Here is a 57,671-nt window from a genome sequence, read left to right on the forward strand (position 1 = left end):
AAAGCTAGGCAAATCCAAGGACGCATTCCCAAGCGGTAAGAAAGTTCCCATTCACGACCGAGGTAGCAGAATACGCCGATCAAGAAGTGGAATACTACTAACTGGTAAGGACCGCCGTTATACAACCACTCATCTAAAGAAGCTGCTTCCCAAATTGGGTAGAAGTGTAAGCCGATAGCGTTAGAAGAAGGAACTACAGCACCGGAAATGATGTTATTTCCGTATAGTAAAGAACCTGCAACTGGCTCACGGATACCGTCAATGTCAACGGGAGGAGCAGCGATGAAAGCAATGATGAAGCAGGTGGTAGCAGCTAATAGGGTAGGGATCATCAATACTCCGAACCAGCCGATATATAGGCGGTTGTCGGTGCTGGTGATGAATTCGCAGAAGCGATCCCATACGTTGGCGCTTTGGCGCTGTTGTAAGGTGGTGGTCATTTTATGAGTGCTTTATGTTCGTATGATGTTTAGTAGGTTGTTTTGCCTACCTGAATACTACATTAAAGGATAAGTTGAAATTTGTAAAGATAATTAAAATAAGTATTAGTTATGTCAGTTATATGTTTTTCTAATGTAACGATGTATATAGGAACTTCTCCTATCTCAAAATCTAATCCATTCCTCTAAAAATCAAAGTAGATATAAGGTAAACTCCCTTGAGGAGCTAATAACCAAACTGCGTAAAAGCATAAAGGGACGAGAACAATCTTCATTGGCCAGCTAAGATCCAATTTCATCCCTTGCTTGAAGCTATATGATACAGTCATTAGCAAAGCTATACTTGCTAATAAGTAAGAAAATTGATACTGAGTGATATTCAGAGCTTGTACATAGAGTTTTTCCGCAAATTGTTGATCAGCAGGATGACCCCAAAGGTGCTGTATAACTAAAGTAGAGTCCTGGAGGTTGGGGAGACGAAACCAAATCCAAGACGTGAAAACCATGATTTGTGTTAACAGCCAAGCGAAAACTATTCCTAGAGGGTTTTGCCACAATAGTTTAAGAATTGTAAAGCGATCGCTTAAGAAAGAAGTGAGACGATGAATTGCTAAAGCGATACCATGCAATAAACCCCAAACAATAAAACCCCAGGCTGAACCGTGCCAAATACCAGCTACTAACATAACTATCAATAAATTGCCGCAGGTACGTATTAATCCGCAGCGTGAACCACCCAAGGGAAAGTAAATATAATTACGCAACCAATCACCCAATGTTATATGCCAGCGTCGCCAAAAATCTGCAATACTGGTGCTGAAGTAGGGAAAATTAAAATTTTCTGGTAAAACTAACCCGAAAAGTAAAGCGCTACCACGGGCAATATCTACGTAACCATTAAAATCCAAATATAACTGTAAGCCATAAGCAAAAGTAGCTAACCACAAATCAGCGCTACCTGCTCTTTGTAAATTACCAAAACATAAATCAACAAATATTCCGAGATTATCTGCAAAAATTCCTTTTTTAACGGCTCCTCGCCCAATTAACCACAGTCCTTCTGCTATTCTATCAATACTGGGAAATTTTAGTGCATTGAATTGTAATTCCAGATGATGATAACGAGTAATTGGTCCAGAAATAAGTTTGGCAAAAAATAGTTTATATGTAGCAAATTCTATAAATTTAGTGGTAGCTGGAGATCCTCGATAGACATCTATTAAATAAGCAATACATTCAAAAGTAAAGAAAGAAATTCCCAAGGGGGAAACTACTTTATGTATTAATTCATGTGATTGATTAGATAGGCTAAAAAATAAATTTTGTAGATGGTTTATACACTTAAAACCTAAAAGAATAAAAATATTAAAAGCTATACCAATCCATAATATTTTGAGCCTATTTCGATTCAAGTCAGCTTGAGTAAATTGCCAGTCTTCTTGAGATAAATAGGAATCTTGAGAAGAATTTTCTGATGAGGTATTATTGCTAATGATTAAACCCAACCGGAAGTTGATAAAAGTCAATATTAAAATTAATGGTAAATATCGAATATGCAAAGATGAGTAGAACAAAATACTGGCTATTAGGAGGATCCATAATCTGAGATTTGCCAAATAAATATTCCAGTAAATTACCAAAACACTCAACAGAAAAATCCCATAAAAAATTGATATAAATTTCATTGTTTAGTCATTACTTATTGATGTTGATAATTTGGAATTACTCAAGGGAAAAAACATAATCACCCTTTTCCTACTAAGTTACTTTTTTGTCCAGGAAATAATTGGATCTAATGCCAGTTTTTTTGAGACTTCATAAGCACCATAGCGGTTAACGTGGCTGGGGTCAGAAAAGTAATTTCTTGTTGCTGGCCATAGCTGACTTAAATCACGGTAAATAAAATCAGGATGACTAGTAAACTTTAATAAATACTCTTGAAACTGCTGTTCATATTTTGTGCGGACAGGATCTAAATAATCTGAGGTTAGGGGCATATTTACAAACACCAAGGAAATATGATTATTTTTGGTAAACTCTAAGACTGAACGAAATGCTTGATCTTGTTTACCCGTAAGTTGGAAAGATTTATAATCATTGTCATAATCTCCAGAAACTTTCGGATGTTTTTGATAATATGTGGACGGATTAAATCGAATAGATACAGGTAGAAATCCATCAAAATTAACTCCTTGCGGAGAATTGGCCATTTCGGAATAACTTGTGAGGTTAACTGTTGATTTTATCTGGTGATTTTGATAACTAAAAGGTAAATTTTCAAGTTTTTTTTGCAGAATAGTTTTAATTTGCTCACGGTTTTTATAACTAGCAGATAACCTAGATAAAGACTGATTTAACCAATCGTCAGCCACTTGATAGATGTTAACATTTTTTGTTTCCGGTTTACTATTAATTTTTTTTAGAGAACCTTCTTTATTTTTAGATACTGCATCAGCTTTGACTATTGTTCTAGGTTTCTGTAATATTTGTTTGTATCCTTTTGAGACCGAAATTGCATTAAAAGTAATATCTTCTCGTCCATTATTAAAAGCGCGAGAACCATCAGCCCACAAAATAAGTTTTGGAAGTTCTCCAGGTTGTAAAATCTGACGAATAAGACAGTCAACAACTTGGGCTGTTGCTCCATTAATACCAAAGTTAAATATATCAATATTCCCATGACCTTGGGCTAATAAAGCTTTAGAAAGGGCAATGGGATCAATTCCCCTAAGGGCGCGGGAAGAACCAACAATTAAAACATCAGGGGGGCGTTTTTTGTTAGCTAAATGCCGTTTATATAGAGCTAGTTGCTCGTCTAATTGCCTAGCATTAAAACTAGGCATTTGTGATTGTGATATTAATATATTATCTGTGACGTTAGCCGATTTTTCAAATGATGAAATTGGTAAATTAGTATCATGACCATTCATAAATCCAGAAGCATTAAAAGCAGACTTCGGTTTTACTGTTTGATTATTGTCTCCTCGTAAAGATGGTTGAGATTTTAAGGATAAAGGTGAAATCATATTATTAGTAGGTTGGGGAGAACTCTTAATAGAAAGTGCTAAGACATAACTTAATATCAAGTCACTTTGTAAAGCCAGAATTAATCCTAGTGCCAACCAAATTATACCAGCACCAATTCCTTTATCATCATAGTTTTGCTCAGTTTCCTGATTAAATGTTGTAAATAATTGGCTGTTTAAAAGTAACCGCCTGATTTTTTTGGTAGTATTTGCTACCCACTTTTTGGTTATTTGTTTGAAAAAACTTTGTAGTTGCTCATTTCTTAAATTAGGAAATAAAATTGGTTCACTAGTCTCATCGGTAATCTGGTAACTTACACATTCAGACGTAGAAGCAAATTCCGGTGTTGCTTCAGAAAGTAGTCTGGAATGTTCTCCTAGATCAATTCTATGATGCCAGACAGGTTCTTTATCACCAGCGCGACGACCGTAAATAGAAACACCAGTAATACCAGAGATTTCCAGTTGGCGGATAAATTGAGTCACTTTCCTACAGACTTGATGGGGTTTTGGGCAAATAGGAGCATCACAGATGATATACAATAAATCATTCTGCTGAACTAGCCGCACACGGATACCACCTGTTTTCAATCGCCAATCTAAGTCAGGATTGAGTAACCGCTCCAGTAAAAAGGTAATTGCTGGTTGATCACCGGCACGGGCTAGATCCAACACCGATTTAACTAAAGTGGGGTGTTCAGAAGCTGGTAAAGACACAGAATTTATCCAAGTAGGTTTTTTATCGGCGATTTTATATCCGTATATGGCAGCTGAGAGGATACCTTGAGGGGCGATGCTTTCTAGGAGTGGAATAATAGCCTGTAGAGTGATTTCCTGATCAGGTGCAGGAGCGTTTTCTAAAGTATCAAAGGCTGGAGTACAGAATATCTGGAGTGTAGATTCTTTGAGGGACATTTGCACTACTATTTTGCAAGCTAACAATTCCTCAGTCAATATTCTAGCGATCGCTTGCACATCTCCCCAACGCGCCCATTCTCTTAACATCTCCTTTGGGGGTGTTAAATCTACGCGCAATCGCCAATCTGGTTCTGTTTCCCCTCCAACTTGGAAAATAATGATGGCATCTTCATAATCAGAAAGCTTGAGATTTCTGAGGTTTTGGGATAGTGTTTCTGCCAATAATGATGTGTCAGGTTTGTAACTAGACTGACAAAATATCCAAAGACGATGAAGGATGGTCGAAAAGTTATTTTTCGATGGATAGGGCTGAATTTTTACCTGTACTGCTATACCTAAATGACTTAGGTTTTCACTCAAATATCGAGCCATAGCATTTGTATCTCCTTGGCGTGCCAAACTCTCATTAGAAATAATCAGTGACCCTCCTGCGCTTGTGGTTATTTCTTTCTGTGCTAATAGTGACTCTTCTACCTGTTCTAAATGTTTATCTAGTTGATTTAAATACACTCGATGACACCATTGGGGAAGATGTTCCCCTTTTTTACGACCATAAAATAATACTTGGTATATGGGAGGTTGTTCGTCATTGGTCAGGCTGTCCAAATCGCCTTTTTTTAGTGCTTGCAGTAACTCCAACAGGGTTTGCCAACGTTGTGGACACTCAACACTTTCACACAGAATATACAGATCATTACCTAGCAATCGGACTTTCACTCCACAAGTATTTATACTTATTACGTGGCTTACCCATTGTACTAAGAATTGTTGACGATTAAATAATACTTTTTTCATGGGCAGTGAAATTTAACAGGAAGGGTGTACTGGGAGATTTTACCTGTACTTGTAAACTATAACTATAGAATTATCACATTTTGCGGTTTTTTTTACAAATTTGTTACCTTTCCACCTTGCAAAATTGACAAAGATAGTGTTATCTAATTGGAGACTAAGAATCTGCTAATCACTAAGAATTATAATGTCAGCTATAAACCAACATTTCTCCTCTCAACCCGGATTAAATTTAATTCCCCTAACTATTCCTTTATCTTGTTTTTTACAGGCTGGGACAGTGTCTATACTTATATTACTTGTGACTCAAAAAGTCGCAAGCAGGGCTTTAGTAAGCATGGGAGAGGCAAGTGAAGAATTATTTCGAGGCGACCGCTTGCCTATTCTCAGTTTTCCGGATTACCACAAATTAAACAATGATTAGAAATTTAGGAAATCATCCATCTTTATCTGCGTTCATCTGCGGTTAATTATCAGGAATAATTAATATACTCTTGTTAAAAACCCCAGGTTTGAAAATGGACAGAGTTTAAATTAAAAATCCCTTGGGATCTTTCGCCTCCCAACCGAATAAACTCTGAAAACGGATTTCAAAATGAAGATGGGGTTGAGTTGAGGTTGGTTGTCCCGTAGTCCCAACTGTTCCCAAGGTATCACCTTTGTTGACCTTTTGACCTAGAGTAACTTTAATGCTGTCAAGTTGGGCGTAACGGCTTTGTAAGCCGTCTGCGTGGTTAATAATAACTAATTTGCCATAACTACCTTGTTCCTTAGCAAATACGATGATTCCCGGAGCGATCGCTGCCACAGAAGTACCTACTGATGCTAACAAATCTATCCCACTATGAAAGATAACTTCCCCTGTCACGGGGTGATAGTTCCAACCATAACCTAATGCTACACTTGTACTATTAGGTGTACTATTAGGGAGAGGATAACCACTAATTTTTCCAGTTGTTGTAACAGATGTGGGAGATTTCGCACTGATTTCAGGTGTAGAAGTTACACCTGGAGATATCGGTAAAAAGACAAATTTGGGGTTTTTTTGACAACCATTAATTTCAAACACCGTATCTGGTCGGACTTTATACTTAGATGCTATTTGTCGCCAGCTTTGATGGGGAGGAATTTCCACAACGATCCCATTAAACGGAGGAATTTGCAGTGTTGTTCCGGCACTTACCACCCCCTTCTTCACGGATGGATTCATACCAATAATTGTTTCCGGTGCTAAATTGTAGCGAGTGGCTATAGCTGCTAAAGTTTCACCAGGACTGACTTGATGCGCTACAGTACGAGATAAAACCGAACCAGAACAACTTCCAGGACGAGGACGCGCATTGGCACTTTGTAGTTGTGTTGGTGCTGATAATAATCCCAAAGTGCTAAAAAATGCCAGAAAACAAAGTAAACAATAGGAAAATTTCATGTCAACAAGTCCACAAATCACTAATTTCTAGATTTTAGTTGGGAATTCTTAAGGGTAGGGTCAAGATTTTTCCTCTATCTTTCTACTACCAATTTTGAGTGAATTCATGATGAAATCTGATAAGTGGCGCGATCCTCAAATATGCTGATAAATTTCTTATATCTATATGTCCCCGTAGGTGAGAGATTTAGGAGGAATTTATAGTATATTTTACGACTATTAAAGCACTTATGCCAGGATTTAGGCAAAATACAGCACTTCCCGATGTTATGAGGTACAAGAACCCCACCCCCAACCCCCTCCAATATCAAAAGTTTATCCTTTTCTTCCCCCCGCAGCGGGGAGAATGAGGGGGGTGCGAGGAGGGGGCAAATGAAGTAACTCATAAGAGCGGAAACCCCTGTATTTCTGAAACTGCTATAAAAAAACTACAGGCATGATTAATCACGCCTGTGTGGTTGACTATTGATTCGATAAATGTTCCAATTGCATTCTCTGTTCCATTTGGCGGAGAAAATAGCCCGTCATCATTGCCGATGCTAGTAACCCCGCTAGATTATCCCTATCTGTTGTAATCTGTACATGAAAATGCTCAGGAGGCATCATTCCCACTAGTCCTTGGACATTCTGGGAAATGATTTGTTTAATTTCGGGGCTGACAGATTGGGCGACACGGGCTAAAACTTCAGGAGATTGATGCTGTAAATACTTGAGTAATTGATTTGGGTTGTCCCCAAAGCGATCATTCAGAAGTTGATTAGGGTGTTGCTCAGAGTCGTCATTCAAAAAGTCAGGATTAAACACCATTGGCGATTTATATTAGCTTAACTGCTAATTGTACTCTAAACCATATTAATAGACTAGCGCATTTTCTACAGCGCATGGAAAAAGGTAGGAGAATTTATGAATTACCCCACGGTTTTCCGTAAGTCCTATTGCCATTTTGACATACTCACCTACCTAAGGTGACAGTGATTCTTGACGCTTCACTGACGGATGCTAACCGAAGTAGTCTTACTCGGTCACTTCTGATCGCTTAGAGAAAATAAGATTTAACTTCTCAAATATCTTCTAAATCTGGTTCTAGTTGTTCTTCTTGTTCTGGAGTTGTCAAAATTTGCGGAAGTTGTTCGATTTGAAAATATTGATGAAATTTTGCCGTTATTTGCAGGGAGTAGGAACGAGAATCACTTTCTTTGCGTTTACGAACAAAACCAGATTCTACTAATTCTTGAACGTGCTGATAAGCACCAGAACCACGGATGTTAATTAATTCGCTTTGTAATATGGGATTATGAAGAGCGATCGCTGCTAATGTTCTTAAAGCCCCTACACCCAATTCTACTGGTATCAGAACTTGTACTAAATCATGAAAATCAGAGCGCAGTTGTAAACTATAACCGTTTTCAGTTTCTATGACTTCTAAGGCCGTATCCCGTCGGGCATAATTCTCAATTAGTTCGATAACCCCCGCTTCTGCTCTGGGGCGATCGCACTTGGCATATTCAGCAATTTCACTGATAGATAGGGGTTTACCTTTTAAATAAAGAATCGCTTCTATCGTTGTGGCTATAGATATATTCTTGACCATTCAGAATTTTGGATTTTGGATTTTAGATTTTGGATTTGAGATTTGTAAATTAGTCACTAGAAAAAACTCTTACCTCTTACCTATTGCCTATGACCAAGTATAAATTCAGCGATCGCTAAATCTTGAGGAGTGGTAATTTTCAAGTTAGTCTCCTCCCCAGGAACTATTCGCACTTCCATAGCGCATTTTTCAAACAAAGCCGCATCATCAGTAACTTCCCAACCTTGACGAATACCCTCAGCATGACACTGTTTCAACAAATTAACATCAAACCCTTGGGGAGTTTGAGCCGCCCATAATTGCTTACGCTCTGGTGTGCTTGTAATGATACCATTGTCATTAACAACTTTAATCGTATCTTTAATAGGTACAGCCGCAATTAAACCAGAACAATGTAGAATTGCATCCGAACAAGCATCAAATAAATTTGGTGTTACTAAACAACGAGCGCCATCATGAATTAATACTTGTCCTGCATTAGTTGGTAATGCCTGTAAACCATTATAAACCGACTCCTGACGAGTAGCACCACCAGGAATTAATGCTATTGTTTTTTTCAGCTTTAATTCAGCGATAATGGACTTAAAATCATCCCAATCGGGAGGTTGAGAAACAATTCCTATCCAACTAATAGAACTTGCGGCTTCTGCGGCTAACAAAGTCCAAGCAATCAAAGGTTTTGAACGTACCTGTAATAAAAGTTTATTGCGGTTTGCGCCCATTCTTCTGCCACTTCCGGCTGCGGGAATTAGTAAATGCACAACTTTCCTAAATATTTAACTAATAGATTAAATTTAGATTAAATTAAAATGTTGCATTAAGGTGTTGGTTAGGATAGATCCCCAACTGCTTTGAGAAGTCGGGGATATCAGATAAAGATCATTTTTCCCCAGATAAATTTGTTGGTGGCCGATCATTACTCCAAGCCCACCAGACATAACCGCAATGACAATGATAAAATTCTTGCCATTTACGACGACGATCTGCCGTAGTTACGGGCGATCGCCTATTTAACCAGACATTAACAGCCTCTCGACTACTGGCGTGGCATTTAGGACAATGAAACTGATAGGCGTGAGTTGCCCGATTTGTCCATTCTGGCGGATGAGGATCAAAAGCGTCCATATCAATATAAAGTGTAATCTTAATAGCCACTGAATATAGATAATTATGACTAATAATGGATGCTATGGAGTCAAATATTGAAATTCGTCGTTTATTGGATGTCATGCCTGCTTCTGGGCGAATGATGACAAAAATCGTCAGTAAACCAGAACAACAACAGGTAATAGATGCTGCCTTTCCCCTGCCTTTAAGTCAATCAAGACCGATATATATTAATTTTGATTTGTGGCGACGGTTAACAAAACCCCAACGGGATTTACTGCTATTGCAGATGGTTTGCTGGTTAACAGGCGTAAAATGGTTACAACCTAATATTTATCAAGGAGTAGTTTTAGCGGGGTTTATAGGGGGAATAATCGAAGCAATCCAATCTGATGTAGTAGGTGTGGTAATATCTGGGGGATTAAGTGCTTTAGCCGCCATACAAATTTGGCGCATGAATAGGTCTCAGGAATCAGAATTAAATGCTGATATAGCGGCTATTCGTATTGCCCAAAGACGAGGTTATTCAGAAACCGAAGCCGCCGAACATTTGTTAACGGCTATTGAAGCCGTAGCAAAAATAGAAGGGCGTTCTGGACTGAATTTTAGTGAATTAATTCGTTATCAAAACTTGAGAGTAATTGCTGGTTTATCACCAGTGGGTATTCCTAAAAATTATCAATAGATTTACAGCGGAGTGGTGACAAAGACTCGTGGTTTCATCAATTTTAACTTTAAGGTGGCGTGTAAAAGGGTAAAATCAAAGGATTATCACCCAAAGATGGTGGTTTATCTTAACAAATTTTGATGCCTTAGAATTGAATATTTCTGCCTATAAACAAAGATTTGATATTCAAGAAGTGTTTAGAGATTTCCAGAAAGGAGGCTATTATTTAGAATAACCATTAGTTGTGTCTTTTTACAAGTTATGAATTACGAATTATCGCGCATGAATGGGATTCAATCACCAATTATTCCCGTGATTGGAGAATTAATTAAAAACTCTCCCGGAACGATTTCCCTGGGTCAAGGTGTGGTTCACTACCAACCTCCAGCAACGGTTATGTCACTATTACCAAAGTTTCTTGCTGAACCGAAAAATCATCTTTATCAAGCTGTGGTTGGTGTTCCTGAATTATTAACAGCGTTAGCAGCAAAATTATCAATATTTAATGGTATTGATATTAATGAAAAAAATGCTGTTGTGGTGACTGCTGGTAGCAATATGGGCTTTATAAATACTATTTTAGCAATTACTTCTCCTGGTGATGAAATTATTTTAAATACTCCTTACTATTTTAATCATGAAATGGCGATTAAAATGGCAGGTTGTCATCCGATATTAGTCCCAACTGATACAGATTACGGTTTAATTCCCCCAGCTATAGCCGCTGCAATTACAGAGAAAACCCGTGCTGTGGTGACGGTTTCTCCTAATAATCCAACTGGTGTAGTTTATTCAGAAATGGCTTTACGTCAAGTTAATCAAATTTGTCGAGAAAAGGGAATTTATCATATTAGTGATGAGGCTTATGAATATTTTACATACAATGGTGCAAAACATTTTTCTCCTGGTGCATTTTTAGACAGTAATCGCCATACAATTTCTCTTTTTAGTTTATCAAAGGCCTATGGTTTTGCTAGTTGGAGAATTGGTTATATGGTTATTCCCGAACATTTATTAATGGCTGTAAAAAAGGTTCAGGATACTATTTTAATTTGTCCACCGGTGGTTTCTCAATATGCAGCATTAGGCGCGTTACAAGCCAAAGATAATTATTTAAAAGATAATATTAACGCCATTGCCCAAGTTAGAGAAATAGTAATTAATGAACTCCATAATTTAGCCGGTTTATGTACGATTACACCAGCCAATGGTGCGTTTTACTTTTTCTTAAAAGTGCATACCAAAATGAATGATTTGGAATTGGTGAAAAAACTGATTCAAGAATATAAAATAGCGGTGATTCCCGGAACTACTTTTGGTATAGAACAGGGTTGTTATTTGCGCGTTGCTTATGGTGCATTATCAGCAGATACAGCAAAATCAGGTGTGGAAAGATTGGTTAAGGGACTGCAAACTGTTGTATCATCATAACCGCAACCAGAAAATTCATACTCCTTAAGATCATTTTCTCCCATGAGTCAAATAGTTTGGATAGCAAGACACGCTAACCGTCTTGATTTCGTAAATCCAGATTGGTTTTTAACCGCCGAAAGACGGTATGATCCGCCTTTATCCGATGATGGTATGATACAAGCACAGCAATTAGCAAAACGACTGAAAGGGAAAAAAATCGCTCACATTTTCGCTTCTCCATTTTTGCGAACCATACAAACTGCTCATGCGATCGCTGAAGTTTTGGATTTATCTATTAAACTAGAAATAGGTTTGAGTGAATGGCTAAATCCAGCATGGATGACCGAAGAACCGGAAAAACTCTCAACTCCAACCTTAGTCAAATTATTTCCCAGAATTGACCCCAGTTATACATCACGTATAGCTGCACAATACCCCGAAACCCATGAAAAGGTGCGAGAACGTTCAGCCCAAACTGCCAGATGTCTATCTACTGAATTTTTTCCCCATGATATCCTATTAGTAGCCCATGGTGCTTCCGTATTGGGGGCAGCAATGGGGTTAGTGGGAGACATAGCTAAAACTGAAGTTAAGGCCTCTCTCTGTTCCTTGGTAAAAGTTGTGCGTCAAGATTCCCAATGGTTGCTGGAACTAAAAGGAGATACTTCCCATTTAACTAAAATTGAGGAATTGGTGCGATTTGTGTAAATAATCTGATCATAAGGGGATTTTCCCGAAATCCCAACGGACAATAACTAACACAGGTAACTTACTAGCTGATAAATTTTATGACATTGCTACTAGCAGGAGACATCGGTGGAACAAAAACTATTTTGCGCCTGGTACAATTCTCAGATGCGGTAGGGCTAAAAACTCTGTATGAGGAAAGTTTTCCCAGTGGGGATTTTCCTGATTTAGTCCCCATGGTCCAAAGGTTTTTGACTACAGCTAATTCTAGCACACCAGACAAAGCCTGTTTTGCCATCGCTGGACCTGTGGTAGGAAATACTGCTAAGTTGACTAATTTATCATGGTTTCTGGATACGGAACGTTTAAGCAAAGAATTGGGTATTGAAAGAATTTCTCTAATTAATGACTTTGCTGCCGTTGGTTATGGTATTTTTGGTCTAACTAAACAGGATTTACTAACTTTACAGGTTGGTAAATATCAATCAACAGCACCAATGGCTATAATCGGTGCAGGAACGGGGTTAGGACAGGGATTTTTGATTAAACAGGGACAGGATTATCAAGTCTTTCCTTCGGAGGGTGGACACGCAGATTTCGCCCCCCGCAATGAGTTAGAATTTGAATTGTTGAAATATATTTTGACTAAATATGATATTCAACGAGTATCCGTAGAAAGGGTTGTTTCTGGTTTGGGAATTACTTCTATTTATCAATTTTTACGAGATCGGAAAATAGCTACCGAGTCTCCAGCAATTGCTAACGCAGTCAGAATTTGGGAACAAGAAGCCGGAAAGTCAGAAAAAACCGTTGACCCGGGTGCGTTAATTGGGAATGCTGCTTTAGAAAAAAGCGATCGCCTTTCGGAACAAACTATGCAATTATTTATAGAGGCCTACGGTGCTGAAGCGGGGAATCTAGCCCTAAAACTACTACCTTATGGAGGATTATACATTGCTGGTGGTATCGCCCCTAAAATCCTACCTTTAATACAGGATGGCAGTTTTCTGGCTAGTTTCACCCAGAAGGGAAGAATGGGTTCTCTTCTGGAAGAAATACCTGTATTTATGATTCTCAATCAACAAGTCGGGTTAATTGGTGCTGCTTTGTCTGCATCTAGGTTATAAATAGCAATAACAGTAAAATCTGCATCTACAACTTCTATGATGATGTAATATCAGTGAAATATTCAGGAGTAGCAAAAAATGATCATCACTGAAATACCAACGCAATTACTAACTAACAATTGGATAACAGCAACTTGGGATGAATATATTCAAGTAATTGAAAGTTTTGCTGATAAAAAAGCCAAAAGTTATTATCATCAGGGGAAAATGAGGATAGAAATATCACCAATTGGAAATGATCATGCTTGTTACCATAGTATGATTATTTTTGCTGTTAACCTATTTGCAACAATTAAGGGAATTAAATTTAATAGCAAAGATAATTGTACATACAGGAAAATAGGATTTCAAGAAGTTCAACCAGATGTTTCTTATTATATTGCTGAAAAAGCAAATGCTATTCCCTATGGAACTTCCATTGTCAACTTAGATGTTTATCCTGTACCAGATTTAGTCATTGAAGTTGCTAATAGTTCCTTAGCTGATGATCAAGGGGAAAAACGTCTCATGTATGAAGATATGGGTATACCCGAATATTGGGTACTTGATGTCCAAAATCTCCAGATTATCCCTTTTATCATCGAAAATGGCGGAAGTAGAAGAATTAATGAATCTCAAGTATTACCAGGATTACAGATTTCTTTACTGAATGAAGCATTAAGAAAAACTCGACAAATGGATCATAGTCAAGTTTGTGCTTGGTTATTAAGCCAATTTCAGCAATAATCTTATGATTTCATCCTATTTTTAAATAGCGTACTCATAATTTTGGGAATTATGGCAGGACATAGTAAATGGGCTAATATTAAACGTCAAAAAGCGGTGGTAGACGCAAAAAGGGGACATATCTTTACCCAGCTATCTCGCGCGATAATTGTCGCAGCTAGAAATGGTATACCAGACCCAGCGGGGAATTTTCAACTACGGACCGCCATTGATAAAGCCAAAGCGGCAGGTATTCCTAATGATAACATTGATAGAGCGATCGCTAAAGGAGCAGGTACTTTTGCTGGTGATTCCTACGGAGATCCTCGCTATCACGACCGTTTAGAAGAAATTCGTTATGAAGGTTATGGTCCGGGTGGTGTCGCAATTTTGATTGAAGCCCTCACAGATAACCGCAACCGTACTGCTGCTGATTTACGGGTGTCCTTTAGTAAAAATGGCGGAAATTTGGGAGAAACCGGTTGTGTCAGTTGGATGTTTTCCCAAAAGGGTGTTTGTGTGGTTGAGGATGTAATTAATGAAGAACAGCTTTTAGAAGCTTCTTTAGGGGGAAATGCTGATTATTATGAAATGATTGCAGACCAAACATCTGAGGTATTTACTGAAGTAACAAATTTAGAGAAACTCAGCCAAGTTTTGAAAGCAAAGGGATTTAAAGTAGTTGATGTAGAAATACGCTGGATTCCTGCTAATCAAGTTGAAGTAACAAATATTGAACACGTGCGATCGCTTTTTAAATTAATTGATACCTTAGAATGTTTAGATGATGTACAAAATGTTATCACTAATTTTGAAATAGCAGATGGTTTAATGGATACAAGTATTTCTTAATGCTTAATTAATATATAGCCTACATTCCGTAGCCCAACTGTCACAGAGGTAAATTACTGAGGTAAAAAAGAGAAACAAGAATAAAAACAGACATCTAAAAACAAAAAAGACCATAAATCACCAAAACTGGCATCAAAGACAAGGATACTTGTAAGCGATTTGGCATATAAAAATACAAATAGAAATTCCCGACCTCTTCGAGAAGTCGGGTATCTGTTACACTAAAGCTGCTACCTTCCCCAACAAACCCTGAAATAAGCGGAAACCGTCGCTATTACCTAATGCTTTATCTGCTGCTCTTTCTGGATGTGGCATCATTCCTAATACATTACCTTGAAGATTGCAAATCCCCGCAATATTGTTAAGCGAACCGTTGGGATTTTCTTGATAACGAAATAAAACTTGTCCGTTGGTTTCAATTTCTGCTAAAGTGGTTTCATCACTGTAAAATCGTCCCTCTCCGTGGGCAATTGGTAAAGTTATCACTTCTCCTTGCGTATAACCATGAGTCCAAGGTAAATTATTACGCTCTACCTTCAAGGGAGAGCGATCGCAAATAAAGTGCAAGTCTTGATTTCTCGTCAATGCCCCAGGTAACAAACCAGACTCAGTTAATATTTGAAACCCGTTACAAATACCGATGACAAACTTACCTTGTTGTGCATGATCAATCACTTGCTGCATAACTGGAGAAAAGCGAGCAATCGCACCACAACGTAAATAATCCCCGTAACTAAAGCCACCAGGAACAATTACCACATCTATATCAGTAATGTCTGTTTCTTGGTGCCAAATCATACGAGTTGGTTGTCCTAGCAAGTCTTTAGTAACATAAGCAACATCACGATCGCAATTAGAACCTGGAAAAACTAAAATACCGAATTTCATAATTAGTCAGTGGTCAGTAGTGAATTAATTACCAAATTACAATTTCAAAATGCTCCCGTTTGTGATTCCACTTCAATCAAATCAAAGCGATAATTTTCGATCACGGGATTTGATAGCATTTCGTAACAAATTTGATTTAAGTCTCGACGCGCTTTCATTTCATCTGGTGCGACAATAATTAACTCAATGTATTTACCAATTCTCACCTGTTCCACATTATCATATCCCATTTGTATGAGGCCAGATTGTACAGCCACACCGGCGGGATCTAATACTGAATTTCTCAAGGTAACAAAAATTTTAGCTAAATATTTTCTTTGCATGAGGCCTTTGCTAAAAGCTGCGATCACTATACTATAACTTTTATGTTGCAACTGAGTGAAAATATAATTAGGATTTAGCAATCTAGGGGTAATTCATCAGTTACCGCTACCATAGATACAAATTTAACAACCCATGAGAAACATTCGCACCCGTAGTCAAGAAAGGATTTTAAACCTGTTAAAAAATATTAAACACAGCATTTCCGCCCAGGATATTTACGTAGAATTACGTAACTTTAATCAAAGTATGGGTTTAGCAACGGTTTACCGTTCTCTAGAAGCACTGAAACTAGAAGGCTTAGTACAGGTAAGAACTTTAGCAAATGGTGAAGCTCTTTATAGCTTAGTACAACAGGATAAACATCACCTAACTTGCTTACAATGCGGTATTTCCATACCCATTAATCAATGTCCTGTCCACGAACTAGAAAGACAATTACAAACCAGTCATGAATTTAAAGTTTTTTATCACACCTTAGAGTTTTTTGGACTGTGTAATAAATGTCAAGGAAATACTTGACTATCACGGATAAAATTACTTAATTAACCGGAAATATTGGTTTTGAGGCTTCCTCATTATCTGATACGATGGAACCGATACCCTCTAGAGTCGCGGGAATGGTACGTGGGTCCACAAAAAGGAAACAAAAGCCGATGGTAAAAAAGCTCTGTCAAACAGAGAACCGATCCAGCTAATAACCAAATCAATGTAAAATTTGACATAATGTTTGTCCTGAAGAATAGATTTATTTAGTTATCTAAAGATAAATTAAGTTATTAGCAAGGAACTTGAGATCCTTGCATAGAGATGATTATCTCACGGAAAATGCCTCACTGAAACGTCGAGTAATTGGTTCAATAATGAAGGTTAAAACCGACTTTTTCCGAGTGACAATTTCGGCGTTAGCAACCATGCCTGGATTAAATTCTACCTCTTGTCCGCGCACATTTAAAGAATGTTTACTTAACTTAATTCTTGTGGGAAAAACCAAACCTAACTCTTTATCAATTGTCGCATTAGGACTAATTTGTAATACTTGACCTTCAACTACACCAAATTCTTGAAAGGGAAAAGTAGCGATTTTAACTTTCGCTTTCATTCCCTGATTAATAAAGCCAATATCACGGTTAAGAACTTTTACCTCCAAGAGCATTTCTTCCCCTTCTGGTAAAATTGATAATAGTTCTTCTCCAGATTGTACTGGACCTTTAGTAGCTTTAATTTTGTAAATTGTACCAGCAACTGGGGCTTTAATAGTTTCTCCGTCTTTTTGTTTTCTAGCTTGTTCTAATTGACCAGCAACGGTGGTTAATTCTTCTTGACGTTTGTTGATTTGGGTGAGAATTTCACTTTGACGTTCTGAGGTTAAACGAATACTTTGATTACGTGCTGTTTGATAAGCTTGTTCTGCTTGATTAATTTCTTGAATTTGAGCAGCAATGTCTTTTTCTAAAGATGTAATTTTATCTTTAGCTTCTGTGAGATTATTTTGAATTTTTGTGATTTCATCTGCACTTCTGATCATCTCTGTCTTAGCACGATTTAATCTTTCCTGAGCCTCTAAATAATCAACTCTGGGTAAAGCGCCTGGTTGAAATAAAGTCCGCAGATTTTCTTCTCTTTGTTGAGCAATTTGTAAATTACTCTCTAACATAGAGCGCAAATTTTTTGTATTTTCTAGGTTTTTTTGAACATTGCTAAAAGTGATTTTAGCATTGGCCAAATTTTCCTGTAAACGACTTAATCTCACTTGGGCTTGATTCATAATTGATTGTTGTCGCTTGGCTTCTGCTACTGCTGCTGCTTGCTTGGCTTTATAGTCTAATAAACGGGAGTTTAAAAGTTCATCCTGGATGATTGTTCCCGCAGTTTTTCCCCCAGAACGTTCGGCTTGTAATCGTTGTAAATCATCTTCGATTAATTTACTAGATTTAGCTAAACGGTTAACATCTGTTTGTTGAAAATTGGGATCTCGTTGAATTAAAATTTGATCTTTAGTAACGCGATCGCCTTCTTTCACTTTTACTGCTAAAATAGAACCATTACCCAAAGCTGTCACCGGTCTAACTTGGGTAGAAGCAATTAATTCTCCTGTTGCTGTGGCTACTTCATCAATTTCTGAAAAATGCGCCCAGGAAATTGTTCCCAATACAATAACACTAATTGTTCCCGCTAACAATCTTGTGTAAAGTGGTGGTAATTCCTGTACAGCTTTACCCAATTCATAAGACAATTTTTCTTCTGGTTTAGCAAATCGCTCTTTTGTCTGACGTGCTTGTACAGCATTTGCAGCTAGGGAAAATTTCATATTCATAATTACTGGGGTTTACTAGTTGTTTTTTATTGAGTTATCCCAATTTTATCTCTGGCCTATAAAACTATAACGGTATGCACTTACATAAGAAAATATTTTTCTCCTTGCTGACGGGTTCTGATATCTGGAATTAACAAAAGAACCGCTATAAATTCTCAAGGAGAAAATGCCGAACCTAATAATTTCTATGACCAATAAATAAAGACTAAATGACTAAATAACTAAATATTTAATAGTAATCTATGGGAATATAAAATACTGTTATCTATGTCACCACTTTTATCATATTCAGATCCTCAACTTCTCCCACAAGTCGGAGATTTTAAAAACATGAGAGTTTTTAGAAAAATTATCTGTATTTCTTTCTACAGTTAGAAGCAATTTTCTCTACAATGTATTTTAATCAGCTAGTAGCTTACTAGCCAAGGAAATAACCAATTAACTATATGATTTACCACAGCGACGCGATTGCATCTCGCCAAGAAGGCAAATTTTCAGGTGTGGGTGGGCTTGACTTATATTACCAAAGCTGGCATCCTGGGGGGGAAGTCAGGGGAATATTGGCCATTGTACATGGGTTGGGAGGACACAGCGGACTTTACAAAACCATAGTTGAGCATTTGTTACCCAGAGAATATGCGGTTTATGCCTTAGATTTACGTGGTCATGGACGTTCATCCGGTCAAAGAGGTTACATTAATACTTGGGCTGAATTTCGTGATGATTTGCAGGCTTTTCTCAAGTTAATTCAACAGCAACAACCAGGATACCCGATTTTCCTGTTGGGACATAGCTTGGGGGGAGTAATTGCATTAGATTATACTCTCCATTATGTCAAAGATCAATCTATATTAGCGGGTGTGATTGGTTTTTCACCTAGTATTGGTCAAGTAGGAGTACCACTGAGTCGCGTAGTTTTAGGTAAGTTATTTTCCCGCGTCTGGCCGCGTTTTTCCTTGCATATTGGCTTAGATTTTAGCGCAGGTTCACGAAATCAGAAAATTTTAGATTCCTATACTCAAGATAAATTACGTCATACCCTCGCTACTGCTAGGTTATCTACAGAGTTTTTCGCTACAGTAGATTGGATTCACACCCACGCGGAAAAATGGCAAGTACCACTATTAATTTTACATGGTGGTGCTGATAGAATCGCTTTACCAGCAGGAAGTCAAATGTTTTATGAAAAGGTGAATTATCCAGATAAGTTAAGAATTGAATACCCTGGTGCTTATCATAATTTACATGATGATATTAATTATTTTGAGGTAATCACTGATTTAGTTGATTGGATGAATAAACACTAACCTGTCACAAAACCTAAATAAATCTCAACAACAATATCATATCCCGGACTTCTCTCACAAGTCCGGGGTTGTGAAATCTCGACCTTCAAACTAACCATGAACACGAAATAGATAAAAACCAGCAAGTACCAAAATAAAAATCATAGTTGCTGAATAAACAATTACATCTTTCACCAGAAAAGAAATCCAATCTTTTCTCAATTCTTGTTTAAACTTGAGTTCTCGTAATTTCCGCTCCAGTTCTATATCTTCTTTCTCAGGTAATCTAATGTAAGGACTAATTTCTAAATCATCAATAATCTCCTCCGTCGGCTCTGGATTTTGCCAATTATCTAATGTAGAATTAGATCCAGTAACGATGATTGGCTGATGATCCTGATTTTGATTTTTTATCTCTTTTCTAATTACCTTTTTAACAATTTTTATAATTAGAGTTTCTAAGTTTTTATCCGCCATATTGAGTGAAATTCAATTTATTTATACCATTTGCTACTCCACCAAAGTACAGATTTATCTGCGGTGAACTTCCTCACCTCTCTCCTGGTCGGAGAAAGGCTGGTCAAACCGTTATTCCCTAGCAGAGAATGAGGTTTAAATTATAGTTCACCGATAATTTCCGGCTGATTTAATTCATCAGACATTTCAATAATTGCTCTCAATACGGGCTTCATTATTGAATCTTCGTTATTTTCAAAATCTTCATAACGTCGGCGTTTAGCACGGTTTGCAACTCGCACCGTAATGCGGTAGCGATTTGAGGCCGCACTAATTAGTTCTTCAGCACGGTGCATGATTTGAGACTGAGTTGCCTCGAATTTAGAACGCTTAAGCATAATTGACGACTCTGGAGATTCTATCCCAGTTTACTCGGATTTTTGAATTTAGGATAATTTTTATTTTTTAACCAATATCCTGTGGAAATTTGCCTAATTACAATGATCAGGCTGATAATTTGCTGTATTTGTTGGATTTGCTGTTGCAGTATCTGATTTTTGAGGTTGAGGTTCTGAATATCTTCTTGAACTAGATAAATATTATCTACTGCTGTATGTAGCACTTCATAACTAGCGCGTTCATATTGATTAAATAAATCTGCTATCAGTGTTAGAGCATCCTTTGCTTGCCATAATTTTTGAGCTAGACAAAGAAGCAGGAGGGAAATGATAATGTTAATCAGGACAACTATAGTTACCATTTTTTATGTTGTTTGCCACTGATTTACCATATTATATAGTCGTAACACGCCCTAATCAAATTGGACTACTGTAAAATTTTGTAGATATTACTTTTCCCGTCACTGCCATGACCGTAAACACAAAAACTATCGTTATATTTGATATAGATGGAGTTATCCGTGATGTGAGTGGGTCCTATCGTCGAGCGCTATCAGATACGGTAGAATATTTTACCGGACAAGCTTATCGTCCCACAGCAATGGACATTGACCACCTCAAATCAGAGGGAATCTGGAATAATGATTGGGAAGCCTCCCAGGAGTTAATTTACCGTCATTTTGTCAGTCAAGGACAGGAGAGGGAACAACTATCATTAGATTATGAAGAGATTGTGACTTATTTTCAAAGCCGTTATCGAGGTACAGATCCTGAAAATTGGAATGGTTATATTTGTCATGAGTCTTTATTAGTAGACCCTAGTTATTTTCAAGAATTAACCCAAAGTGGTATTGCTTGGGGTTTTTTTAGTGGTGCGACTCGTTTGAGTGCTAAATATGTGTTAGAAAAACGTTTAGGTTTAAAAGCTCCTGTACTAATTGCAATGGAAGACGCACCCGGTAAACCAGATCCTACGGGGCTTTTTGCTAGTATTAACCTGTTAACAAATGGTAACGATCAAAAATCAACAGTTGTGTATGTGGGAGACACAGTAGCAGATATGTATACCGTGGTCAAAGCCAAAGCTATAGATAATTCACGGACTTGGTTGAGTGTGGGAGTGTTACCTCCTCACGTTCAGGAAACAGCAGCGGAACGTGAAAATTATGCACAAATGCTGATGAAATCTGGGGCAAATATCGTATTTAATAATGTACAAGAACTAACAATTAAGACAATTTCCAAATTAGAATCATAATTTAGGTATGCGATCGCTGTATGGTAGTGTCAGAGCGATCGCATATTCCGTCTTAATATTTGATTTGATTAGAGAGAATTGGTTGGCCAGTATATACTACCTTTTCAACAATATCAGCGGCGTAATTCAAACCCCCAGCCCTAACAATTGCCTCTTTTAGCCTCACTGCATTTTGTTTGTACGAGGATTCTGTTAATACCCGCTTTATTGTTTTTTGTAGACTTGTAACATCTAAGCGAGACAGTGGTAAAAATTCCCCGGTGCCTGTATAAGCTATGCGAGAAGCAATTCCCGGCTGTTCATTAGTAATCGGAATAGCTACCAGTGGAACTCCACTGCTTAAAGCCGCTAACACTGCATTCATACCACCATGAGTGATAGTGAGAACAGATTGCGAAATCAATTGCTGCTGGGGGGCATAGGGTACGACCAGAGGTGAACCTAGTAGGTTAAAATCTAATTCTTTTATTTCTGGCTGACCTAAAGAAATGACAAGTTGTACATCCAATCCTATAGATGCTTCTGCAATAATTTGAAAAATTTCCTGTTTGCGGTTTTGTAAAGTACCTAATGCAGCGTAAATCAATGGTTTACCATTCAATTTTTCAAAAGGGAAAGGTACTGCTGATAATGAAAGAGGCTCTAATCCTGACGGGTCTTGTAATGGACCAGTATAATGAAATGTTTTGGGTAAACGTATTCGCGGAAAGTCAAATTCAGCAGGTAGCTGGCATATCTGAGCCAATTTTCCAGCAGCATCATCACGACATATATAAGCTGGCAAATTCCATTGACGACGTTGATCTACGACTAATTTCCAGATTTTTTGTGATAATCGATTCAGTAAAAAGTTACCTGCAAGGTTTCGCCAAGAAGACCACCAGGCTGTGTTATAGTCCCAATTGGTAAAGTAAGGTGGAACTCCTGTTTCCCTATTAATGAGAAGGGCATTGCATACACAGATAAAAGGTATTTTTAGGAAGTCGGCAATAGTTCCGCCACCGGTTGTTACTTGATCTACTAACAACACCTCTATTCCTGCTTTCGAGATTGCTGTAGGTCCTTCACTAAACAGCATCTTTGTTTCCTTTTCCAGCCAGTTTATTGTGAAATTTAATGCTGGTATTCCACTTAATTCTCCCAACTGTTTGTACATTGGTTCTAATATTCCAGAGGGAAATTCAGCTTCGCCTATTTTCCAAAATTCTAATCCAGCCTTATTCACCTTAGATTGAACATCGGGTATATGGAATAATGTAACCCGATGACCACGACGTTTTAATTCTCTTCCCAAAACAAACATTGGGTTAAGATGACCTATTGCTGCTGGACAAAGAATACCAAAATGAGTCATAATTGTGTTTTCTATTAATTAGAATCAATTACAATCACATATACCAGAAAACTACCTTACAAATTTAACGTGTAAATATTTTTTTGAGAGTGCTGACCATAATTATCAAACTTAGATTTTAAATTAGATTTTTTTTTAAACTTATCTTATATTTAACTCTCAAAAACCCGAAAAATAATTAACGATTTTACACAATAACTCATGCAGGTATTACCTGGAATATTCCCATTGCGTCATTTTCAGCAAATTAATTAAAAGGTGCGTTAATTAGATAACGTCACCTATTATCATTGGATAATTTATTTTGGGAAATGCTCTTATTTTAATTTCAAAAATTTATCTAAGGCTAATACCATACTTGGCGGCCAACGGCGGATATTTGTCACCCAATTTATATCTTTATAACGAATATCTAATCCATAGGCTGCTACCCAATTACTTTCCGCTTCACCTCTATTTCCTGTCACCCAATAGGCTGCTGTTAATGCGGCTCGCATATCAGCAAACCGGGGATATTTACGGACTATATTTCGCATTTCCCGAATTGCTTTTTCTACTTGATTAGTTTCATATAAAGCTAGGGCGTAATTAGCTCTAGCAAAGGCAAAATTGGGGTTAATTTCTGAGGCTTTTTGGTAATCTAAAATGGCTGCTTCCCATTGTCCTAAACCTGCTTTAGCATTACCGCGATTATTATAGCCCATAGCATCTTGGGGATCTAATTCTAACACACGATTATAATCGGCGATCGCTTCTTCCCATCTCCCTAAACCTTCCAATGCTGTCCCCCGATTCAAATAAGGATCTGTCACATTGGGAGCAAGTTCTACGGCTTTATTATAATCAGCTAATGCTGCTGCTAATTTATTTTGACTAACACGAGAATTACCACGATTACTCCATGCTCCCGCATTGCTGGGAAATTTTTCAATGATTTGTGTCCAATAAGTTTCCGCTGTGACAAAATCACCTTTATTTGTGGCTATAAAGGCCTTAGTAGCTAATTCGTCTCCTATTTGTAACTCTTCTGCGGTTATAGTTTGAGTTTGTGCCATAACGGGTGTATTCCAACTAAAAACCATTAACAAACTCAGAAAAATACCAATTAATTTAATCATCTAAGTAAGTGATATGCAACAAAATTAATAATATAACAAATAGTGGCAAATGGCGATTTTTTTTTACAAACCACTCCAGACCCAGAGTACCCAGATGTAATTATAAACCAGATGTAATTATAAAAAATATAAAAAAAATAAAAAAGGTGTTAATATCTCTTTTATAATTACTGAGAATTTACTCTAAAGGAAACAAAGCAATTGTTTTATCTCCACTCCCCGCAGCCAATACTTTACCATCTGGACTAAAAGCAATTGAGTTAATTACTGCATCATTATACTTGATACTGGAAATTTCTTCTCCATTATCTATTGTCCATATTTTCAGTGTTTTATCTTTACTCGCACTAGCCAATATTTGACCATTGGGACTAAAAGCTAGGGAAGAAATATGATCAGAATGTCCCGATAAGGTTCTTATTTCTTGACTAGTTTCTACATCCCAAAGTTTAATAGTTTTATCTTGACTACCGCTAATTAAAGTTTTTCCGTCTGGACTAAACGCAAGAGAAGTAATTCCTCCAAACCAATCAGAATGTCCTCTTAATGTTTTGACTTGATTTTCAGCTAATACTAAAATTTTGATGGTTTTATCATTACCACCCGCACCACTAGCTAATAGTTTACCATCGGGACTGAAAGCTACACATAAAACCTCATCTGTATGACCCTGAAAAGAGTAAATTTCTTTTCCTGTTTCTAGTGACCACATTTTTACGGTTTTATCTTTACTACCACTAGCTATCAGTTTTCCCAAGGGACTAAATGCGACAGCATACACCCTTTTTTCATGTCCGATAAATGTGTAAATTGCTAGTCCTAGATTTATGTTCCATAATTTAATTGTTTTGTCATCACTTCCACTGATCAAAAACTGACTATCTGGACTAAAAGCTATGGAATTAATCCCCCTAGACGAAGAATATTCTCCATGTCCTTCTAAAATAGAATGTTTCTTGGTTGCTAAATCCCACAATATAATGATTTTATCATCACTTCCACTTGCTAAAAGTTTACCATTTGGACTAAAGTCCACAGAGAGAACTTTATTTTTATGTGTTTTGAGATTATTAAAAAATACTAATTTTCCAGTTTTCTCATCTATTAGAGATTTGGGAGGAGTTAGTTCTAGTGTTTCTGCTGTTTCTTGATCATTATCTTTTGGTTGTAAATTCGATTTATTTTCTACCTGTAACGGTTGTACTAAAGCTGTAAATAAATTATCTAATTCTGTTAACGCATCTAATTTTGTTAATTGTTGGGTAATCACATCAAGGATGTGATGATTTTGGGAAGTTTCACTTTCTTGCTTTTGTTTAATTTCATTTATTTCTTGGTTGTGTTCTGAAATTGTTTGATGTAATTTCTCTGTTGAGTTGTCAATTTCTGTAAATCGGGAATTAATCACTGCAATTTGTTGATTAATCTGGGAAAATTCCCTATTTTGATTTTGTTGATTATTACTTAATTCTGTTAATTGCTGTAAATTGTTTTGATGGTCACTTTCTATAGAGGTTTCAATTTCTGTAAATCGAGAATTTAAGACTTGTATCTGTTGATTAAGTGATAATAATTCAGTTTTCAATTCAGCAATATTGTTTAAATATTCATCTTTTTCAACATTGGAACTCAAGTTTTCTAGGGAAGTATCTAATTGCTGTAAACGATTATTGACAATTTGAATTTTCTCGTCAATAATTTGACTAATTTCTTGTTTATCAGCCTCGATTTTTCCCAAAATTTGATTAATTGCGATCTCAATCCTCTGGTCAATAATTTGACTTAATTGTTGTCTCCAAGTTTCGATTTGTTCTAGTCGTTGATTATATGTATTCATGGTTTTATTTAGTTGATCAAATTCTTCATCTGTATTTTGCAAATTTGTCTGTAATTGGTCAAGTGATTGTAATTGGGAATAATGAAACTGAGGACGATTAACTAAATTTAAAGCCACACTTAAACACAAGGGAATCAAACCATAAGCTACTTGTTGCGTCACTGTAGCTACTATTATTCCTAATATGGACAACCCTAAGCATAGATACTCGCTAACTTTTAGCCACTTATGATTATTCATGTTCCCTGGTATTACTTGTCAAGTAGTGATTATAGCAGACACCCAACTTATTTAAGACGTATTTAAAAAGTGAGGGTCTAGATTTTTAGATTTTTACAGGACTTACGCAAAATATCTCTCAAACCCTCATTTCTCTGTGTTCTCTGTGTCTCTGTGGTTCGTTTATTCCGTAACTCTTGCGTAAGTCCTATTTTACTTTTAATCCACTTACAATAATGATAACTGCTCTTTGGGTGGCTTAAAACCCATGTGTTGATAAGCTGCTTTTGTTGCTATTCTACCCCTTTGTGTTCGGCTTAAATAACCTATTTGCATTAGATACGGTTCATAAACTTCTTCAATGGTTTGGGTGTCTTCCCCCGTAGTAGCAGCAATGGTTTCTAAACCCACTGGACCACCATTAAAGTTTTCAATAATTACACTGAGCATTTTTCTATCTGTCCAGTCCAAGCCACAGGGATCAACTTGAAATAACTGTAATGCTTCTGCTGCTACAGCTTCGTTAATTTCCATCAAGAGTTTTACTTCCGCATAATCACGGACTCTTTTTAAAAGTCTGTTAGCAATTCTTGGTGTTCCCCGCGAACGTTTAGCTATTTCCGTAGCCCCATCTAAACTAACTGCGGTCTCTAATAATTCAGCAGTGCGGAGAACAATCTGAGTTAGTTCTTCAACTTCATAAAAGCGTAACTTTTGAATTAAGCCAAAGCGATCGCGTAATGGTGAAGTTAAAGCTCCGACGCGAGTTGTCGCCCCTACTAAGGTAAATTTAGATAAAGGTATACTTCTAATTCTGGCGCTAGAACCCTTACCTATGGTAATATCTAGGCGGTAATCTTCCATCGCTGGATACAAAATCTCCTCTGTCATCCGGGATAGACGATGAATCTCATCTATGAATAACACATCTCCCGGTTTGAGGTTAACCAATAACCCCACAATGTCCCGTGGTCTTTCCAAAGCTGGGGCGCTGGTAATTTTGTAGTTTACTCCCATTTCCGATGCTAAAATCATGGCCATTGTGGTTTTACCTAAACCTGGAGGTCCATACAACAGCAAATGATCCAAGACCTCATTCCTCGACTTAGCTGCTTTAATGGCTATATCCAAAACATCCTTTAAATCCTGTTGTCCTATGTAGTCAGCAAACCGCTGGGGACGTATACTTTCTTCTGGTTTACCTTGTTCATTAATAGCAGCCTCCGACTGTAACAGACTTTCAGCAGCAGGTACTTTAGCTGATTTCTGTGGCTGTTTTACTTCTTTGTTGGGTTCTGGAGGCTGTTTTTTGGAGGAGATAATTGCCATAATTTTCGGTAATTCAGAAGTTCAGAAATCGGGATTTAGCACCGCTAAACCTTTACAGGAGTCAGGATCTAACACCAGTATAGGATATTTACGGTTACTTTCAATCCAGTGACAATGCCAAAAAATATAAATGTTTACATAAACATTTATATTTACTTTTTAAGGTAATTTATCTGACCTAGTAGATAAGTATCTGAGTCAAAGTAATTCCCTCTTTTAGAAACAAAAAATATCAAAAAATATCTGGATTTCTTGTCTGTTCCCTATTCCCTGTTCCCTGTTCCCTATTCCCTGTTCCCTATTCCCTATTCCCTATTCCCTGTTCCCTGTTCCCTGTTCCCTGTTCCCTATTCTCTATTGTAAATATACAGTTGATTTTGCATCACTACTTACAGAGTTGATAGTTAAGTAGGTGAATGGAAAAAACGACATAAGTAACAAAAAGTAAAGTTGCTCAAAACCTATTTCCTATTCCCTATTCCCTATTCCCTGTTCCCTGTTCCCTGTTCCCTATTCCCTATTCCCTGTTCCCTGTTCCCTGTTCCCTGTTCCCTGTTCCCTGTTCCCTATTCTCTATTGTAAATATACAGTTGATTTTGCATCACTACTTACAGAGTTGATAGTTAAGTAGGTGAATGAAAAAAACGACATAAGTAACAAAAAGTAAAGTTGCTCAAAACCTATTCCCTATTCCCTATTCCCTATTCCCTGTTCCCTGTTCCCTGTTCCCTGTTCCCTATTCCCTATTCCCTATTCCCTATTCCCTTGTCATAACGACAATTTTTAACGCCAACCTACTTAGTAATTCTGACAATTTTCAGTTTTAACCCGGAACACTAAAACAGTAATTGATAATTATTCAGTCCTATTTTTCAATTACACCCATACCTCCTTGAGTATATTTGAGTCTGGACAAGACCCATTGGATCTTGATCCACTCTTGTCATCTATTCCCCAATTGCCTTTACAATTAAAATTCCTAGCAATTACCAGGAGCAAAAAAGTTATTATGTTGTCTAAAAGAATCTTACCTTGTCTAGATGTCAAAGCTGGCAGAGTTGTCAAAGGAATTAACTTTGTTGATCTCAAGGATGCGGGTGATCCGGTAGAACTGGCCAGGGTTTATAATCAAGCCGGTGCTGATGAGTTAGTATTTCTAGATATTACAGCCACTCATGAAGACAGAAACACGATTATTGATGTGGTTTACCGCACTGCTGAACAGGTCTTCATTCCCCTGACCGTGGGTGGAGGAATTCAAACCTTAGAAAATGTTAAAGATTTATTACGAGCCGGGGCTGACAAGGTTAGTATTAATTCTGCGGCGGTCAGAAACCCAGATTTAATTAATCAAGCCAGCGATCGCTTTGGAAATCAGTGTATTGTTGTAGCTATTGATGCTAGATGCAGACCTGATACCGAGAATCCGGGCTGGGATGTATATGTTCGCGGTGGTAGAGAAAATACTGGTATAGATGCTTTAGAGTGGGCTAAAGAAGTAACAAAAAGGGGGGCGGGAGAATTATTAGTTACAAGTATGGACGCTGATGGTACTCAAGCTGGTTATGATTTGGACTTGACAAAAGCGATCGCTAATGCTGTAGAAATTCCTGTCATTGCTTCTGGTGGCGCTGGAAACTGTGAACACATTCACACTGCTTTAACTCAAGGTAAAGCGGAAGCCGCACTGTTAGCATCATTGTTACATTTCGGACAACTCAGCGTAGCACAAATTAAGAATTATTTGCAAGAACGTAATGTTCCTGTTCGTCTTCCTGCTTGATATCAGATCATAGCGACCAACTACCGCCGTCGAACATCAAACACAGTTTTCTGAAAGAGTGTTAAGATAATGGTACTTCTATGAAGAAATATTAAGAAATATGTTGATTCCTATTTTAATCTTTGATGTGGCGCTTGTAGCATGGTCTCTACACCTGATGGAAAAAGCTTTTGAGCATAAAGAATTTTCTTTCATGTTAGCTGGTATGATAGTGGCATTAGCCGCAGTAGCAATGCTGGTGGTCTATTTTTTAATGGGACACTGTATGAGCTATTTGTTACAAATTTCTTAATTAAAATAGAGGTCAAAATGATTCCGTGGACTAGGAAATGATATATAGTTATCATCAACAGAATTAAGGCTTATCTATAGCCATTAGAGAAATTCAATTGTTATATTAAACTAAATCACTAGTATGTTAAGGATTTAGTAACTGTGCGAGATGATTTACAAGAATTGGATATTAGTCATGACGAACTGCAAAAATTGACTAACTTACCTGTTAATAATAAATTAATAATTATTACCGATATTATTCAGGAATTAAGTAGACAATTGCTAAAAAAAGTTAAAGAAACAGAAAATCCAACGTTAGTTTTTGCAGGACTTTCTATTTGCGCTTTTATATATCTGTTGGTAAAGTCATCATTTTTAATACCATTGATTGTCTTTCTTTTTTGGACAGGGGGAAGTATACAAACTATATTGTATTTCCTATGGAAAGGAAAAAGTAGGTTTCTCAAACAACATCAGACAAATTCTTTACGGATTTTATTGAATGATGTAGAAAGATATAATTCCGTGATTAAAGCTATAGATATTAATGACCAAATCGAGGATGCTGGTAATTTAGGAGTGGGTATTCAAGAAAGAGAAAAAGTATTAGCAGCACTGGAACTAACGAGGAATGATTTAATCCGCGCTTTAAAGACTGAGAGAATTTTGCGAGAGAATAAAAGTTTTATTATTACTAATTCTGATTTATTTGCTAATAATTTAGCAACTTTAGCCTCAATGCAAATTACAGAAGAAGCCACAGAACATGGTAAATTATTAAATGAAGCTTTACAAATTTCCTTAGATGTACAACAGGAAATGAAAAAGTTGCAAAATAAAAGTTAAAATCAGAATACAATCATTAGACAATTAATAAATTCTAGCAATGAACTGGCAAGAAATTAGAGGTAATTGGGTCATTATTCCCCGTCACCCCGTGGGGATTATTCACTTTTTAGGTGGTGCATTTGTAGCTACTTTACCACATTTAACCTATCGTTGGTTACTCGAACATCTCGCTGCTAAAGGATATGTAGTGATTGCGACACCTTTCGTGAACACATTGGATCATATAGCGATCGCCAAAAATGTATTAATTAACTTTGAACGCACCCTAGAAAGGTTACAAGAATCAGGAGAAATACGGAAAATTTACCTTCCTACCTATGGAATAGGACATAGTATGGGTTGTAAACTGCATTTACTTATTGGTAGTCTTTTTTCAGTACAACGTGCTGGTAATATTTTAATCTCCTTTAATAACTTTGCTGCGAGTGAAGCTATACCCTTAGTAGAACAGTTAAATTCTCAATTAAATTCCCAATTAGACATTGAATTTACACCTACACCTGCAGAAACCAACCAGATAGTACGCGAAAGTTATCAAATTCGGCGGAATTTATTAATCAGATTTAATAAAGATACTCTAGATCAATCAGCAGACTTAACAAAAATTTTACAAAAACTCTTTCCTGATATGATAACAACACAAACTTTATCAGGAAATCATACCACACCTTTAGGACAGGATATTAAATGGCAACCTGGAAATTCTTTCAGTCCTTTTGATGCTTTAGGACAATGGTTAAAACAAGAAGTTTATCGAGATCTAAATCAATTAAAACAAGTTATGTTATTCTGGTTAAGTCCCCTTTCATGATTCTAATTTAATACTTTCAGAAAATTGAGAAAAGCCTTGATTACTAGGTTATGTTCCCTAAATCAACCTAACAAATATGTTGGGTTTTGCTCCCCTCAACCCAACCTACAAAAAAGTAAAGGTATTGTAATTGATATTTATTTAAAGTGTCATTATATCTCAGGTCATTTGCATATAAATTACATCAAATTTAGGGAAAGATATAAAACTTCTACTCTCTGCACCTCTGCAGGAGATAAATCAAAGATATAATTTTAATTATATTCAGTAACATCCAATGTTTGAAATATTAGTAATTGATGATGATCGCTCCGTACAAATATTTCTGAAAAGAATTTTAGAAAAACAAGGTTATGAAGTGATTACTGCTAGTACGGGAGAAGAAGGAATTTTAAGAACTTTAGATTCACATCCAGCCCTAATTATATGTGATTGGATTATGCCAGGTTTGAGTGGTTTAGAAGTGTGCGATCGCATTAAAAAAGATCCCAGATTATCTACCACATTTTTTATTTTATTAACATCTTTAGATTCAGTCGCTAATCGAGTGAAGGGATTAGATGCTGGTGCTGATGATTTTATCACCAAACCTATTGAACAAAATGAACTACAAGCAAGGGTAAGAGCCGGTTTACGTATACATCAATTAAGTCATGATTTACATACCCAAAAGCTCCTTTTAGAAACGGAATTAGCCGAAGCTACAGAATATGTAAAATCTCTTTTACCTCTACCTCTTAATCACCCTTTGAGTATTAAATTTAAGTTTGTGCCATCACGGCAACTTGGTGGAGATTGTTTTGACTATAATTGGCTTGATCCCGATTCTTTAGCAATCTATTTATTAGATGCTTCTGGCCATGGACTCAAAGCGACTTTACCATCTATTTCCGTATTAAATCTATTACGTTCCCGCGCTCTCAATGATTTAAATTACCATCAACCTAGTGAGGTTTTAGCGGCTTTAAACAATACCTTTCAAATGAATTATCAAAATGATAAGTATTTTACGATTTGGTATGGAGTTTATAATCGAATTAGTCGTCAGTTAACCTATTCTAGTGCTGGACATCCCCCAGCAATCATTCTCTCTGGAAACTCCCTCGTTAACACAGAAGTAAAAAGATTAAAAACTCCAGGAATACCGATTGGGATGTTTCCTGAAGCCAAGTATGTTGATGCTTCTTGTCACATTGAGAAGTCTAGCACCCTTTATATTTTTAGTGATGGTGCTTATGAAATAACTCAATCAAATGGTACTCTTTGGAGTTTAGAAGGTTTAATTCAGATTCTCATTAGCTTACAGTATTCTGTTAATAACCAACTTGATTATATACTGGACTACCTAATTAACTTAAACTCCAAAGAAACATTTGAGGATGATTTATCTATTCTTCAAATCAAATTTGATTAATTAGCTGACAGAAACTAAAAGATTTTCAAAGGTCTCTTGACTAGGAACAATTGTAAATTTGCTATCCATGCCAGTTAATTCAAATAACATTTTAACTTGGTCATTAGCAGAACAAATAACCATCTTGATCCCAAACTCCTGTAAGGTTTTAAATGTTGAAACTAAAGTACCTAAACCAAAACTATCCATAAAGGTGACATTATGACAATCAATCAACACAATTTTTATTCCAGTTGCGATCGCTTCTTTGATATTTTTATGAAATTCCGATGAGGTACTGGCATGAAAATTTCCATTGATTACAATCACTTTTACCTGCTGATTCATAAGATACTAATCTTGATTTAATTTCAGAGTGTTTAGATGGTGATGTTGTTAGTATATACTAAATATTTAGATATTACAAAAAATATTTAGTAAAGAAAAACATCAAGTGTTCTTTAATTAAGAATACATTAATGTTTTTGAAAAATAAAACAGGAAACTTCAAGAGTTTCTGATCAATTTATCAACAGAAAATAAACTTTACATCGGACTTACCCTAGCTCGATATAGCAACTGATCACGTTGCATATAGCCTGCATAACGTACCGTAACTATCTCTCCTGGTTGTGCTGTTCCCTCCAGTAATTGATGCAATTGCGGATTATAGGGGATTTGATCACCCACAGAAGCGATCGCCCTCACACCCCAAGCCTGTAATAATGCCTCTAAAGGCTTATCTACCAAAGGTAATATTTTTACTGCTGCTAACTGATGATCCTCCCTAGCTCTATAAGCCGCTGTTGGCCATTGTAGCAGCAGTGATTCTAATATTTGTAAACTTGACCGCTGAAATTCCTGTTGTAATAATTCCCTTTGTTGTAACATTGACAACGATATTCTTTTATGCTCATTTTGTAATTCTGTTATTTGTTGTAATAAGTCTATATTATAATCTTCACGCTGAGTTTTTGCTGTTTTCAATGATAAACCCTGAACACCAAAAGTTTCTGCCAATTCACCCCCAGATATTTGCAAAACCTGTGATATTTTTAGTAATACCTCCACCCGCATCTGCCGAATTTTTCCCCTCCGTAACTGCAAAATTTGCCACTGAGAAACACCAGCAGCTAGACTCAAGGATTTAAAACTGGTAAAACCGACCTTTTGCATTAAATTTTGCAAATTCTGGGTGAAGTCAGCTTGGGACATGGGCAAAAGCGTATAAGGCGTTAATAGCCATTATACCCCCTTATATGGCTTTATTCTTCTAGTCAACTTCCGAGCATCCTTTGAAGATAATGACTTTTACAAAAGGCGTAATGGTATCATAGAAGCGTATAAGCGAAAAACATATAATTAGGTAATAGGCAAAAGGGTTAATTATTGAAAATCTTGCCGATAGCATAAGGGTAATCAGAATTAGTCTTCATGAAAATATTTTTTTGGCGTTCTTCCTACAGATTAATCACAACCCTGTGCTTGTTGGGATTGACTGCTGCATCAGAACCAGTAAGCAAGAATCAGGATGTAGAATTGCAAATTGGCATTGTGCAGCGATTTGGGGCTAAACCCACCGACAAATTAGAATTAGCCCCCACAAAAGGCGATCGCTTAACATTAAAATTTGTGGTTGATAATCAGCAGCAAACCTTAACCACCGACCAACCCATTCGGTTAGCAACAGTTATGGAAACCTTGATCCAACGGGAGATTAAGGAAGTATTAGTTTTGGGTGACTTCCGTACCTTTGAAACAGCCGAAGATAGCGCCAACCACTGGCGCTCCCAGGGGATAGAAGTGGAAATAGCCCAGCCAGAACGCTGGCAAGTATGGGCAAAACGGGACGTTTACAGCACTCCCTTAATTCGCCGTTTGCTATTACAAAGTATAAAAACATCTGGCGATCAAAATGCTTATTTAGCCACAAATATTCGTCAACAAGTACCAAAAATTACTTGGAGTGTCAATGGCAAAAAGTACAGTCCAAATTATCTAGAAGTAAGTACAGGTAAAGACATAATTAAGGTCAAGACAGGTGATCAATCCAAAACAACCCCCCAAAAAAACTTCAACTATGGGGGAAGAATGACTTTACAGCCCAATGCTTACGGGAATTACACTTTAGTCAATACAGTACCATTAGAAACCTATATTCGTGGTGTTTTACCCTATGAAATTGGTACAAACGCGCCAAAAGCAGCCCTAGAAGCACAAGCCATTATTGCTCGCACCTATGCCTTACGTAATGTCCGTAGATTTGCAGTAGATAATTATCAGTTATGTGCTGATACTCACTGTCAAGTTTATCAGGGACTCAGCGGAGTTGCTAAAAATACAGATCAGGCCATTGCCTCTACTAGAGGTCAGGTTCTTACTTATAAGAATGAAATAGTTGATGCTTTGTATTCTTCCACTACAGGTGGTGTAACTGCTAACTTTAGCGATATTTGGAATGGTGAAGACCGTCCCTATTTAAAACCAGTTATAGACGCTGCTAATAGTAATATTTGGAACTTGTCTAATCAGAATTTAGCAGATGATCAGAATTTCCAGAAATTCATCGCCCTCAAGGACGGATTTAATGAGAGTACATGGGATGTATTCCGTTGGCGCCGAGAAACTGATATCAATACAATTACCAAAGACTTGCAGAAATTTTTACGAGCTAAAAAAAGCCCTGACAGCAAATTCCAAACAATTCAGGCCATGTCTATCGTTAAACGCAGTCCCAGTGGCAGAATTTTAAAATTAGCTGTAAAAACGGATATCGGTATTTTTACTTTACAAAAAGATGAAGTTCGCAGTGCTTTTGCAGCACCCATTAGCACGCTTTTTTATATTGAACCTCTTAACAAAGGACAAAGGAATATTTGGGGATATGCTTTTATCGGTGGTGGCTTAGGACATGGCGTGGGTTTGAGTCAAACAGGCGCTCAGAATTTAGCCAAGTTAGGTTGGTCTAGCGCCAAGATTCTAGAATTTTATTATCCTGGTACTAAAATTAAAGGCAGTAGGTAATTGGGGAATTGGTAGAAAATCTGAATCAGTAGATCATCCCCAATCCCCGGACTGAATTATTATTGCTAATAGCCAGATAGCTAAAGCTTAGTAGATGTCTTCTTCTTTATGGGTATAGATTTCAACATTAGAAGTAGGTCTAGCAACACAAGTTAAAACATATCCAGCTTCGATTTGATCATCATCTAAGAAAGACTGATCAGATTGGTCAACAGTACCGGATTTGATTTTACCCGCACAGCTTGAACAAGCGCCAGCGCGACAGGAGTAGGGTAAGTCTAATCCTTGATCTTCGGCAATATCTAGAATATATTCATCTTCGGGAACTTCAATAGTTGTGTCTAAACCTTCGGCTTCGTTGATAAGTCTCACTTTGTAAGTAGCCATTTAATTATCCTCTCTTGTGAAATCGGCTCTATAAGTTATTTTGATGCAAGTAATAGAGCTATTCTGATAGAATTAGCCGCTAGTTAAAATTTGCTTCAATTCTGATACTAAGGGAAAAGTTACAATTTATAACAGAAAATCGCACCCGATTAGAAATGAAATTTATTTACAGAAGACTAATAAGTTTTTATTATCTAAAACAGGATTTTAGATAGATGTCAATAGATTTTCGATTGACTCCACACTCTAGGGTAGAGCTTGAGGATTTTAGATTGGCGCAACATTGGATTAGTTCCGTCCTGAAGGGGCAGAGCTTGTACCGAAAATTCCCAATCTAAAATCTAAAATCTAAAATCTAAAATTTTTTGGTCAAATTACATCTTGGTGAGTGGGACTGATGAAAATGCGCGGTACTGATAGAATGAAACGATATTTGTGAATGAAGTTGCTGCTATCGCTAACAACTGACTAAAATTAAAGGTAGTAGGGAATTGGGTAATTTGTAGAAACTCTGACTCAGTAGATCCCAATCCCCGTACTGAATTATTATTGCTAATAGCCAGATAGCTAAGGCTTAGTAAAGGTCTTCTTCTTTGTGGGTTTCGATAGTCACATCAGAAGCAGGATAAGCAACACAAGTCAGAACATATCCAGCTTCGATTTGATCATCATCTAAGAAAGACTGATCTGATTGGTCAACTTTACCGGAAACGATTTTACCCGCACAGGTTGAACAAGCGCCAGCGCGACAGGAGTAGGGTAAATCTAGACCAGCTTCTTCCGCTGCATCTAGAATATAGTCATCATCTTTAACTTCAAGAGTTGTGTCTAAACCTTCGGCTTCGTTGATAAGTCTCACTTTGTAAGTAGCCATTTAATTATCCTCTCTTGTGAAATCGGCAGTATAAGTTATTTTGATGCAAATAATAGGGCTATTCTGATAGAATTAGCCGCTGGTTAAAATTTGCTTCAATTCTGATACTAAGGGAAAAGTTACGATTTATGACGGAAAATCAAACCCGATTAGAAATGAAATTTATTTACAGAAGACTAATAAGTTTTTGTTATATATAGGACTTACGCACAAGTCACGGAATAATGAACCACGTTCGCGGAGCGTCCCGTCAGGGATAGGAACGAAGAGAACGAAGAAAAGAGGGTTTGAGAGATATTTTGCGTAAGTCCTGATATAAAGTCCTGACCTGGATAGATGTCAAGCTGGACTGGAGGAGTCAGGAAATGGAAATATTTATGGTACTTATAAAGTCAGACATTTCTTACTAACCTGTTGATAAAATACTCATGGCATTAAACCCAAACATTGAAAACTGGTGATAAATCATGTATAATCATAAACCACCTTTATCCACAAATAGTCTGCGCGTGGGTTTAGTCGGCACCGGCTATGCTGCTAAACTTAGGGCTGAGGCATTGCGACAAGATCCGCGCAGTGATTTAATAGCTATAGCTGGTAATCCCCAAAGAACAACCATTTTAGCCCAAGAATACGCAATTGAGGCTATGAGTTCTTGGCAACAGCTAGTAGAACGGGAAGATTTGGATTTGGTGGTATTATGCACTATTAATCAAGATCATGGCAAAATTGCCCGCGCTGCTTTGGAAAGGGGTAAGCACGTAATTGTTGAATATCCCCTGGCTATAGATGTCAAGGAAGCCGAACAACTGATCATTTTAGCAAAAACAGTCAATAAGCTATTGCACGTCGAACACATTGAATTATTGGGGGGTTGGCATCAAACGTTAAAACAACACTTGTATCAACTGGGTGATTTGTTTTATGTTCGCCATAGTACCCTGAATCCTCAGCATCCAGCGCCGCGCAAATGGACTTATAATCATGAAATGTTTGGTTTTCCTTTAATTGGGGCTTTATCTCGGTTAAATCGTCTGATTGATTTGTTTGGTGAAGTTTTTAGCGTTAACTGTCATCAAAGATATTGGCAAATTGAACCAGATTATTACCAAACCTGTTTCTGTTCAGCCCAGTTGTGCTTTGACAGTGGTTTATTGGCACAGGTAGTTTATGGCAAGGGTGAAACTTTGTGGCAATCAGAACGTAAATTAGAGGTTCATGGTGAAAATGGGGGGATAATTCTCGATGGTGATACGGCAATGTTAATATTAGGACAAAGAACGCAGTTAATTGAGGTGGGTACACGCCGGGGTTTATTTGCCAAAGATACGACTATGGTATTAGACTATTTATTTGATGCTAGTCCTTTATATATCACTCCAGAACAAAGCTTGTATGCCCTCAAGGTAGCAGATGCTACTTATAGAGCAGCATCGACTGGGTTAACTGTATTTTTAAAAGAGTAAATTAAAATTTGATGAAAACAGAAACTATAGTCATTTTATCCCAGCGGGAAATAGAAAAAATGCGTCGCGCTGGCCGCTTGGCTGCTAAATTGTTACAATATTTAGAACCTTTGGTGAAACCAGGAGTAAGTACCCTAGAATTGAATGATGAAGCGGAAAGATGGACGCAAAAGCATGGAGCAAAAAGCGCTCCTTTAGGTTATAAAGGTTATCCTAAGTCAATTTGTACTAGTGTAAATGAGGTAATTTGTCACGGTATTCCCAATGCTAAACAAATTCTCAAAGATGGGGACATTATTAATATAGATGTGACACCCATTCTGGATGGTTATCATGGTGATACATCAAAAACATTTCTGGTTGGTAGTCCTTCTCCAAAAGCCCAAAAATTAGTAGAAGTGACACAAAAGTGTCTAGAATTGGGAATCGCAGAGGTGAAACCAGGGGCGAAAATTGGGGATATTGGGGCGGCTATTCAAGAATATGCTGAGTCTTTCGGCTTTTCCGTGGTGCGGGATTTTGTCGGCCATGGAATTAGTAATGTTTTCCATACAGCACCCGATATTCCTCATTATGGCATTAGGGGTAGAGGTAAAAAACTTAGACCCGGTATGGTGTTTACTATTGAACCAATGATTAATGAAGGAACTTATGAGCCGGAAATGCTTAGTGACGGTTGGACTGCGGTAACAAAGGACCGCTTGCTTTCTGCCCAATTTGAGCATACGATTGTTGTGACGGAATCTGGGGTGGAAATTCTGACTTTACCAGAAAATTGATGATTTTTCTCACCCACAGCCGCAGAGCCGCAAAGAGAGGAGTTTGAGAAATTTTTTGGTTTTTATACGTCAATTTACCAAGTCCTCTTGTTTCTGTTAACGGATTTTGACTGTAATTTGATAGGTTTTGATGGGGGGAATATTTTTTTCCCAAGCCCGTGAATATTGGAGTTGTAGCTGGGTTGAACCGGGGTTTTGAGCTAAAAACCGAAAAACTTGATTTTCAGGTGATCCTACCAATTTGACTTTGGATTCTCCTGCTGCTGTTGGTAATGGTTCAAATACTGAATCTCCCAAGGGTTTGAGTTTTTGAGGATCATTTTTAATTATTTGCCAATTATAACCTGTTGATGGATTGGCTGATAATTTAATTATCAAAATTTTGCCTTTTTGTAGGTTGATTTGTTTATGATTGTTGCTATCGTTGATGGTTATTTCTGATTTAGATGGCGGATTTTTGGCTGTGGCGCTAACTTGGGAAATAATCCCCAAGGTAGTTAATAAAGAAAGAATTAAAAAAACTCGTTTAGTTAAACTCATGATTTCAACCTATTAATTATCAATTGTCAATTAGTTATTATTACAATATCAATTTTCAATTTCTTTTTATCTACCCAATTTATTGGGAATTCCTTCACAACCTCCCGGAATGGTATTTCTGGTTTTTTCTCCACACCAAGCACAACAGTAGTAATGAGTCGCTGGGGACATTCTTTGTGCATTAGTGAAGTCAGCATTTTCAATAACTGCACCAGTGTGTTCTCCGGTTTCGTAGTTGGGGGGTTGAGTGCGACTGCGGGGAGATGCTTGTTCTACTAAACCATAAAATAGACGAACTCCGTTTAAATCGGTATTACTGAGATTGGCTTCATATAATATTGTTCGGGAAAGGTTAGCTTTTACTAGGTCACAATTACTAAGATTAGCACGGACGAGATTAGCTTCACTTAAATCTGTCCAGCGTAAATCATTATCGGCTAGATCGGCACCTGCTAACATTACACCTAAGTCTATGACGCGCACTCCTTCCAAACGATCTTCAGCATAACCACCACTACCATCTAGAATAGCTCTTCCTAAACGCCGATCGCGTTGTAGGGGAGTAAGTAATTTAGAACGGGAGAGAAATCGCAGAATCTTGGCTTTACCACTACCATCTACACTACTGAATATAGCAGCAGTACGTCCTTCGGCGATCGCTCTTTCTTGCGGCCAGTCTTCTAATAATCCTTCTTCGTCTAATATTAGGTCCGAAACTCCTTGAAAGTAGGAGTCTATGGTTTGTTGTTGAGTAATGACGTTTTGCTGTACAGTGAGTAGGTTTTGTTGAATGGTTAGGTCTTTAGAAATTACATATTGTCGCCATGCTACATAAACGGCGATAATGGCAATGGCAATTTGTCCCAAAGCTCCAAACCATTCTGCTAAAGTACCAGAAGCTTCCCAATTAATTCTCTTTCCCCAAAGTAGTAAACTATGACCTAAATTAGCAAATCTGAATAAGCCAATTATTGCTACTATTACTCCTATAAAACCAACAAACACATTTCTATCTTGAGGTGAAAACCATTCTTGGATGATATCTTGCCACCAAGGGTAAAGTATCAATAGTGATAACAGCAAAGTTGCCAAAGTTCCCAAAATCCCCAGCCATGAGTTATTAATGACAATACTAATTAAAGTTATGGCCATGGACAAGCTAGTAAATAATAAAATCCTTGGGGTAATCAGGACTTGAATACTGGAATTGTCACTAAAAAAAGCAGAAATTTCTTTGAAAATACTTGTTTTCAGGGAAGATTGTGCCGATACTTGTTTTTTATCCGGTTCTACTTTTGTTAATGATTGATTACTTTCGGTAATTTCCAATTCATCTTCTTGATTTATCTGTGGGGAAGATAGGTGGGATGAATCAGATTCATTAATAGTCATATTTTTTTCCGCCAATTAACTCACCATAAATTGAAATGTTGGGAAAACACTTATATTAACAGTATTATACACCCCTGACCTTGGCTAAATGAGTTCGTGAGAAAATTTCCTGGCGGCAAAGGCAATAAATATGTTATTCTATCACAGATCCTTGGGAATTTTTCAGTAGTATCACTCTTTGATATTTGTAAAACTGCTGATACTTGGAACAAGTGTAAACAGGTTTTTTAGTGAAAAGTAGCAGTCAGGAGAAGAAGGAAGAATTATATTAAATAGATAATTGATTTATGGAGGATGATTATGGTATTGTCTGGGTAGTTTCTGAAAAGTTTATCGAAATCTTAATTTTAAATTTGCAGAATCAAAAAATAATTAATAACAATTAGTTGATTTTGATACTGCTTTTAAATTACAATCAGTTCTAGGATCATTATATGAGTTTTGTAGGAGCAGTATGGTAATTTGGCGAAGCTTAATTGCCTCTAGTTTAATCAGTTTGATGATAATTGGCTGTAGTGACCCGGCAAATTATTCATCTGAAAATGCTAAAAAAGTTGTTCAAGAAAGCAATGTTAATCAACTGATTACAGAAGTACAAGACAGTCAAAAAGCAGAAAATTTACTAATACAAGCTAATGGTTTATTAGATGCCCGTCGTTATCAAGAAGCTTTAGTATTCTATAATCGGGTGATAGCCATTAAAAATGATAGTGCGGAAACATGGGTAAATCGGGGAAATGCTTTGATTGCTTTACAACAGTACCCAGAAGCTGTAGAATCCTATGATAAAGCGATCGCAATTCGCCCAAATAAAGATGAAGCCTGGTATAATCGTGGTAATGCTTTAACAGCTTTACAACATTACGAAGAAGCCGTAAAATCCTATGATGAAGCGATCGCTATTGACAAAAATAAACATGAGGCTTGGACTAATAGAGGAATTGCATTGACAAAATTACAGCGCTACAAAGAAGCTTTAGCATCTTACAACCAAGCAACTACTATTCGTCCTAATTTGCATCAAGTTTATTATAATAAAGCTTGCAATTATGCCTTACAAAATAATCTAGAACTGACAATTGAAAACCTCAAAAAAGCCATCGAACTTGTACCGAAAAAATATCGAGAATTAGCGAAAAATGATCGAGATTTCGATAAAGTTCGCAATGAAAAACGGTTTCAGGAATTATTACAATAAATATGACAACTAGGTACAAACTTATCTGTCTTTGATTCCCGATTTCTGTACCTATAACCATGGGAAATGCTATAGTATTGACATATAGCAAATACAGGTAAATGAGGAAATTTCCTTTAATTCATAATGAATAAACTAGTTAATGTTTTTATTCAGGGGATAATTGCTTTTACTGTCACTAATATTGACGATATGATGATTCTACTACTATTGTTTTCGCAAATAGATAATAGTAGTTTTCGTAAACGTCATATTTTCATTGGTCAATACCTTGGTTTTTTGTCCATTATTATATTGAGTTTACCAGGATTTTTTGGCGGTTTATTCATACAGCGAGAATGGTTGGGATTATTAGGAATAATACCCATAGTTATTGGTATGAAACAACTGATTAATCAACAAACAGAAAGTACAGAGGTTCAAACAGTTAATCCTCATTTTCCACAGTTATTACACCCTAACCCAACATGGTCTTTTCTCTTGAGCATTTTCCACCCAAATACTTATCAAGTTGCAGCTATTACCATTGCTAATAGCGGTGACAATATTAGTATTTATATACCTCTATTCGCAGGTCAAAATTTTGTTAATTTAGGCATAATTATAGCCGTATTTTTAGCTATGGTGGGAGTTGGCTGTGGTATTGCTTATCTATTAACTAGTCAAGTTACCATTGCTTATATTTTAAGTCGCTATGGTCGGGCTATGATTCCTTTTATATTAATGGCCTTGGGGTTATTTATTATGTACGACAGAGGCACATTTAAGCTACTAACTCAAATTGCTAAGTAGATTAACGGAAAAAACCGACATAAGTAACGAAAAGTAAAGTTACCCAAAACCTCTTCCCAGTTAAGAGTTCCCTTGTCATAACGACAATTTTTAACGCCAACCTACTTATTTAAAGATTGCTACTTTTACGGATTTTACATACAATGTAGTCTAAAAATTCATTTTGATCATGTCACAACTTCAACGTATTACCATTAATCCCCAACAACTCCAAGAAAACCAACTTTTATTAACACCTCAACAGCAACATTATTTGCTGCGAGTATTACGGTTACGAGATGGTGATCAATTTATCGCTATGAATGGTATGGGTAAATGGTGGTTAACTAAGTTACAAGGAACACAAGGAGAGATTGTAGAAATACTAGAGGTCAAAACGGAATTACCTGTATCTATTACTTTAATGATGGCCTTACCGAAAGGGAATGGATTTGATGAAGTTATCCGCTGTTGTACGGAATTAGGAGTAACTTATATTGCTCCAGTTTTAAGCGATCGCAGTTTATTAAATCCCAGTCCCCAAAAGCTAGAACGTTGGCAGCGCATAGCATCAGAGTCCGCTGAACAGTCAGAAAGAGCCGTGATTCCTACTATCCTAGAACCAGTAGCTTTTAAAACTGCCATAAATGAAAATACAGCCAGTCATAGTTATATCTGTGAAGCCCGTGGTGATTATCCTCACTTAAAGCAGGTGATAAATAATGCTAACACTGCAAGAGAGATCATTATTGCTATTGGACCAGAAGGGGGGTGGACAGATCAAGAGCTAGAAATAGCTGTAAAATCGGGATTTGTAGCCATTTCCCTGGGTTGTCGTATTCTCCGCGCAGTTACAGCGCCCATAGTTGCGATATCCTTAATAGCAGCAAATTTTGAATTAAGCCCTTGAAATCAGCAAAACAACATCTAACTCAACACCTAATTATTTTTACTCGTTATCCAGAACCAGGGAAAACAAAAACCCGGTTAATACCAGTTTTGGGTGATATTGGCGCTGCTAACTTGCAAAAACAGATGACTGAACAGACTATTTTGCAAGTTAAAGAATTACAAAAATTGACAGAAATATCCGTAGAAATACGTTTTACTGGTGGTAATTTAGAAAAAATGCGAAATTGGTTAGGAAATGATTTATTATATCAATCTCAGGGTGAAGGAGATTTAGGTCAAAGAATGGAGCGATCGCTTGTAAATGCGTTTAATCAAACAGCAAAACAAGTAATTATCATTGGTACTGATTGTCCCGATTTAAACTCACAAATTTTACTAACTGCTTTTGAGAAATTGCAAGTTTTTAATCTTGTTCTAGGTTCAGCCATGGACGGTGGTTACTATTTAATTGGGTTACAAAAACCAGCAGCAGAATTATTTACAAATATCCAGTGGGGTACGGCTGAAGTATTTGCAAAAACAGTAGAAATTGCCGAAAAATTGAATTTATCAATAGGTTATTTGCAACCTTTAGCAGATGTTGATCGCCCAGAGGATCTTTAAAGTTAACATAATTAGTGTCAGCCCCAAAATAAATGATTACATACAACAATCCTTCGCTAACACCCTGAAACCCTATTGAAAGATAACAGTTTTATTGGATTTGGGGCATATTTTTGAAAAATTGGCATAAGTAATCACGGGAAAATCTATGTATTCTAAAAAACTCTCTTAATCACGAGTAGAAAATTCTCATGATCTATGAAGGAAAAAACTTGATAAAATAACCTCCAGAAAACATCCGCCACGTTTAATCTTAAAGACACTATGTTTCAATTCCCTCAGGCATTTTCAGTATTAGGTTTACCAGTTCATATCATGAATGATTATTCAGAGTGGTTATTATCTTCTTTAAAAGAGGGTAAAGGAACTCATGTAGTCACCCTCAATTCAGAAATGACCATACAAGCAGAAAAAAATCCCACCCTAGCAAAGATCATTCAAAATGCTGAATTAGTAATTCCTGACGGTGCGGGGGTTGTGCTATATTTGCAGTATTTATTAGCAGAAAAAATACAACGTGTCCCTGGAATTGAATTAGCAGAAAAACTGTTACAAGCAGTTGCTCAAAAACAAGCATCTGCTTCAATATTTTTCTATGGAGGCGCACCTGAAGTAGCCACAAAAGCAGCAGATTTATGGCGGCAACAACTTCCTACACTAACTATATCAGGAACACATTCCGGTTATCATTCTTCAGAAGAAGAACAACAATTATTGCAAAGTCTCAGTCAACTACAGCCACAGGTGATATTTGTTGGTTTGGGAGTTCCACGTCAAGAATTATGGATTTCTCAAAATCGCCATTTATGTCCTAACTCAATTTGGATAGGTGTTGGTGGTAGTTTTGATATTTGGTCAGGAACAAAAACACGCGCTCCCGGTTGGTTAGCAAATAATAACCTAGAATGGCTATATAGATTGTATCAAGAACCTTGGCGCTGGCGACGAATGTTAGCTATACCAGAGTTCGTTTTTAAATCCTTAATTTATCTGCGGACTACAAAAGATGTGAACATTTTAGAGTCCTGAGCTTGTCCCAAGTTGAAATTTTAATATACTAGGACTTACTCATTGACAAAATCTACAAGTCTTTGATATATAACCCATGTTCCGCACTTCATTTTGTAACCCACATTCCGCACTTCAATAAGTAGTATGCCAGAACTACATTCCCAGGTAATTAAAAATTAAGTACCTAAAGTCGCACAAAAAGAAGATTTGGGGGTTGACAATTCATTTAAAATTTGTTACTATGTAGTGGATGAGGAAGAACTATCATAAAATAATTACAATAGTAAGTTGCATTGACCCAAGGAAACCCAGCAAACAATGGTCTTGACGGGCGTGAATACCGCACTTCCTTTTTTGCCCAAAGAGATTATAATTAGTTTTGCTATTATTTTCCCTTGATGAAAGAGACAACTGGTGGTTGAAATACTCCAAGTGAACTTATACAAAACCCATAAATGGAACTAAGTAAGCCGTGATGAATGCTGTATTACCTCGTTTTTTAAAGTCAGCCTACCGTAAAGAACCTATAGTTAGTGCATTGCTAACTATAGGTGTGATAGATGCTCTGATTGGTGGGTTAGATGATAGTTGGTCCCTCTTCACCTTTGGTTTAGCAACAGCAGGAATAGGTTTTGTCTTTAAATTATGGCGTATGCAGCAGCGTCCGTCTTTACCAGAAGAGCCTGTTGCTCAATATTATCTACCCCCTCAGTCTTCTACTGCTCCTTTACCTATACTGAAAGTTCCCAAGAAAAAACCCCGTCACTAGTTATCCATCAGCATAGTTTATAGGCTTTCCAGATTACAAAATGAAGTGCGGAATGTGAGTTTTAGTCTAAAGTCCAGTAAAAAAGAACATCTGCATCCTACTATATGAAATATTCCTGCCTTTATGACTTGATCACTTTGTCTAAACAATTATGCCACAGGATTTATCACCACTTTGGATATCATTAAAAACGGCTTTATTGGCAACATTTATCACTTTCTTTTTGGGCATATCTGCCGCTTATTGGATGTTAGGATATGGCGGTAAAGGTAAATCTTTAATTGAGGGGATATTTGTTGCACCGTTGATTTTACCACCTACGGTAGTCGGGTTTTTACTGCTGATATTCTTTGGTAAAAATGGTCCGGTTGGCAAACTTTTAGAACCTTATGATGCGACAATTATTTTCACTTGGTATGGTGCTGCGATCGCGGCTACAGTAGTTTCATTCCCATTAATGTATAAAACTGCATTGGCAGCTTTTAGCCAAATTGATGTTAATTTGCTGCGAGTAGCGAGGACTTTGGGTGCTAAAGAATTGACAATTTTTTGGCGGATTAGTTTACCTTTAGCATTTCCTGGGATTATTGCTGCCACTACCTTAGCATTTGCGCGGGCTTTAGGTGAATTTGGGGCAACTTTAATGTTAGCAGGAAATATACCTGGACAAACTCAAACTATCCCAATGGCGATATATTTTGCAGTAGAATCTGGGTCAATCAATGAAGCTTGGTTTTGGTCAATTGTAATTATGATTGTTTCCCTTTCAGGAATTATTATAGCTAATTTTTGGCAAGAACTTTCATATAAATCAAAATATCCAAAAATATCGAAAAATTCCATAGAATTAGCAAATAAATCTTCTTTATTATCAGAAGATTCTGCCCAAAAAGGCTTATTTTTAGATATTGAAAAAAGACTCCCTAATTTTCATTTGCAAGTTGCCCTTAATACGGATGATCAACCATTAGGACTATTGGGAAGTTCTGGAGCAGGAAAAAGTATGATTTTGCGTTGTCTGGCCGGGATAGAAACACCAAATAAAGGAAGAATAGTTTTAAATAATCGGGTATTATTTGACTCAGAAAAGAAAATTAATCTGCCAATTGATCAACGACAAATTGGTTTTTTGTTCCAAAACTATGCCTTATTTCCACATCTTACTGTAGCCCAAAATATCGCCTTTGGTATACCAAAATATATAGATACTAAAACAGAGGTAGAAAAGCAATTAATAGCCATGAAATTACAAGGATTTGGAAACCGCTATCCCCACCAACTTTCCGGGGGACAACAGCAACGGGTAGCATTAGCTAGGGCTTTGGCCAGTAAACCAGAAGCATTACTTTTAGATGAGCCATTTTCTGCCCTTGATACCCATTTACGCAGTCAATTAGAACAACAAGTTACAGAAATCCTGGCTGATTATTCTGGTGTAACTTTGTTTGTTACTCATAATATGGAAGAGGCTTATCGTTTATGTCCCCATTTGTTAGTATTAGAACAAGGAAAAGCCGCTCATTATGGTTCTAAATATGAGATTTTTCAACATCCTGCGAGTGTAAATGTGGCTCAACTTACAGGTTGTAAAAACTTTTCTCGTGCTAATATTTTATCACCTCAAAAAATAGAAGCAATTGATTGGGGTTGTACTCTTGAAGTTAGAGAAAATATTCCTTCAGAATTGTCTTATGTTGGTATTCGCGCTCATCATTTGATTTTTACAAAAGATCCTCAGCAAGTAAATACATTTCCTTGTTATTTAGTTCGTACCAGTGAAACACCTCACAGAATGACAGTATTTCTTAAATTACATTCTGTTGGTAATCATGCCAATGATTATCATTTACAAGGGGAAATTTATAAAGAAAAATGGGTAAATATTCAAGATCAATCTTTTCCCTGGTATGTGCATTTAGAACCTTCTCGGTTACTTTTAATGGAGTAAATAGTCTGTAGCTATTCTTGACTACAGGGAAATGGCCTTTTTTACCAGCAGGGGGGTTATTTGCAATCCGTACCTGTGGCGGTGTGGCTAGGGGGGAGTTACCAAGTGCTGGGGGATGTTAAGGCTAGTAAACAATGGTGGGAAGTAGCTTGTGAAGAATGTCAGGAGGCGTTTAATCTGGCTGCGGCTGATTATTGGTTAGGGAGAGCCTTGGTGGGTTTGGGGGATAAATCAGGGGCTAGACGGGCTTATGAAGGTGCGTTGAGTCAGCAGTTGTTGTATCCCGTGCGTGGGGAGGTGGAGGGAATTTTGGAGAGGCTTAAAAGGTAAGAGGAGTAAGGGTTATAGCGATTTAGGGTGGTTTTTTGGGGAAAAAATTTGCCCGTAACTCGAAAAATTCACAAATGGGGGGGGTAAAACGTCTAAATAGTGTGGGAAGAAAAAACCACTAAGGCATAATTCGTAGGTAGAGGGATTAATTATCTAGGACTAGCCCTTTCGAGGCCACGAACGAAGAGCAGTTCCATTGGTGATATTGCTCCTGGGTGTCGTGGGTTAATAGTCCCTGTGTTTACAAATGGAAGTCAAGGTGATATTTCCCCCTGTTCTGGGATTGACTTAGCACGAGCCATCTTTCATTAACATTTAGCGGTATATAAGGAGTCTTGATCATGAGCGATAAACCAAAGCAACAACCATTAAGCTTCATTGCACCCATTAAGGGTGAAACTGAGGTAGAAGTACAAAAGAACTATAACAAACTAAGTGGATTAATAGCACAGGTTGATGCAACAGGTCTTAATAATGTAGGTACAGTGCATTTTGGGAATTTTATATTTCTTGAGCCTGCCACTGGAGACAATGGTCAAAAGTATTACAAGAAGTTCGCACTCTTTACATTCTATGATGGAACTTTTGAGCAGTATGTTAAAGACTTCGTAGATAAAGTTGGTAACACATTCAATGCCTTACTAGCCCATTTAGACGATGTTCCTGAAGATTTGATTCCGGTTGAACAAAGCCCTCAAGAGTTTGCTGAATATGTAAGAAAATATGATCAACCAGTAGCTAAATGGTATGCGGCTTATCCTAATAAGATAGTGAAGGAAATTACTAACCCAGTTCAAGGGGGAACTTACATTAAGGAATAAGACTGGTTTGTTTATATTCATCAGGAAAGTGATGCCAGAGAGGGAGCCATCACTTTCCTGATGCTGAAAAATCAACTTTGATGCAGTTGAGTCATACCAACCTGGCAAAAAATAATCACTTTCCGAATATTACCGCACTTAAAATATAGTAAATCTATGACAAACAACCCGACTTCAAAACAGCTTAACTTAGCTGATATCCAAGGTTTAATTGTCCGTGGCTATAACATGGATGTTGTACGCTATTTTGTTCTCTGCGTTGATGATGCAACCAAGGCAAAACAATTCATTTGTGATTTGATAAATGGTGAATCACTTAAAATAACCAGTGCAGAGCAATGGAATATAAAACCAAGTTATTGTTTAAATATTGGATTTACTTTTGAAGGATTAAAAGCTCTCAAATTACAAGACGATGTTAATCAAGCATTTAAACATGGAAATTATCAGCCATTTAGAGAAGGTGCTATTGATCGAGCTAGTGCAATAGGTGATACTGAAGAGAGCGATCCTAAAAATTGGATAAACGGGTTAGAACAAAAAGATAAAGCTCATATTTTGCTTTTGCTTTTTGCCCAAGATGGGGATACTCTAAGTAAGAAATCTGTTGAATTACGAGATAAGTTTGAGAAACAAAAAATCCAAGAATTAGGTTATTTTGACGGGGCAAAACTTCCTGATGAGGATGGTAAACCCAGTGATATGATTCATTTTGGCTACCGGGATGGAATTACACAGCCGAGAGTAGACGGTTTTCCTGCAAAGGATGGCATTCCATACGATGGACAGCCTGTTATTCCTGCTCATGAGTTTGTCTTAATTCATACAACAGAACCACCGTACGCACCATACAAGGTACCAAAACCACTTGAATTGGGAGAAAATGGGAGTTTTGCGGCTCTTCGAGTGCTAAAACAGAATGTAGAAGGTTTTGAAAAGTTCCTTCAAAACCAAAAAGACGTAATTAATCCAGAAACTTTGGCTGCTAAAATGTGTGGTCGCTGGCGTAATGGTGTACCTTTAGACCTTTCTCCAGAGCAGGATGAACTTGAGCCACCAATTAGTTACGAAAAATTCAATAGCTTTGATTATAAAGAAGATCCAACTGGATTGAAATGTCCCATTGGTTCACATATACGGCGCAATAATCCTCGTATCACACCAACAGCAATCGGAGACCCTAACTTACGTCGGCTTATACGTCGGGGAATACCGTATGGATCAGCTTATGATCCTCAATCTGCTGATCCTCAATCTGCTGATGAAGAAAGGGGACTGCTTGGTTTGTTCATCTGTGCTAGTCTCGGAGAACAATTTGAATTTGTTATGAAAGACTGGGTTAATAGTGGCAATTTTGCTAGCTTAGGCGATAAGGTTAAAGATCCTTTGCTCGGTGCTAATAACCCTCAAGACAGCAAATTTGATATTCCATTGTCGCCTCCGCCTGATAAAAAATCATTAGAAATAAAGGGATTTGAGCGATTTATTATCACTAGAGGAGGTGCTTACTGCTTTCTCCCTAGTATTACCGCTCTAAAATACATGGCTGGATCAGAAACAACTGCAAGTTGAATAGTGAGAGCGAACCGAGTCATAACTTTGTCAGAAACTATCTATAACCTTTGTCTGAAGGCTATTGGCAGAGCTATCACCTGTTTCTAGAAAGAAGAGCGATCGCACTTCCTACATCTCCAAAATGCGATCGCCCTACTTATCCCCAAGAGCGATCGCTTATCTTTCATCAAAGTCATTTTACCAGAGAGCGATCGCTACTTCCTGACCCAACAACCCCAAGGCCTACCTCAGCCATTCTGGGACATCCAAATCAGAAAGCTCAAAATTTGATCAACTGGTGGTACTGGATAATCATTCAAGTCAATGGTTACTGTTTGTCCTTCTAGTTGGAGAAACCGCCAAACCGTACCACTTGTCACCGTTCCGTAAATTGTGGAAATCGGCTGCTGCTTCTGTTGATTAAAGCGTTGTGCTGCTACCATTTCGGCTAAACATTGTCCCAGTCCTGGTTTTAGGTCTTCTTTTTTCGCTTCCACCAAAACCACTGCCGGGGCTTTAATATACAATTGCTCTGGAGAGCGACTAATCAGAAAATCAACATAACCCATCAAATCAACCTCTGGCTGCACGTTGAACTCTTCACCGGAAAAGACACTAATTTGTCCATGAAGCTGACGTTTGACTTCTAGTAAAACGGGATTGATAATGCCTTCAGAACGCGCTTTTTCACTACCTACTGCAACTGCCCAAGGTATGGTTTCTTTCAATGTATCTTTGAGCAAAGAACTCGGATTAAATGGGGAAATCTCTGGTAGAAAGCGATCGCCTTCAACAATTGTCAGTTGAAAATCATCTACAGCTTTACTCAAAGTAAATTTACTATAAGGCATAAAAGTTTTCTCGATAATTGGTAATATAAAGATATTTTACCGAAAAGCGATCGCCTTGATAATGGGAAATTGAGGGCTTGACACTACCCATCGTAGACATCGCTGACAAAATTTTGAGTATTTTAGCTGATTGACAAAAGCTATTTTATAGGAAGTTCGATCGCACTTCCTACATTTCCACAATGCGATCGCCTGTTTAGAGATAGCTTACATTATTATCTAAATATAAAACCAGAGGACTATCTGCTGCTGAGAAGAGGGATTCTTCTAAATAAGTTGTACAACTTACCCTTTCTTGACTATAACTAATTTTATTTACGGTTTTCTAATAAATGGGAGAGACTGAAAAATATATCTTGATTATCTTGATTTCCAGCCTCCCTAAAATTAACTTAATTCCAATAAACCTTGATAACCTGTGACAATTCTATTACCATCTTTGAGAATGTGAACTTCAATTTGATCACTAGCCCAAGTAATTTTATCTGCAAATTCTGGGTTAAAGATATTTACATTTTGATTACTAGAAGAAACGGGAGAATCAGGAGAATTAATTGCTAGAGATTTGACATAAGGACCATCAATCAAAATATCTAATTCTGCTAATAATTCTTTGGCACCTGGAGGGGCAGAATTAGATTGTAATTGCTGGAGTGTAAAACCGGTAAAAGACATAATATTTAAACCTGCTGCTTTTAACTTTTTGGCTAAAATTGTTAATGCAGGTGCTTGCCAAAATGGTTCACCACCGGAAAAAGTTACACCCGTATTATGGGGATTTTTGAGAATACTTTCAGCTAGGGTATCAATAGCCACTAAATCATTAATCTCAAATGCCCAGGAGTCGGGATTAAAGCAACCAGAACATTCACGATTACAACCCTGTACCCAAACAACAGCCCGACAACCTGGTCCATTAACCTCCGATTGGTCAACATAACCCATAATATTAAGATAGCCGGGGGGAATATCCGCGAGTCCTAGAGATGGGTTCATGGGCTTGGTTTCCATCTTTTGTCAACTCCTTTTCAACTTTTCCTATTACTTGCTAATATAGCGATACTCTGAAAAACTGTTTAGATTTCTTCAGCAAGTCCTAATTAACAAAGAACTTGATATAGATAAATTTCTCACAAGAGGTGAAACTTACTGAGTTTCATTCAAGTAAAATCCCTGTCAGACAAGAGTTTTAAAAAGCTGACTACTAACCGCTGACCACTGACTGCGATAAGATCAACAGAATTTAACTTCCATAAACGATTAGCAATGGTATTATTCAAGTATTACAAAAAGTAAAGGGCGATTTTACTATGACCAAAGCACCTGTTGCTCCTGTGGTGCTAGTCATTCTAGATGGATGGGGCTACTGTGAGGAAAAGCGAGGAAACGCTATTATTGCTGCCAAAACTCCCGTCATGGACAGTTTATGGGCTGCCTATCCCCACACCCTCATTCGCACATCAGGAAAAGCCGTAGGGTTGCCAGAAGGTCAAATGGGCAACTCGGAAGTTGGTCATTTGAACATTGGCGCTGGTCGAGTCGTGCCACAAGAACTGGTACGGATCTCAGATGCTGTAGAAGACGGTTCTTTAAGGGTCAACCCAGCCCTGGTGAAAATTTGCCAGGAAGTTCGTTCCGCTAGTGGCAAGTTGCATCTAGTGGGGCTTTGTTCTGATGGGGGGGTGCATTCCCATATTACCCATCTATTGGGACTACTTGACTTAGCGAAGGAACAGCAACTTTCAAAAGTTTGTATCCATGCGATTACTGATGGCCGTGACACGAAACCAAAAGATGGGATCAGGTTCATCCAGCAACTAGAAGAATACATAGAGCATATTGGTATTGGTGAAATTACTACTATTAGTGGTCGCTATTATGCCATGGATCGTGATCACCGCTGGGATAGAGTTCAACGCGCTTATGATGTAATGAGAACAGACGGTACGGGCAATGGACTCTCGGCTGGAGAGATATTACAAACATCCTACGCTGAAGGTATTACTGATGAGTTTATTCTCCCCGTCCGTCTGCAACCAGGGGCGATAGAATCGGGTGATGGGGTAATATTTTTTAATTTCCGTCCTGACCGTGCTAGAGAACTAACTCAAGCTTTTGTCAGTAAAACTTTTAACGGTTTTGAAAGACGGCCAATTTTGCCGCTTTCTTTTGTAACTTTTACCCAATATGATCCAGAATTACCTGTTTCTGTGGCTTTCGAGCCTCAAAACCTGACTAATATTCTGGGTGAAGTTATCGCTAACCGTGGTTTAAGACAGTTTAGAACTGCGGAGACGGAAAAATACGCTCATGTCACCTATTTCTTTAATGGAGGAATGGAGGATGCTTGTGTAGGAGAAGACCGGGAATTAGTCAGTAGTCCAATGGTCTCTACTTATGATCAAGCTCCGGGTATGTCAGCACAAGCTGTGACGGATGTAGCGATCGCTGCTATTAAAAAGGGCATCTATTCTCTAGTAGTGATGAACTATGCTAACCCTGATATGGTAGGGCATACGGGACAAATCCCGGCTACAGTAACAGCTATTGAAACGGTGGATCGTTGTTTGGGTCGTCTGATTGATACAATTGGTAAAGCTGGTGGTACGGCAATTATTACTGCTGACCACGGCAATGCTGAGTATATGCTAGATGAGGGCGGTAATCCTTGGACAGCGCATACTACCAACCCAGTTCCTTTAATCTTGGTAGAGGGTGAAAAGGCCAAAATACCGGGATATGGAACAAATGTGGAATTAAGAAATGATGGCAAATTAGCCGATATTGCCCCAACTATTCTGGATATTTTACAAATATCCCAACCCCAAGAAATGACCGGGCGATCATTACTGAAAGCCGCAGAATATGATTTACAATTAACTCGTACTCCTGTACAGGTGGGCTTGTAAAATTGTAAAATGTTAGTTTAGTCCTGGCGGTTTCTAACCGCCAATTTAGCTAAATCCCTTATTGTCTGATGACTTCTTATCACCAACATTTCTAATATGGCAATTACTAACATCGTACAAGGTATTTGGGCATTTTCCGCCCTTGGTTTAATTGTTCTGGTTTTGTTACATAGTCCTAAAGGTGACGGAATTGGTGCTATTGGTGGACAAGCACAATTGTTCACAAGTACCAAAAGTGCCGAAAATACTTTAAATAGAGTTACTTGGGCGTTAACGGTGGTTTTTATGGGTTTGACTGTGGTTTTAAGTGCTAATTGGTTGCCCAAGTAGTTGTGAATGAAAATGGGGAAAATTACCCAAAATCAACGATTTTGGCGACGGTTAATGGCAGTTCTGATTTTAGCAATAAGTACAGGACTGTTATTTATTTTTACTGATTTTTCAGTTAATGCTGTTTTCAGGGAACAGGAGAGAAATTTTCAATTATCTAATGCTCTATCTGTTCTTGAAAAACACCATGCTTTACCACCAACGCTGGTAAAATGGCACGATAAAACAAATAGTGGTGATTATTTTGATCAAATCAAATCTACTAAAGTTGGTTATTTAATTTGGTCAAGTTTTCCGGTAAAGGTGAATATAGAAACACCAAAAGATATTGGTGAAAAACAATCACAAATATGGGTTAATAATGTTTTAAAAGCAGTTGAAGAATGGAGTATTTATTTACCTTTACAGGTAGTAGAAAAATCTGATATTGCTGATATTAAAATTATTCGTAAAGTGCCACCTTTACAACGTGAACCTAATGGTAAGATATTACGGGCGCGTTCGGCTTTAACTACTTATGATTTATATACTGCAAATAATATTTTATCTCACAGGTTTACAATTTTGTTGAGTCCTAGTCAAACTGGTGAATATGTACTATCAGCAGCCCGTCATGAACTTGGCCATGCTTTGGGAATTTGGGGTCATAGTTTGTCACCGACTGATACTATGTATTTTTCTCAAGTTCGTAACCCACCGTTGATTTCTGTTAGAGATGTAAATACTTTGAAACGGATTTATGAACAATCTACAGGTCTGGGTTGGTCTGTTGTGGGGAAAGATTGAATATTATAAGATAGTTCTTCCTCGTCGGTTCTATGATAACAGATTTTTCGCTTAGTGTCAATACCTTATACTTGACAATTTGCCAGTTTGGAGGCTGTTAAAACTCTTTAGTGCAAACTTCATTGTCAACAGCCTCTTGATTTGATTAAACTCGGCGCAGATTCATTAGTTCTTGAGGAGAGGCCAGCATATCAATGGCTACAAAGAATATTTTTCCTTCAGGATTGATCAAAAACCGCCAAGAAATGTTCATACCGACAGTAACACCAAACCAAGGAGTTTGGACGATTCCTGTAATTTTCAGTTGCTTAGAACCGTCTGGTTGCACTTCACAGATACCTTGTTGCGGCATCATGTTTAGTCCTTGTGCTTCTTCGCGCATATATTTAGCGATCGCTTCCCGGCCAACAATGGGCTTTTGGAATGGTGGTTGTAGCGCACCGTCGGTAGTAAATAGCGCAATAGCAGCATCAAAATTATCTGCATTCATGGCTTCAATATAGCCTAACACAGCGGGTTCTGTAATACCGTCAATTTTCACCGAGGAAATGACTGGAGTTGTGCGTTGGAAAGCAGGTTCTGTAGCTGCTTTGGGATAACTACTAGGACCGAGTTCAGAAGTATCAAATCCCATATCTACTACAGTATTCCGTAATACGGTAATTTGCTGACCTGGATCAAGTTTTTGTGTAGCTTCTAATACAAATTTTACACCAGGAGACATTTGATAACCAACGGGAATAGGAGTAATAATCCCCTGTTTCATCAATTCTCCTAATTCATACCAGAACGCTAGTTTAGTATTTACACTGAAGAACCCATAGGAACGGCTAATAGGAGTATCAGCGCGACTGGCTAAATCCCGCATAACTTTTGTTTGTTCTTCGCTGGACATTTGCTTAATTTGACTCAGCAAACCCTCGGCTAATTGTAAACGTGCTGCTCCTGGTGCTGCGGGAGTAATAGTTTTACCCATTTCAGTATAAGCGTACCAAAGATAAGCTAATTTATCATCAACGTTAAGTTGATCAAACAAGGCTATAGTTGCGGGAATTGGACTAGGAACTTGAGTATTAGAAAAAATAGTTTGAGCAGACTGGATAGTTAATGCCACAATTGGAATCTCCAAGATTATGTGTTTATTAGTCGCTATGAAAACTTAAGTTAAAAATGTTGATGATGAACTTAGGTTTTATGTAAAGTAATGTAACGGAAATCTTAATTTTTGTAAAGACATGGAAATTACGACTTGACAAAATAGATTAAATATGGTTTTTTAGCATAAATGAATAAATAACAAATATCTTCCTCCTCTAGAAGTAGCTAGAGTTAGGTGCAGTTTTCTATAACCATTGTCGAGACGTTCCATGAAACGTCTCTGCTAGAGGTGTTTATTGATTGTCAAGGGGGGATAATGAATGACATTATCTAAACACCCCAACTCAGTGTTAAAGGTCGCTGTGCGAGGACTTGATAATAAAGCTGTTCTAATTGGGTGATGTTATCATTCAGGGTATAACGTTCCAATACCCGCTTTCTGGCTTTTTGTCCTAGCAATGTTGTTAATTCTGGATGATCTTGAAATAGTGGTAAGAGAGTTTTTAACTGCGATCGCACGCTCCTAGTATTAATTGCTACACCCGCTCCCTGTTCTAAAACTTCTCCGTCAGCGCCGACATCAGTAGCTAAACAGGCTAAACCACAGGACATTGCTTCTAATAGGGATAGGGATAGACCTTCTACCAAAGAAGGCAAAATAAATACATCAG

General features: G+C 37.4%; 58 protein-coding genes and 3 pseudogenes (1 of these 61 running past the window's edge). 32 read left to right on the forward strand and 29 right to left on the reverse strand.

From position 1 onward, the window contains the following. From H6G25_RS13700 to H6G25_RS13735, 8 genes and pseudogenes are all read right to left on the reverse strand, one after another. Positions 1 to 440 (reverse strand): annotated as a pseudogene (locus tag H6G25_RS13700) (photosystem II q(b) protein); the annotation flags it as partial. A 185-nt stretch (positions 441 to 625) separates the two neighbouring features. After that, complete coding sequence (locus H6G25_RS13705; RefSeq protein ID WP_190392954.1) at positions 626 to 2,125, reverse strand: MBOAT family protein; 1,500 nt, start codon at positions 2,123 to 2,125, stop codon at positions 626 to 628. A 78-nt stretch (positions 2,126 to 2,203) separates the two neighbouring features. After that, positions 2,204 to 5,179 carry a DUF1574 family protein gene (locus H6G25_RS13710; protein WP_190392955.1) on the reverse strand — a complete coding sequence of 992 codons (2,976 nt, stop codon included), beginning with the start codon at positions 5,177 to 5,179 and terminating at the stop codon, positions 2,204 to 2,206. 526 nt (positions 5,180 to 5,705) lie between these two features. Continuing rightward, a complete protein-coding gene (locus H6G25_RS13715) occupies positions 5,706 to 6,605 on the reverse strand; it encodes a M23 family metallopeptidase (RefSeq protein WP_190392956.1) in 900 nt (299 codons plus the stop codon). A 462-nt stretch (positions 6,606 to 7,067) separates the two neighbouring features. After that, positions 7,068 to 7,412: a DUF760 domain-containing protein gene (locus tag H6G25_RS13720; RefSeq protein WP_190392957.1), complete on the reverse strand. Its 345-nt coding sequence runs from the start codon at positions 7,410 to 7,412 to the stop codon at positions 7,068 to 7,070. A gap of 253 nt (positions 7,413 to 7,665) precedes the next feature. Further along, positions 7,666 to 8,196, reverse strand: a complete 531-nt coding sequence (gene scpB, locus H6G25_RS13725) for an SMC-Scp complex subunit ScpB (RefSeq protein WP_190392958.1) — start codon at positions 8,194 to 8,196, stop codon at positions 7,666 to 7,668. A gap of 80 nt (positions 8,197 to 8,276) precedes the next feature. Beyond that, complete coding sequence (ispD, locus tag H6G25_RS13730) at positions 8,277 to 8,957, reverse strand: 2-C-methyl-D-erythritol 4-phosphate cytidylyltransferase (protein WP_190392959.1); 681 nt, start codon at positions 8,955 to 8,957, stop codon at positions 8,277 to 8,279. 118 nt (positions 8,958 to 9,075) lie between these two features. After that, complete coding sequence (locus tag H6G25_RS13735) at positions 9,076 to 9,321, reverse strand: hypothetical protein (protein ID WP_190393021.1); 246 nt, start codon at positions 9,319 to 9,321, stop codon at positions 9,076 to 9,078. Between the two features lie 64 nt (positions 9,322 to 9,385). Between H6G25_RS13735 and H6G25_RS13740 the strand changes: the two genes are divergently transcribed. The 7 genes and pseudogenes from H6G25_RS13740 to H6G25_RS13765 all read left to right on the forward strand — a co-directional run bounded on the left by H6G25_RS13740 (position 9,386) and on the right by H6G25_RS13765 (position 14,754). Next, positions 9,386 to 9,988 carry a DUF3318 domain-containing protein gene (locus tag H6G25_RS13740; RefSeq protein ID WP_190392960.1) on the forward strand — a complete coding sequence of 201 codons (603 nt, stop codon included), beginning with the start codon at positions 9,386 to 9,388 and terminating at the stop codon, positions 9,986 to 9,988. Positions 9,989 to 9,994: 6 nt separating this feature from the next. Further along, positions 9,995 to 10,202 (forward strand): annotated as a pseudogene (locus tag H6G25_RS21235) (IS4 family transposase); the annotation flags it as partial. A gap of 29 nt (positions 10,203 to 10,231) precedes the next feature. Beyond that, positions 10,232 to 11,401 (forward strand): pyridoxal phosphate-dependent aminotransferase, encoded by a 1,170-nt coding sequence (locus H6G25_RS13745; protein ID WP_190392961.1) that lies wholly within the window; start codon positions 10,232 to 10,234, stop codon positions 11,399 to 11,401. A gap of 42 nt (positions 11,402 to 11,443) precedes the next feature. Further along, positions 11,444 to 12,091, forward strand: a complete 648-nt coding sequence (locus H6G25_RS13750; protein ID WP_168359763.1) for a histidine phosphatase family protein — start codon at positions 11,444 to 11,446, stop codon at positions 12,089 to 12,091. Between the two features lie 80 nt (positions 12,092 to 12,171). Then, the gene (locus H6G25_RS13755) at positions 12,172 to 13,197 is read left to right on the forward strand and encodes a glucokinase (RefSeq protein ID WP_190392962.1); all 1,026 of its coding nucleotides are present in this window, start codon (positions 12,172 to 12,174) and stop codon (positions 13,195 to 13,197) included. Positions 13,198 to 13,275: 78 nt separating this feature from the next. Continuing rightward, positions 13,276 to 13,923, forward strand: coding sequence for a Uma2 family endonuclease (locus H6G25_RS13760; protein WP_190392963.1), 648 nt, complete (start codon positions 13,276 to 13,278; stop codon positions 13,921 to 13,923). 51 nt (positions 13,924 to 13,974) lie between these two features. Then, a complete protein-coding gene (locus H6G25_RS13765; RefSeq protein ID WP_190392964.1) occupies positions 13,975 to 14,754 on the forward strand; it encodes a YebC/PmpR family DNA-binding transcriptional regulator in 780 nt (259 codons plus the stop codon). Positions 14,755 to 14,970: 216 nt separating this feature from the next. Here the strand turns inward: H6G25_RS13765 and purQ are convergent, their stop codons facing one another. Both purQ and purS read right to left on the reverse strand, forming a co-directional pair. Further along, entirely contained in the window at positions 14,971 to 15,642 is a 672-nt protein-coding gene (gene purQ, locus H6G25_RS13770; RefSeq protein WP_190392965.1) for a phosphoribosylformylglycinamidine synthase subunit PurQ, read from the reverse strand. Between the two features lie 44 nt (positions 15,643 to 15,686). Next, positions 15,687 to 15,965 carry a phosphoribosylformylglycinamidine synthase subunit PurS gene (purS, locus tag H6G25_RS13775; protein WP_190392966.1) on the reverse strand — a complete coding sequence of 93 codons (279 nt, stop codon included), beginning with the start codon at positions 15,963 to 15,965 and terminating at the stop codon, positions 15,687 to 15,689. 133 nt (positions 15,966 to 16,098) lie between these two features. Here purS and H6G25_RS13780 point away from each other — a divergent pair, with 133 nt between their 5' ends. Continuing rightward, entirely contained in the window at positions 16,099 to 16,485 is a 387-nt protein-coding gene (locus tag H6G25_RS13780) for a Fur family transcriptional regulator (RefSeq protein WP_190392967.1), read from the forward strand. 114 nt (positions 16,486 to 16,599) lie between these two features. Here H6G25_RS13780 and H6G25_RS21240 read toward each other — a convergent pair. Both H6G25_RS21240 and H6G25_RS13785 read right to left on the reverse strand, forming a co-directional pair. Continuing rightward, positions 16,600 to 16,688: pseudogene (locus H6G25_RS21240) on the reverse strand (NfeD family protein); the annotation flags it as partial. An 89-nt stretch (positions 16,689 to 16,777) separates the two neighbouring features. Continuing rightward, positions 16,778 to 18,274, reverse strand: coding sequence for an HlyD family efflux transporter periplasmic adaptor subunit (locus H6G25_RS13785; RefSeq protein WP_190392968.1), 1,497 nt, complete (start codon positions 18,272 to 18,274; stop codon positions 16,778 to 16,780). Positions 18,275 to 18,726: 452 nt separating this feature from the next. On the opposite strand from H6G25_RS13785, the gene H6G25_RS13790 reads away from it, so the two are divergent. Beyond that, positions 18,727 to 19,587: an alpha/beta hydrolase gene (locus H6G25_RS13790; protein ID WP_190392969.1), complete on the forward strand. Its 861-nt coding sequence runs from the start codon at positions 18,727 to 18,729 to the stop codon at positions 19,585 to 19,587. A gap of 90 nt (positions 19,588 to 19,677) precedes the next feature. On the opposite strand, the gene H6G25_RS13795 is transcribed toward H6G25_RS13790, so the two are convergent. The 3 genes from H6G25_RS13795 to H6G25_RS13805 form a co-directional block, all read right to left on the reverse strand. Next, positions 19,678 to 20,043, reverse strand: a complete 366-nt coding sequence (locus H6G25_RS13795) for a hypothetical protein (protein ID WP_028084018.1) — start codon at positions 20,041 to 20,043, stop codon at positions 19,678 to 19,680. A gap of 140 nt (positions 20,044 to 20,183) precedes the next feature. Then, the gene (locus H6G25_RS13800) at positions 20,184 to 20,420 is read right to left on the reverse strand and encodes a DNA-directed RNA polymerase subunit omega (RefSeq protein WP_137909147.1); all 237 of its coding nucleotides are present in this window, start codon (positions 20,418 to 20,420) and stop codon (positions 20,184 to 20,186) included. Between the two features lie 20 nt (positions 20,421 to 20,440). Continuing rightward, complete coding sequence (locus H6G25_RS13805; RefSeq protein ID WP_190392970.1) at positions 20,441 to 20,782, reverse strand: hypothetical protein; 342 nt, start codon at positions 20,780 to 20,782, stop codon at positions 20,441 to 20,443. Positions 20,783 to 20,889: 107 nt separating this feature from the next. Here H6G25_RS13805 and H6G25_RS13810 point away from each other — a divergent pair, with 107 nt between their 5' ends. Next, positions 20,890 to 21,678, forward strand: a complete 789-nt coding sequence (locus H6G25_RS13810) for a TIGR01548 family HAD-type hydrolase (protein ID WP_190392971.1) — start codon at positions 20,890 to 20,892, stop codon at positions 21,676 to 21,678. 52 nt (positions 21,679 to 21,730) lie between these two features. Here H6G25_RS13810 and H6G25_RS13815 read toward each other — a convergent pair whose 3' ends face one another. From H6G25_RS13815 to ruvB, 4 genes are all read right to left on the reverse strand, one after another. Continuing rightward, on the reverse strand, positions 21,731 to 23,032 hold the full coding sequence (locus tag H6G25_RS13815) for a nucleotide disphospho-sugar-binding domain-containing protein (protein ID WP_190392972.1): 1,302 nt from the start codon (positions 23,030 to 23,032) through the stop codon (positions 21,731 to 21,733). 317 nt (positions 23,033 to 23,349) lie between these two features. Further along, positions 23,350 to 24,150, reverse strand: a complete 801-nt coding sequence (locus H6G25_RS13820; RefSeq protein WP_190392973.1) for a tetratricopeptide repeat protein — start codon at positions 24,148 to 24,150, stop codon at positions 23,350 to 23,352. 178 nt (positions 24,151 to 24,328) lie between these two features. Then, on the reverse strand, positions 24,329 to 26,227 hold the full coding sequence (locus H6G25_RS13825) for a WD40 repeat domain-containing protein (RefSeq protein WP_190392974.1): 1,899 nt from the start codon (positions 26,225 to 26,227) through the stop codon (positions 24,329 to 24,331). Between the two features lie 207 nt (positions 26,228 to 26,434). Further along, positions 26,435 to 27,535: a Holliday junction branch migration DNA helicase RuvB gene (gene ruvB / locus H6G25_RS13830; protein WP_190392975.1), complete on the reverse strand. Its 1,101-nt coding sequence runs from the start codon at positions 27,533 to 27,535 to the stop codon at positions 26,435 to 26,437. Positions 27,536 to 28,544: 1,009 nt separating this feature from the next. On the opposite strand from ruvB, the gene hisF reads away from it, so the two are divergent. The 5 genes from hisF to H6G25_RS13855 all read left to right on the forward strand — a co-directional run bounded on the left by hisF (position 28,545) and on the right by H6G25_RS13855 (position 32,668). Further along, on the forward strand, positions 28,545 to 29,318 hold the full coding sequence (hisF, locus tag H6G25_RS13835; RefSeq protein WP_028084025.1) for an imidazole glycerol phosphate synthase subunit HisF: 774 nt from the start codon (positions 28,545 to 28,547) through the stop codon (positions 29,316 to 29,318). A 100-nt stretch (positions 29,319 to 29,418) separates the two neighbouring features. Continuing rightward, positions 29,419 to 29,610 carry a hypothetical protein gene (locus tag H6G25_RS13840; protein ID WP_028084026.1) on the forward strand — a complete coding sequence of 64 codons (192 nt, stop codon included), beginning with the start codon at positions 29,419 to 29,421 and terminating at the stop codon, positions 29,608 to 29,610. 143 nt (positions 29,611 to 29,753) lie between these two features. Continuing rightward, a complete protein-coding gene (locus tag H6G25_RS13845; RefSeq protein ID WP_190392976.1) occupies positions 29,754 to 30,440 on the forward strand; it encodes a hypothetical protein in 687 nt (228 codons plus the stop codon). 40 nt (positions 30,441 to 30,480) lie between these two features. Further along, complete coding sequence (locus H6G25_RS13850) at positions 30,481 to 31,254, forward strand: DUF1350 family protein (protein WP_190392977.1); 774 nt, start codon at positions 30,481 to 30,483, stop codon at positions 31,252 to 31,254. Between the two features lie 277 nt (positions 31,255 to 31,531). After that, complete coding sequence (locus H6G25_RS13855; protein WP_190392978.1) at positions 31,532 to 32,668, forward strand: SpoIIE family protein phosphatase; 1,137 nt, start codon at positions 31,532 to 31,534, stop codon at positions 32,666 to 32,668. Here the strand turns inward: H6G25_RS13855 and H6G25_RS13860 are convergent, their stop codons facing one another. After that, positions 32,669 to 32,995, reverse strand: a complete 327-nt coding sequence (locus H6G25_RS13860) for an STAS domain-containing protein (protein ID WP_190392979.1) — start codon at positions 32,993 to 32,995, stop codon at positions 32,669 to 32,671. Between the two features lie 198 nt (positions 32,996 to 33,193). Beyond that, positions 33,194 to 33,862: a nucleotide exchange factor GrpE gene (grpE, locus tag H6G25_RS13865; protein ID WP_190392980.1), complete on the reverse strand. Its 669-nt coding sequence runs from the start codon at positions 33,860 to 33,862 to the stop codon at positions 33,194 to 33,196. Between the two features lie 219 nt (positions 33,863 to 34,081). Between grpE and H6G25_RS13870 the strand changes: the two genes are divergently transcribed. Further along, the gene (locus H6G25_RS13870; RefSeq protein ID WP_190392981.1) at positions 34,082 to 35,671 is read left to right on the forward strand and encodes a SpoIID/LytB domain-containing protein; all 1,590 of its coding nucleotides are present in this window, start codon (positions 34,082 to 34,084) and stop codon (positions 35,669 to 35,671) included. Positions 35,672 to 35,758: 87 nt separating this feature from the next. Here the strand turns inward: H6G25_RS13870 and H6G25_RS13875 are convergent, their stop codons facing one another. Then, on the reverse strand, positions 35,759 to 36,058 hold the full coding sequence (locus H6G25_RS13875; RefSeq protein ID WP_190392982.1) for a ferredoxin: 300 nt from the start codon (positions 36,056 to 36,058) through the stop codon (positions 35,759 to 35,761). A gap of 574 nt (positions 36,059 to 36,632) precedes the next feature. Beyond that, a complete protein-coding gene (locus H6G25_RS13880) occupies positions 36,633 to 36,932 on the reverse strand; it encodes a ferredoxin (RefSeq protein WP_028090810.1) in 300 nt (99 codons plus the stop codon). 467 nt (positions 36,933 to 37,399) lie between these two features. On the opposite strand from H6G25_RS13880, the gene H6G25_RS13885 reads away from it, so the two are divergent. After that, positions 37,400 to 38,398: a Gfo/Idh/MocA family oxidoreductase gene (locus tag H6G25_RS13885; protein WP_190392983.1), complete on the forward strand. Its 999-nt coding sequence runs from the start codon at positions 37,400 to 37,402 to the stop codon at positions 38,396 to 38,398. A gap of 11 nt (positions 38,399 to 38,409) precedes the next feature. Next, complete coding sequence (gene map / locus H6G25_RS13890; protein ID WP_190392984.1) at positions 38,410 to 39,177, forward strand: type I methionyl aminopeptidase; 768 nt, start codon at positions 38,410 to 38,412, stop codon at positions 39,175 to 39,177. Positions 39,178 to 39,273: 96 nt separating this feature from the next. Here map and H6G25_RS13895 read toward each other — a convergent pair whose 3' ends face one another. Then, entirely contained in the window at positions 39,274 to 39,717 is a 444-nt protein-coding gene (locus H6G25_RS13895) for a protease inhibitor I42 family protein (protein ID WP_190392985.1), read from the reverse strand. 66 nt (positions 39,718 to 39,783) lie between these two features. After that, positions 39,784 to 41,109 (reverse strand): pentapeptide repeat-containing protein, encoded by a 1,326-nt coding sequence (locus tag H6G25_RS13900; protein WP_190392986.1) that lies wholly within the window; start codon positions 41,107 to 41,109, stop codon positions 39,784 to 39,786. A 454-nt stretch (positions 41,110 to 41,563) separates the two neighbouring features. On the opposite strand from H6G25_RS13900, the gene H6G25_RS13905 reads away from it, so the two are divergent. The 11 genes from H6G25_RS13905 (at position 41,564) to H6G25_RS13955 (ending at position 51,252) form a co-directional block, all read left to right on the forward strand. Beyond that, the gene (locus H6G25_RS13905; protein ID WP_190392987.1) at positions 41,564 to 42,307 is read left to right on the forward strand and encodes a tetratricopeptide repeat protein; all 744 of its coding nucleotides are present in this window, start codon (positions 41,564 to 41,566) and stop codon (positions 42,305 to 42,307) included. A 126-nt stretch (positions 42,308 to 42,433) separates the two neighbouring features. Beyond that, complete coding sequence (locus H6G25_RS13910; RefSeq protein WP_190392988.1) at positions 42,434 to 43,099, forward strand: cadmium resistance transporter; 666 nt, start codon at positions 42,434 to 42,436, stop codon at positions 43,097 to 43,099. A 169-nt stretch (positions 43,100 to 43,268) separates the two neighbouring features. Beyond that, the gene (locus tag H6G25_RS13915; RefSeq protein WP_190392989.1) at positions 43,269 to 43,988 is read left to right on the forward strand and encodes a 16S rRNA (uracil(1498)-N(3))-methyltransferase; all 720 of its coding nucleotides are present in this window, start codon (positions 43,269 to 43,271) and stop codon (positions 43,986 to 43,988) included. After that, positions 43,985 to 44,593: a TIGR04282 family arsenosugar biosynthesis glycosyltransferase gene (locus H6G25_RS13920; RefSeq protein ID WP_190392990.1), complete on the forward strand. Its 609-nt coding sequence runs from the start codon at positions 43,985 to 43,987 to the stop codon at positions 44,591 to 44,593. Before H6G25_RS13915 ends, H6G25_RS13920 begins: the two co-directional genes overlap by 4 nt. A gap of 264 nt (positions 44,594 to 44,857) precedes the next feature. Next, entirely contained in the window at positions 44,858 to 45,622 is a 765-nt protein-coding gene (locus H6G25_RS13925; protein WP_190392991.1) for a WecB/TagA/CpsF family glycosyltransferase, read from the forward strand. A 457-nt stretch (positions 45,623 to 46,079) separates the two neighbouring features. Further along, the gene (locus H6G25_RS13930; RefSeq protein WP_190392992.1) at positions 46,080 to 46,373 is read left to right on the forward strand and encodes a hypothetical protein; all 294 of its coding nucleotides are present in this window, start codon (positions 46,080 to 46,082) and stop codon (positions 46,371 to 46,373) included. Positions 46,374 to 46,524: 151 nt separating this feature from the next. Continuing rightward, positions 46,525 to 48,321, forward strand: coding sequence for a molybdate ABC transporter permease subunit (modB, locus tag H6G25_RS13935; RefSeq protein ID WP_190392993.1), 1,797 nt, complete (start codon positions 46,525 to 46,527; stop codon positions 48,319 to 48,321). Between the two features lie 60 nt (positions 48,322 to 48,381). Continuing rightward, positions 48,382 to 48,651, forward strand: a complete 270-nt coding sequence (locus H6G25_RS13940; RefSeq protein ID WP_190392994.1) for a hypothetical protein — start codon at positions 48,382 to 48,384, stop codon at positions 48,649 to 48,651. Between the two features lie 341 nt (positions 48,652 to 48,992). Beyond that, on the forward strand, positions 48,993 to 49,472 hold the full coding sequence (locus tag H6G25_RS13945; protein ID WP_190392995.1) for a hypothetical protein: 480 nt from the start codon (positions 48,993 to 48,995) through the stop codon (positions 49,470 to 49,472). A gap of 156 nt (positions 49,473 to 49,628) precedes the next feature. Beyond that, the gene (locus H6G25_RS13950) at positions 49,629 to 51,044 is read left to right on the forward strand and encodes a peroxidase (RefSeq protein WP_190392996.1); all 1,416 of its coding nucleotides are present in this window, start codon (positions 49,629 to 49,631) and stop codon (positions 51,042 to 51,044) included. 64 nt (positions 51,045 to 51,108) lie between these two features. Continuing rightward, a complete protein-coding gene (locus H6G25_RS13955; RefSeq protein WP_190392997.1) occupies positions 51,109 to 51,252 on the forward strand; it encodes a hypothetical protein in 144 nt (47 codons plus the stop codon). Positions 51,253 to 51,274: 22 nt separating this feature from the next. Here the strand turns inward: H6G25_RS13955 and H6G25_RS13960 are convergent, their stop codons facing one another. Together H6G25_RS13960 and H6G25_RS13965 are read right to left on the reverse strand one after the other, a co-directional pair. Then, complete coding sequence (locus tag H6G25_RS13960) at positions 51,275 to 51,877, reverse strand: hypothetical protein (protein ID WP_028089190.1); 603 nt, start codon at positions 51,875 to 51,877, stop codon at positions 51,275 to 51,277. Between the two features lie 387 nt (positions 51,878 to 52,264). Further along, entirely contained in the window at positions 52,265 to 52,888 is a 624-nt protein-coding gene (locus tag H6G25_RS13965; protein WP_190392998.1) for a 4Fe-4S single cluster domain-containing protein, read from the reverse strand. A 299-nt stretch (positions 52,889 to 53,187) separates the two neighbouring features. Between H6G25_RS13965 and gpmI the strand changes: the two genes are divergently transcribed. From gpmI to H6G25_RS13980, 3 genes are all read left to right on the forward strand, one after another. Next, on the forward strand, positions 53,188 to 54,786 hold the full coding sequence (gene gpmI, locus H6G25_RS13970; protein ID WP_190392999.1) for a 2,3-bisphosphoglycerate-independent phosphoglycerate mutase: 1,599 nt from the start codon (positions 53,188 to 53,190) through the stop codon (positions 54,784 to 54,786). A 96-nt stretch (positions 54,787 to 54,882) separates the two neighbouring features. Then, positions 54,883 to 55,116, forward strand: coding sequence for a preprotein translocase subunit SecG (gene secG / locus H6G25_RS13975; RefSeq protein WP_028085271.1), 234 nt, complete (start codon positions 54,883 to 54,885; stop codon positions 55,114 to 55,116). Between the two features lie 12 nt (positions 55,117 to 55,128). Continuing rightward, on the forward strand, positions 55,129 to 55,902 hold the full coding sequence (locus tag H6G25_RS13980; RefSeq protein WP_190393022.1) for a peptidase: 774 nt from the start codon (positions 55,129 to 55,131) through the stop codon (positions 55,900 to 55,902). Between the two features lie 145 nt (positions 55,903 to 56,047). Here H6G25_RS13980 and H6G25_RS13985 read toward each other — a convergent pair whose 3' ends face one another. Both H6G25_RS13985 and H6G25_RS13990 read right to left on the reverse strand, forming a co-directional pair. After that, entirely contained in the window at positions 56,048 to 57,016 is a 969-nt protein-coding gene (locus H6G25_RS13985) for an orange carotenoid protein N-terminal domain-containing protein (protein WP_190393000.1), read from the reverse strand. A gap of 314 nt (positions 57,017 to 57,330) precedes the next feature. After that, a protein-coding gene (locus H6G25_RS13990) for a glycosyltransferase family 4 protein (RefSeq protein WP_190393001.1) crosses the window boundary here: on the reverse strand, positions 57,331 to 57,671 show its final stretch. The gene runs 808 nt beyond the window's last position; the window shows 341 of its 1,149 coding nt (coding positions 809–1,149); the start codon falls outside the window, past its right edge; its stop codon occupies positions 57,331 to 57,333.

The sequence above is a fragment of the Dolichospermum sp. FACHB-1091 genome (genome assembly GCF_014697585.1).
Taxonomy (GTDB): domain Bacteria; phylum Cyanobacteriota; class Cyanobacteriia; order Cyanobacteriales; family Nostocaceae; genus Dolichospermum.

Excerpts from the sequence above, each read along its gene's own strand:
- H6G25_RS13705 (WP_190392954.1), bottom strand. The coding sequence starts at position 2,125 with ATGAAATTTATATCAATTTTTTATGGGATTTTTCTGTTGAGTGTTTTG.
- H6G25_RS13710 (WP_190392955.1), bottom strand. The coding sequence starts at position 5,179 with ATGAAAAAAGTATTATTTAATCGTCAACAATTCTTAGTACAATGGGTA.
- H6G25_RS13715 (WP_190392956.1), bottom strand. The coding sequence starts at position 6,605 with ATGAAATTTTCCTATTGTTTACTTTGTTTTCTGGCATTTTTTAGCACT.
- H6G25_RS13720 (WP_190392957.1), bottom strand. The coding sequence starts at position 7,412 with ATGGTGTTTAATCCTGACTTTTTGAATGACGACTCTGAGCAACACCCT.
- scpB (WP_190392958.1), bottom strand. The coding sequence starts at position 8,196 with ATGGTCAAGAATATATCTATAGCCACAACGATAGAAGCGATTCTTTAT.
- H6G25_RS13735 (WP_190393021.1), bottom strand. The coding sequence starts at position 9,321 with ATGGACGCTTTTGATCCTCATCCGCCAGAATGGACAAATCGGGCAACT.
- H6G25_RS13740 (WP_190392960.1), top strand. The coding sequence starts at position 9,386 with ATGGAGTCAAATATTGAAATTCGTCGTTTATTGGATGTCATGCCTGCT.
- H6G25_RS13745 (WP_190392961.1), top strand. The coding sequence starts at position 10,232 with ATGAATTACGAATTATCGCGCATGAATGGGATTCAATCACCAATTATT.
- H6G25_RS13750 (WP_168359763.1), top strand. The coding sequence starts at position 11,444 with ATGAGTCAAATAGTTTGGATAGCAAGACACGCTAACCGTCTTGATTTC.
- H6G25_RS13755 (WP_190392962.1), top strand. The coding sequence starts at position 12,172 with ATGACATTGCTACTAGCAGGAGACATCGGTGGAACAAAAACTATTTTG.
- H6G25_RS13760 (WP_190392963.1), top strand. The coding sequence starts at position 13,276 with ATGATCATCACTGAAATACCAACGCAATTACTAACTAACAATTGGATA.
- H6G25_RS13765 (WP_190392964.1), top strand. The coding sequence starts at position 13,975 with ATGGCAGGACATAGTAAATGGGCTAATATTAAACGTCAAAAAGCGGTG.
- purQ (WP_190392965.1), bottom strand. The coding sequence starts at position 15,642 with ATGAAATTCGGTATTTTAGTTTTTCCAGGTTCTAATTGCGATCGTGAT.
- purS (WP_190392966.1), bottom strand. The coding sequence starts at position 15,965 with ATGCAAAGAAAATATTTAGCTAAAATTTTTGTTACCTTGAGAAATTCA.
- H6G25_RS13780 (WP_190392967.1), top strand. The coding sequence starts at position 16,099 with ATGAGAAACATTCGCACCCGTAGTCAAGAAAGGATTTTAAACCTGTTA.
- H6G25_RS13785 (WP_190392968.1), bottom strand. The coding sequence starts at position 18,274 with ATGAAATTTTCCCTAGCTGCAAATGCTGTACAAGCACGTCAGACAAAA.
- H6G25_RS13790 (WP_190392969.1), top strand. The coding sequence starts at position 18,727 with ATGATTTACCACAGCGACGCGATTGCATCTCGCCAAGAAGGCAAATTT.
- H6G25_RS13795 (WP_028084018.1), bottom strand. The coding sequence starts at position 20,043 with ATGGCGGATAAAAACTTAGAAACTCTAATTATAAAAATTGTTAAAAAG.
- H6G25_RS13800 (WP_137909147.1), bottom strand. The coding sequence starts at position 20,420 with ATGCTTAAGCGTTCTAAATTCGAGGCAACTCAGTCTCAAATCATGCAC.
- H6G25_RS13805 (WP_190392970.1), bottom strand. The coding sequence starts at position 20,782 with ATGGTAACTATAGTTGTCCTGATTAACATTATCATTTCCCTCCTGCTT.
- H6G25_RS13810 (WP_190392971.1), top strand. The coding sequence starts at position 20,890 with ATGACCGTAAACACAAAAACTATCGTTATATTTGATATAGATGGAGTT.
- H6G25_RS13815 (WP_190392972.1), bottom strand. The coding sequence starts at position 23,032 with ATGACTCATTTTGGTATTCTTTGTCCAGCAGCAATAGGTCATCTTAAC.
- H6G25_RS13820 (WP_190392973.1), bottom strand. The coding sequence starts at position 24,150 with ATGATTAAATTAATTGGTATTTTTCTGAGTTTGTTAATGGTTTTTAGT.
- H6G25_RS13825 (WP_190392974.1), bottom strand. The coding sequence starts at position 26,227 with ATGAATAATCATAAGTGGCTAAAAGTTAGCGAGTATCTATGCTTAGGG.
- ruvB (WP_190392975.1), bottom strand. The coding sequence starts at position 27,535 with ATGGCAATTATCTCCTCCAAAAAACAGCCTCCAGAACCCAACAAAGAA.
- hisF (WP_028084025.1), top strand. The coding sequence starts at position 28,545 with ATGTTGTCTAAAAGAATCTTACCTTGTCTAGATGTCAAAGCTGGCAGA.
- H6G25_RS13840 (WP_028084026.1), top strand. The coding sequence starts at position 29,419 with ATGTTGATTCCTATTTTAATCTTTGATGTGGCGCTTGTAGCATGGTCT.
- H6G25_RS13850 (WP_190392977.1), top strand. The coding sequence starts at position 30,481 with ATGAACTGGCAAGAAATTAGAGGTAATTGGGTCATTATTCCCCGTCAC.
- H6G25_RS13855 (WP_190392978.1), top strand. The coding sequence starts at position 31,532 with ATGTTTGAAATATTAGTAATTGATGATGATCGCTCCGTACAAATATTT.
- H6G25_RS13860 (WP_190392979.1), bottom strand. The coding sequence starts at position 32,995 with ATGAATCAGCAGGTAAAAGTGATTGTAATCAATGGAAATTTTCATGCC.
- grpE (WP_190392980.1), bottom strand. The coding sequence starts at position 33,862 with ATGTCCCAAGCTGACTTCACCCAGAATTTGCAAAATTTAATGCAAAAG.
- H6G25_RS13870 (WP_190392981.1), top strand. The coding sequence starts at position 34,082 with ATGAAAATATTTTTTTGGCGTTCTTCCTACAGATTAATCACAACCCTG.
- H6G25_RS13875 (WP_190392982.1), bottom strand. The coding sequence starts at position 36,058 with ATGGCTACTTACAAAGTGAGACTTATCAACGAAGCCGAAGGTTTAGAC.
- H6G25_RS13880 (WP_028090810.1), bottom strand. The coding sequence starts at position 36,932 with ATGGCTACTTACAAAGTGAGACTTATCAACGAAGCCGAAGGTTTAGAC.
- H6G25_RS13885 (WP_190392983.1), top strand. The coding sequence starts at position 37,400 with ATGTATAATCATAAACCACCTTTATCCACAAATAGTCTGCGCGTGGGT.
- map (WP_190392984.1), top strand. The coding sequence starts at position 38,410 with ATGAAAACAGAAACTATAGTCATTTTATCCCAGCGGGAAATAGAAAAA.
- H6G25_RS13895 (WP_190392985.1), bottom strand. The coding sequence starts at position 39,717 with ATGAGTTTAACTAAACGAGTTTTTTTAATTCTTTCTTTATTAACTACC.
- H6G25_RS13900 (WP_190392986.1), bottom strand. The coding sequence starts at position 41,109 with ATGACTATTAATGAATCTGATTCATCCCACCTATCTTCCCCACAGATA.
- H6G25_RS13905 (WP_190392987.1), top strand. The coding sequence starts at position 41,564 with ATGGTAATTTGGCGAAGCTTAATTGCCTCTAGTTTAATCAGTTTGATG.
- H6G25_RS13910 (WP_190392988.1), top strand. The coding sequence starts at position 42,434 with ATGAATAAACTAGTTAATGTTTTTATTCAGGGGATAATTGCTTTTACT.
- H6G25_RS13915 (WP_190392989.1), top strand. The coding sequence starts at position 43,269 with ATGTCACAACTTCAACGTATTACCATTAATCCCCAACAACTCCAAGAA.
- H6G25_RS13925 (WP_190392991.1), top strand. The coding sequence starts at position 44,858 with ATGTTTCAATTCCCTCAGGCATTTTCAGTATTAGGTTTACCAGTTCAT.
- H6G25_RS13930 (WP_190392992.1), top strand. The coding sequence starts at position 46,080 with ATGAATGCTGTATTACCTCGTTTTTTAAAGTCAGCCTACCGTAAAGAA.
- modB (WP_190392993.1), top strand. The coding sequence starts at position 46,525 with ATGCCACAGGATTTATCACCACTTTGGATATCATTAAAAACGGCTTTA.
- H6G25_RS13945 (WP_190392995.1), top strand. The coding sequence starts at position 48,993 with ATGAGCGATAAACCAAAGCAACAACCATTAAGCTTCATTGCACCCATT.
- H6G25_RS13950 (WP_190392996.1), top strand. The coding sequence starts at position 49,629 with ATGACAAACAACCCGACTTCAAAACAGCTTAACTTAGCTGATATCCAA.
- H6G25_RS13960 (WP_028089190.1), bottom strand. The coding sequence starts at position 51,877 with ATGCCTTATAGTAAATTTACTTTGAGTAAAGCTGTAGATGATTTTCAA.
- H6G25_RS13965 (WP_190392998.1), bottom strand. The coding sequence starts at position 52,888 with ATGGAAACCAAGCCCATGAACCCATCTCTAGGACTCGCGGATATTCCC.
- gpmI (WP_190392999.1), top strand. The coding sequence starts at position 53,188 with ATGACCAAAGCACCTGTTGCTCCTGTGGTGCTAGTCATTCTAGATGGA.
- secG (WP_028085271.1), top strand. The coding sequence starts at position 54,883 with ATGGCAATTACTAACATCGTACAAGGTATTTGGGCATTTTCCGCCCTT.
- H6G25_RS13980 (WP_190393022.1), top strand. The coding sequence starts at position 55,129 with ATGGGGAAAATTACCCAAAATCAACGATTTTGGCGACGGTTAATGGCA.